We start from the raw sequence: 57,671 nt of genomic DNA, 5'->3' as shown, positions 1-57,671 counted from the left end.
CGACACGCAGATCATCGTCCAGTTGCTCAACGAAGGAATGCGGATCAAGGAGATCCCCGTACCGACGTACTACGGCGACGAGATCTGCTACGTCAACGGCATGAAGTACGCGAAGGACGTCGTGAAGGACGTCCTCGAATACCGCCTCGCCGTCAAGGGATTCGGCACCTGCGCCTGGATCCCCAAGCCCGTCGAGTACGCCTTCAAGGAGGGCGACGGCTCCTCCCACGCCGTCATCCTGGAGAAGATGCGGGCGCTCCCGCCCGGCCGCGTGCTCGATCTCGGCTGTTCCGGCGGGCTGTTCGCCCAGCGCCTCGAAGCCCTCGGCCACGAAGTGACCGGCGTCGACTACATCGAGGTGCCAGGGGTCCGCGACAAGTGCACGCACTTCCATCTCGCCAACCTGGAGGAGGGGCTGCCCGCCGAGATCGGCGTCGACTTCGACTACGCGGTCGCCGGCGATGTCATCGAGCACCTCTCCCGCCCCGAACGCGTCCTCGCCGAGGTGGCGACCGTGCTGCGGCCGGGCGGCCGGGTGCTTCTGTCCGTACCGAACTTCAGTCACTGGTACTCACGGCTGCGGGTCGCGCTCGGGATCTTCGACTACGACCGGCGCGGCATTCTCGACGAAACGCATCTGCGCTTCTTCACCCGGGCCAGCCTTCGCCGCACCGTCCGGAACGCGGGCTACGACGTCCTCGACATCGCCTCCACCGGGGCACCGTTCTGGTCCCTGCTCGGCGGCCGCGGCCCCCTTCCCGCGATCCTCAGCGGGCTCTCGAAGCTGCTGACCCGGATCCGGCCGACGCTGTTCGGCTATCAGCACGTCGCACTGCTCACCCCGCATGCGGCCGAGACGATCATCGCTGGAGAGCACGTCGATGTTCAGGACATCCTCAACCGACAGTACGTCCCTGCCGACCGGGTCGGGGTCTGAGACCGCGGCTCCCGCCGCCTCCGTGCCCGCCCCCTCACGCGCTCCCGGGCCGCCGCCCGCCCCCGCAGTCAGGAGCAAGACCTTGACCCTGCCCAGCCTGACGCTGCTCCTGTTCGCCGTGTTCGCGTCGGCGGGCGGCCAGATCATGCTCAAACACGGTATGAAGGGCGCAGCGGCGGCGGCCGGGCGCGACGGCGGATCGCTCGCGATCCGTGCCGCGACCAGCCCGTGGGTCGTCCTCGGACTGGTCGTCTTCGCGGTCTCCGCGCTCGCCTGGATGGCGACGCTGGCCAAGGTGCCGCTCAGCATCGCGTACCCGTTCAACGCGCTCGGCTACCTGCTGATCGTGATGGCCGGATCGACGGTGCTGCACGAGCGGACCTCGATCTGGACCTGGGGCGGCTCGGTGCTTGTCGTCATCGGCCTCGTCACGGTCATGGCGGGCCAGCAACGCTGAGGCGCATTTCCGGGGCCGGGTGCGCGCCATCGACCTCCCCCATGGCCTCAAGGGCATGGGAGGGACCCCCTCGCCGGGCGGGACGATCAAGCCCGTCCGGTGATCGATGGCAGACGCCCGCCGGGCGCCGCCGGTTCTCCCAGCAGCACCGCCCGCACCACCCGTTCCGCCGCGTGCCCGTCGTCGTACGGACAGAACCGCGCCCGGAACGCCGCCCGCAGCGCACCGTTCTCCGCGCTGTCCCAGCTGCCGTCGAGGAGGATCCGGGCGAGCTCCTCCGTACTGGTGGAGACCGCCCCGGGAGTGTCGCCCGGCGCCCCGGACAGCAGATCGAAGCAGACCCCCCGGACCGTGCGGTACGTCTCCCAGTCCGGGGCGTGCACCACGATCGGACGGTCCAGTGCCGCGTAGTCGAACATCACCGACGAGTAGTCCGTCACCAACGCGTCGGCCGCCAGGCACAGCTCCTCGATCCGCGGATGGTCGCAGACATCGAGGAGCGTCGGACGGTCCGGCAGCCCCGCACCGTCGTAGAAGTAGTGCGCGCGGACCATGATCACGGTGCCCGGGCCGAGCGCATCGGCGAGCCGTTCCAGATGGATCCGGCTGGTGAACGACGCCTCGTAGTCGCGGTGCGTCGGCGCGTACAGCACGGCGCGCTGCCCGGGCCGGATACCGAGCCCGGCCCGGATCCTCGCGATCTGTGCGCCCGTGGCCGTCGTCAGGACGTCGTTGCGCGGGTAGCCGGTTTCCAGCGAGCGCGCGGCGCTCGGGTAGGCGCGGGCCCACACCTCCGTGGAGTGCGGATTGGCGGAGACGCTCCAGTCCCACCGGTCGACCCGCTGGAGCAGCCGGTCGAAGTTCAGGCCCTGCGCCGCCGCCGGATACTCCATCTGATCCAGGCCCATGATCTTCAGCGGGGTGCCGTGGTGGGTCATGACATGGATCTGGCCGGGGCGTTTGACCAGGTGGTCGGGGAAGTTGACGTTGTTGAAGAAGTACGTGGCGCGGGCCAGCAGCGCCCAGTAGCGGCGGGTCCCCGGCACCACGTGGTCGATGCCGGGCGGTACCGCGTCCACCTGGTTCTTCGACACCACCCACACCCCGCGCACTCCGGGAGCCAGCTCCTGGGCCTTGCGGAAGATCGCTTCCGGATTGCAGCTGACGCCGCGGTTCCAGTACGCGGCGTAGACGGCGAGCCCGCGGTCGAGCGGGCGCCTGCGCTGCCACCAGTAGTAGCGCGCGGACAGCCTGCCCTTGGCCTGTGCGCGGAGTGCTGCGGGTGCGGAGCGCGCACCCCGGCGCAGGGCGAGCACGGTGTCGAGGGCGCCGAGCGCCACGTACCGGCCGGCGCCGATCAGCCGCGGGCGCAGTCCCTTGGCGCCGCCGGGGAACCGGTGCTCCTCGGGTCGGTGCGTACGGTGGAACGCGGCCACGGACCGTACGTACCGTCGCCTGCGTCGCCGCCTCACCGACGGATATCCGCCGAGGAGTTCCTGGGCGGCCCGGTCGAAGAGCAGGGTACGCAGCGGGTGAAGCACCGGCCGGTCCCCGAGAAACGTCATCAGCCCGGCGTACGCCTCCACGAGCTGGAGCGGCGTCGTGCCGTCCGTCGGCTCCGACTCGTCGGCGAGGTCCGGCAGATAGCGCTGCCGGCGGTGTTCGACACAGGCGAGCGGCAGAACGGCGACCGATGCGGCGGTGGCCAGCGTCTGGAGCGCGTACATCCGCTCTCCGTGCTGTCCCGGTCCGAAGGCCAGCTTCTCCGACTCGTGGAGGGTGCGGCGCACGGCTCGGTTCCAGGAGACCGGGGCGATGTCGAGGAGCCCGGAGTGCTCGGCGAGGGTGAGCCGGCCGGTGGGCAGTCCGCGCAGCAACTCCAGCGACCGGGTCGGCTGGGGGCGGCCGCGGAACGGCCGCTTGTGGTGGCCGAACAGCAGCAGGTCCGGGTCGCCCGTGGCATCGAGCCGGTCGGCGACGGCCTGCAATGCGCCCGGCAACAGGACGAAGTTCCCCTCCAGGAAGAGGAAATAGTCGCCGACCGCCCGCTCCGCCCCGGCGTTGCGCCGACCGGCGGCGCCCGCACTCTCGTCCGCCGGGAGGTGGACGGTCTGCACCCGGTCGTCCCGGGCGGCGAACTCGTCGAGCAGCAGTCCCGAGCCGTCCGGCGCCCCGTCGTCGACACCGATCACCTCGATGTCCGTGAACGACTGCGAGAGCACCGACTCCAGGCACTCGCGCAGATGTCCGCGGGCGCGACGGACGGGGATGATGACACTCAGCCGGGGCATACACGCTCTTTCTCGGTCACTGGCACAGCGGGGCAAAGCTGGGAGGAGGGACGACGATCAGGTCCCCTTGACGGACTGCGCCCCGGCGAGGCCGCGCTCGGCGGGCGCCGCCTGCCGGCCCGCCGGAACGGTCCCGGAACCCGTCGCAGCGGGGGCGGCCGGCGAACCCGGTTCCGTGGCGGGCGCCGGTACGACGACGGGCACCGGCCGCTGCTCCGCCGACGGGACCGCGGTCACCTGCACGTCCGTGTCGCCCAGGAAGACCCGGCGCACCACCCGCTCGGCCGCGTGCCCGTCGTCGTACGGACAGAACCGCGCCCGGAACGCCGCTCGCAGCTGCGCGGAGCGGGAGCCGCGCCAGTGGCCGGTGGCGAAGATATCGAGCAGCTCGTCCTCGCTGTGCGCGATCGCGCCCGGCGGGCAGGAGCGCAGGTCGAAATAGGTGCCGCGGGCCGCCTCGTACGCCTCCCGGTCACTGCTGTGGATGACGATGGGCCGGTCCAGATTGGCGTAGTCGAACATCAGTGACGAGTAGTCCGTGACCAGTGCGTCGGAGGCGAGTGCGACCGCCTCGACCGACGGATGGCCGCTGACGTCGATGATCCGCGGGTGCGGCTCGCGGACCAGCGGGGCCTCGTACGAGTAGTGCGCGCGGGTCAGGATCACGAAGTCCGGACCGAGCTCCCGGACAACCCGCTCCAGGTCGAGGCCGAGGTGCTGGGTGCGCCGGTAGTCGCGGTGGGTGGGGGCGTACAGCAGGGCGGTGGCGCCCTCGGGGACGCCGATCGACTCGCGCAGCCGCGCCACATCGGCGGCGGTGGCCCGCCGGAAGAGGTCGTTGCGCGGATAGCCGTACTCGAGCGTTGTGCAGTCGGCGGATCCCGACGGATACGCCTTCTCCCATACGAGGGTGGAGTAGCGGTTCGCGGAGAGGGAGAAGTCCCACTTGTCGACGTTGGCGAGCAGCCGCTCGAAGTCCATGGAGCGGGCCGCCGCGGGACGGTCCTGAAGATCCAGGCCCATCGTCTTCAGCGGGGTGCCGTGATGGGTCTGGAGCAGCACCTGGCCGGGCCGCTTCACCAGCCGCCGGTCGAAGTTGACGTTGTTCACCAGGTACTTGGAGCGCGCGAGAGCCTGCCAGTAGCGGTACGTCCCCGGGGCGAGCGGACGGGTCGCGGTGGGGACGGTGTGCGCGTCCTCGGGGCGGCAGATCCAGGACGTGTGCAGCCCGGGCACCAGTTCGCGGACCTTCGCCTCGATCGCCGCCGGGTTGCAGGCGTAGCCGCGATGCCAGTACGCGGCGAACACCGCCCGGTCCGCGCGGACCGGCAGCCGCAGCTGGATGCGGTAATAGGCCTGGAGCGAGACGGCCCGCGCCACCCGGTGCACGGCCCCGGTGAGCCGGCGCAGCCGCCCGCGCAGCAGCTTCGCGGACCACAGGGCGCGGTATGTGCGGTGGGCGCCGACCCGGATCAGTCCGTGGCGCAGCCGGGCGCGCCGCGGGGCGGGGGCACCGGGGGTGCGGTAGCGGGCGCAGTGGGCGCGGGCGCGGCGGAAGAACTCGGTGCGGCTGCCGTGCGGCAGCCTGCAGCGGGTGGTGAACAGCGTAGAGAAATGGTCGAGCATCCTGCGGAAGATCACCGGTCGCCACGCGGCGAGTGCGGGGCGGGCGTCGATGAACGCGAAGACCCGGTCGTACTGGTCGAAGATGTCGAAGTGCTTGCGGCTGGTGGTGGAGAGGATGTTGCCCTGACGCCGCTGCCGGTAGCCGACGCACACCTGGTCGAGGACCGCGATCGAACCGGCGGCCATCAGCACCGGGTAGGTCCAGGGGGTGTCCTCGTAGTAGCCGGGCGGGAAGGTGAACCCCTCGGCCTCGGCGAACGCGCGGCGGTACGCCTTGTTCCAGACGACCATCAGGACCTTCAGCAGTCCGGGCCGGTCGGCGAGCGTGAACGTGGCAGGGCCGGTCTCGGCGAGATGCTCGGCGAACGTGTTGCGTACGCTTTCGCCGGTCCAGTACGTCCGGGCGTAGTCGTAGACCAGGACGTCCGGTTCGCCGGTCTCTCCGATCCGGTCGGCGATGGCCCGCAGGGCGCCGGGGGCGAGGGTGTCGTCGCCGTCCAGGAAGATCAGATAATCGCCGGTGGCCTCCGCGATCCCGGCGTTGCGGGCGAGGCCGAGACCCACGTTCTCCGGCAGGTGCAGGGGCCGTACCCGGCTGTCGCGTGCGGCGAACCCGTCGATGATCGCGCCGCAGGAATCGGGGGAGCAGTCGTCGACCGCAATGATCTCGAAGTCCTCGAAGGACTGGGTCAGCACCGAGTCCAGGCTCTCGTCCAGATACGCCTGAACCTGGTACGCGGGCACGATGACACTGAACCGGGGCACAACACATCCATGGGTCGTTCGCTGGCGCGGGCGGGTGGTCCGCAAACGGCCGATGGGGTGCGAGGGTTACGCCGAACGTGGCATTCGCGCGAAGTGCCAGGTGGGGCGGTCCCGTTATGGGTAACGGGACCCGCCCCACGTTGACGCGCATCCGATGGTTCCGGTCGGTTCGGTGTGCGGCTACTTCACCGCCCCCGCCATCACGCCGGAGACGAACTGGCGCTGGAAGGCGAAGAACACCGCGAGCGGAATCACCATCGAGACGAAGGCGCCGGGCGCCAGCACATCGATGTTGTTGCCGAACTGCCGTACCTGCTGCTGCAGCGCCACGGTGATCGGCGGGGAGTCGGAGTCCGCGAAGATCAGGGCGACCAGCATGTCGTTCCACACCCAGAGGAACTGGAAGATCCCCAGCGAGGCGATCGCCGGACCGCCCAGCGGCATCACGACCCGGGTGAAGAGCCGGATCTCGCCGGCCCCGTCGAGCCGTGCCGCCTCAAGGAGTTCACGCGGGATCTCCGCGAAGAAATTCCGCAGCAGGAAGATTGCGAACGGCAGCCCGAAGGCGGTGTGGAAGAGAATCACGCCGAAGGTCGTCTCGAAGATCCCGATTTCCCCGAAGAGCTTGGAGACCGGGACGAGGGCCACCTGCACGGGGACCACCAGCAACCCGACGACCAGCAGGAACCACCAGTCGCGGCCGGGGAAGTCCATCCAGGCGAAGGCGTAACCGGCCAGTGAACCGATCACCACGACCAGGACGGTCGCGGGCACGGTGATCATGACCGTACTCAGCAGGGAGTGGGTGATGGTCGAATTGTCCAGCAGCCGGCTGTAGTTGTCGAAGGTGAGCTCGGACGGGGCGGTGAAGACCTTCCACCAGCCCGTCGCCGCGATGTCGTCGGCGCCGCGCAACGAGGAGAGAAGCAGCCCGATGGTCGGCATCAGCCAGAACAGGCCCACCAGGATGAGGAAGACCCGCATCGCGCCGCCGCCGGTGCGGGCCGCGATCCGTGAGCCGAGGGACTGCGTCGCCTCCGCCGTAGGCGTGGTCATCGGCGCCCCTCCTTCCGAATCCGCCGAATATTGCTGTGCTTTCCCGGGGGACAACCCCCGGACCCCCGGCCGGAGGCGGCCGTGACCGACCGAGTCGTCATCGGCGCCCCTCCTTCCGGATCCGCCGAATATTGAAGATCATCACCGGGATCACCAGCAGCAGCAGGAGTACGGCGATGGCGCTGCCGATCCCGAGATCCGCGTCCGTGCCGAACGAGGACCGGTACAGCTGCAGCGCCAGGACGTTCGCGTCGTCCTGGGAGGAGCCCGGCGCGATGATGAAGACCAGATCGAAGATCTTCAGCACGTTGATCATCAGGGTGACCAGCACCACCGCCAGGACGGGCGCGAGCATCGGCACGGTGATCCGGCGGAACACCTGCCACTCGTTCGCCCCGTCCACCCGGGCCGCTTCGAGGAGTTCACGTGGCAGACCCGCAAGGCCCGCCGCGATCAGCACCATGGCGAAGCCCGCCCACATCCAGACGTAACTCCCGATGATCCCGGGCGTCACCAGGGACGGGCCGAGCCAGTCGACCCCGTTGTACGGCTCCCTGAAGTTCGATGCGGGAAGCTTGAGCAGGGCGCCGTCGGCGGAGGCGGGCAGGGTGAACGTACCGTCCGCGGCGGCCGTCGCCGAGCCGACCACCTTGCCGTCCTTGACCGCCTCGACCTTGAGCCCCTTGAGGCCGAGTTCCTCGGTGTCGACGACATTGGGCTTCCCGCCGCCGCCCTTGGTGAAGTCCAGCCAGGCGGTGCCGGTGACCTTCCCGGGCTCCGTCGGGGCCGCCTTCGCCGGCTTCGCGTCCGTCGGCATCTTCGCGGGCGCCACACCGACCAGCGGCAACTGCACGGGTACGCCGGCCCGTACCGGCGCCTTCGTGACGAACGACCCGCCGCCACCCGCCTTCAGCGGATGGACCGGCAGCGGATGCGCCTTCGGATAGCCGGCCGACTCCGCGAACGTGTCGTGCACACCCACCCAGACGGCGTTGGCGACCCCCCGCTCCGGCGCCTGGTCGTACACCAGCCGGAAGATGATGCCTGCCGCCAGCATCGAAATCGCCATCGGCATGAAGACGATCAGCTTGAACGCCGTGCCCCAGCGGATCCGCTCGGTCAGCACCGCGAAGATCAGCCCCAGCGCGGTGGAGATCGTCGGCGCGAAGACGACCCAGATCGCGTTGTTCTTGACCGCTGTGCGGATGGTGTCGTCCGTGAACAGCGCCTTGTAGTTGTCGAGGCCGGCGAAGCCCGTACCCGACTGGTCGAAGAACGACCGGTAGACGGAGTACACGATCGGATAGACCACGAGCGCACCGAGCAGCACCAGCGCAGGCAGCAGGAAGAGCGTCGCGATGATCTTCCGGGTGCCGGTCACACTCCGGCGCGGGCTTGTGGGATCAGGGTGCCCTGAGCGCTCAGGGGGACGCTTGTCGACGGGGGGCACCGCGTCGGCGCCCCCCGCTGTCACTGTCGTCATCCCGTCAGCTCTTGTACGCCTTGGCCGCGTCGGACTCCAGTTTCGCCTGGGTCCCCGCGATGTCCTTCGGGTTCTTCAGGAAGTCCTGGAGCGTCTTCCACTCACCCTTCCCGGGCGTCCCGCCGAACGACTGCGGGGCCTGGTCGGACATGTCGAACCGGACTGCGTCACCGGCCGCGATCAGCGCCTTCGCCATGGTGCGCTGCACCTCGTTCGGATACGCGGCGTTGTCCAGGGACTTGTTCGGCGAGATGAACCCGCCCTGCTCGGCCCAGATCTTCGCGGCATCGGCCGAGGCCAGCCAGGTCAGCAGGGCCTGGGCGCCCTTGCTGTCCTTCAGCGCCACTGCAGCGTCGCCACCGGTCACCACGGGCGACTCGGCGCCGACCGCCGGGAACGGAAACACCTTGGCGTCCGTGCCGATCTTCGCCTTGGTCTGCGCGATGTTGACGCCGACGAAGTCGCCCTCGAAGACCATGGCGCCCTTCGGCTGGTCACCGCCGGTGAAGGTCTGGGTGACCGAGGCCGGGAACTCCGTCTGCAGGGCACCGTCGGCGCCGCCCGCGATCAGGGACGGCTTGCCGAAGAGTTCGGCGAGCGTCGTCAGCGCGTCCTTGACGGACGGGTCGGTCCACTTGATCTTGTGCTGTGCCAGCTGGTCGTACTTCTCCGGGCCCGCCTGGGAGAGGTAGACGTTCTCGAACCAGTCGGTGAGCGTCCAGCCGTCCGCGCCACCGACCGAGACCGGGGTGACACCCGAGGCGGAGACCGTCTCGGCCGTCGCCATGAAGTCCTTCCAGGTCTTCGGCTCACTCGCCCCCGCGTTCTCGAACGCCTTGGCGTTGTACCAGATCAGGGACTTGTTGGCGGCCTTGAAGTAGACGCCGTACTGGGTGCCGTCCACCGCGCCGAGGTCCTGCCAGACCTTCGCGTAGTTCTTTGCCAGCTGCGCTTTCGCTTCGGCGCCGACCGGCTTGGCCCACTTCTTTTCCACGGCCTGCTTGATCGCACCCACCTGCGGGATCATCGCGACGTCCGGCGGCTGGCCGCCCGCGATCTTCGTACCGAGGAAGTTGACGATGGGGTCCTGCGCCGGGACGAAGGTGACAGTGGCCCCCGTGCGCTTCTCGAACTCCTTGAGGACCTTGAGGAAGTTGGCCTGCTCGGGCCCGGTCCAGACGGCCGCGACCGAGATCTTCTCGCCGTCCAGCTTGGGCAGTGCGACGGCCGAGGAGCTCGGCTCGTCACTGCCGGACCCTCCGCTCGTCTTTCCCTTTCCGCTGCCGCCGTCGTCGCCGCAGCCGGTGAGGGCCAGTGCGCCGATGGCGGTGAACACCATCGCGGCCCTGCGAATCCGAAGCGTTGTGCGCATCGCTGCCCCGTCTCTCCTGTGCGCGTGAACGGACGGGCGGGACCGCCGGTGGGTCGGCGGTGCCGCTCGTCCATCAGGTCGTCCTGTGCGCACAGTCCTACGCCCGGTGCACGGACGCCGCAATACCGCTTTCAGTCCCAACTGATCGATTGTGATGGGCTCGTGACGTGAAGTCAGCCTTCTTCGGGCCGTCGGACGGGCTTGCGGACGAAGCCCGTCGAGGGGGCCTCCCCCATGCGCTCGAGGCCATGGGGGAGGTCGAGGACGCACCGGCGACCGGGGTGAGGACCCCTCAGGAGTGGTAGGGCTCGAGCGGAGCTATTTGCTCGGCGTTCACCGAACGGGCGGCCCGCTCCAACGCGCTGGCCAGCAACGCCAGGTCCGTCGGTCCGTTGCCCAGTTCCCGGACCGGGCGCCGGGTCGGCGGATCGCCCATCCGCTCCCACTCCAGTGGGACGACGGTGGGCCTCAGGGTCGCGGTGCGGGGAATGCGGCCCGTGACCCGGCCGCCCTGGAACGGTGTCACCCGCCCGTCCGGATGCCCCAGCCGGCCGCGGCCGGGTGCCGGATCCTCCGGCGAGGGCGTGACGACAGGTGCGTCGAGCACCGCGCGCAGCCGCGCCCCACGGGCAAGCTCCGTGTCCTCCGTGCGGTCGGCGCGGGCGGACGTCGCGACCAGATGCACGCCCAGCCGGCCGCCGTCCCTGGCGACGGACTCCAGCGCCCGTACGACCGAACCGGCGGCGGGCCGTCCCGGGCTGCCGAGCGCGGGGGCGACCAGGGCGTCGAAGTCGTCGACGAGGACGACGAGCCGGGGCAGCGGCGACGGACCGGGATCCGCGGACCGCGCGGCGGCGGGCCGCAGCCGGAGCGTGCCGCTCATCGCCGGGTCCAGGTCACCGCGCTGCTCGGCGGTACTGGGGGCGCGTCGGCCGACCGTCTGCTGCGCCACGTCGTGCCGGGCATGCCAGTCATTGAAGTCGAGCCGCCCGAGCAGCTCGGCACGCCGCTTCAGCTCGCCGCCCAGGGCCTGGGCGAACTCGCGCATTCTGACCGGGTCGGAGGCGACCAGATGGGTGAACGCATGCGGGAGTTCCGCACAGGGTTGCAGGCTCTCGCCGCGCTCACCACCGGCTCCGTCGACCAGCAGGATGCCGAGCCGGTCGGGTCGGGCGGCAGCGGCCAGCGAGGCGGCGACGGCTCGCAGCAACTCCGTACGTCCACTGCCGGCCGGGCCCTCGATGAGGAGGTGAGGTCCTTCATCGGCCAGATCGACGCTGACTGCGCCCCTGGGCCCGGCCCCGAGAACGACGACGGGCCGCCCGGCGGAGGCGGGTGGGGGGGAGGTTGCGGTGCCGGGCGCGGCGGTGGCGGCCATGGGCGTGCCGGTGGCCGTTGCATGCTCCGCCCCGGGAACGGCGCGGGAGCCGGCGAAGTCGCCGGACGCGCCGCCGTGATGCTGCGCACCGACGCGGGGTGCGGGCGCGGCGGGGTGGGGGGTGCGGCCCGAGCCGGACGGGTCGGTGTCCGGGTACAGGGTGCGGCCCGAACCGGGGGTGTCCGTGCCCGGGTAGGGGGTGCGGCCCGAACCGGTCGTTGTGCGGCCCTCGTCGCGGCCGAAGGCATGTCGTGACGTGCCTGCGTGCGTGTCGTTCGCCGTCCCCGGGTACGGAGTGCGGCCCGATGTGCCGAACGTCTCACCGTTCGGGTACGACGTGCGGCCGGACCAGGCGGATTCACTCCCCGGGTACGGCGTACGGCCCGAGCCCGACGACTCGCTGCCGGGATATGCGGTGCGCCCCGACCCCCGTCCGTAGTCCTCATCGGACCCCTGGGCGTCGGCACCCGCCGGGCCCGGGACCGGCACCGTGCGCTGTGCCCCCACGCGAGGGTCCGTGCTGCCCGGGTACGGCGTACGGCCCGAACCGCGGGCGTCCACGGCTGCCGCCTCCGGATCGACGGCACCGGCGGCAACGGTCACGCCGCCACTGTCGCCCCAGCTCCCCGCCCCACGCACCGTCGCCCCCGGCTGGATCTCGGAGGTCGAGGCCCAGCGGGCCAGCAGGGAGGCCGGGGTGGCTCTCGCCAGGCCCAGTTCGTCCAGCAGACGGGCGGACCGGGGGAGGGCTGCCGCCGGTGGGCGGCCGGGCGCCGTGGCCCGGCCCTCCGTACGCAGGGGTGCCAGCGCCCGCCCGAACCGCTCCGCCCACGCCACCGACACCGCGTCCACCGCGGCCACGGTGCCGTGGCCCGCAGCCTGTCCGCCCGCTGTGCGCAGCAGCCGCAGTGCCGTCGCCACGTCGCCGCTCAGCATCGCCACCGCTCCGCACTCGCGGAAGGCGATCGACGCCTGGCAGGCCGCCTCGTATGTCGCCGCGACGGGCGAGGTGGGCGACGCGGCCGGCGTCTCGGCCAGACAGATCAGATGGATCCCGGCCGCCGCACCCGCGGCGGCCAGCCGTGCCGTGGTCTCGCGCAGGACCGCGGATCCGGGGTCGCCGTCGACGATCACCACGGTGTACGGCCCCTCGTGCCGCCGGGCGGTCTCGGCGACCGTGCTCCGGTCGACACTGGCCCAGCCGGTGCCGAGCGGCCCGTCGTCCAGCCGGCGCATCAGCTCCGTCGTGCGCGCCGTCGCCTGCTCACGGTCGTACGCGAGCAGGAGCCGGCAGTCCTGCCCGTGCATCGGTCGCAGATGGGGCAGCCAGCCGAGCCATGCCCACTCGCGCCTGCGCTCGTCGGCGCTGCGGGCACGGTCCGTGCTGATGAGCACGATCTCCAGGTCGGCCGGGGAGTGCAGCACGGCGAGCTGCGCCACCGTCGAGCGGGCGAGCCCGGCCAGCCGCTCCCGCGGACCGGCGAGCCCCAGCGAACCGGCCTCCCGAAGTCCCACGGTCACCGGCACTGCGGGCAGCTCCGCCCGCTCCGTGGTGCCGAGCCGGACCACGAGCGCCTCGGGGTGCTCGGCGTCGCGCTCCCACAGCCGGGGCCCGGGCCCGAGCGCGGTCAGCAGCACGGCCGCCGGGTCGGGCCATGTCCCCGCCGAGGACGAGCGCGGCCGCGGTACGGACGCGAGCGGGCCCTGCAGGCCCACCGCCCCCGCCTCGTCGGGCGCCGCCTCGTGCACCGGCTCGCTCCTGTTCCCCGCCAGCCTGCGCGCCCAGGCTCCTATCCCGCCGCGCCGGGGTGTCCCGTCGTTCGGGAATCGGCCGGACGCCCGCCGGGCGGTGCCCCGTGCGCCCCCGTCGTCCGACCCGGCCGACGCGCCGCTCTCGTACGCCACGGGTGCGGCGCCCACGCTGTACGCGTGACTGGTGGCGTATCCGTCCGGTTCCGCCACGGGGTTGCCCGCCGCCCGTGCGACCCGCAGATGCCCCTCGCCGTCCGGCGCGGTCGCCAGCGACGGCGCGGGAGAGCCCGACGTCAGCCGGAGCGCCGATTCGCCGAGCCGCAGCAGCGCGCCCGGCCTCAGCCGGACCGGGCGGTCGCGGACCTCCGTACCGTCCAGCGAGGTGCCGTTCGTGGATCCCAGGTCGGCGACCGAGACCGCGCCGTCCTCGGAGACCGTCACGGCGCAGTGCAGCCGGGACACATCGGGGTCGTCGAGCGGGACGTCCGCGTCGGCGGACCGGCCGATCAGTATCTGTCCGCCGTGCAGCAGATGGACGCCGCCCGCATCGGGCCCCGCGACCACGTGCAACTGCGCCGGAACGGCGTCGGCCGCCGTCTCGTCCTCCCCGGGAACCTGGAGCGAGAGCACCGCGCCGTCGACCAGCGGCGGCTCGCCGAGCGCGCACCGCTGCGCGTCGAGCCGGTCGCGGCCGGCGAACAGCACCACCGCTCCGCTGCCGAGCGAGCCGTCGGGCCCGGAGACGGCGGCGGCCAGGTTGGAGGCCACGGTGGCGAGTGCCGTCCCCGTGGGGGCGGTGACGAGCACGTCACAGGCGCGCGCCGGGGTCTGGCCGCTGCGCGGCGCGAGGACGGTCAGCCGGATCTGCATCGCCGTCAGCGGTCCCTTCTGCGCGGGGTGCCCGGCAGGGGAAACGCCCTGTGATTCCCCCCACCCGGCACGGACGCGTCGTCCGGTACAGGTCGTCACGTACCGCGAGGCTCCGACCCCACAGTTCCGTGCTGGAGGCATCCTCGCACCTGCCGCTGACAACATGCCCGGGGGCCACCTCGAAGTGATCTTGAAAGGTCGGCTGTGGGCCCAAAAGTGCCTGCTTGCGGTGGTACCCGGAGCTGCGCACGGAAGCCGGGCAATCGTCGGAATCCGGCCAGGCGCACGTTTGTGCGGCAACCATCTGTCCGGTGTGGGCGTCTTCTTTCGGACACGATGGCTCACACGTCGTCCACGACCGGAAGGTGACCGACCGGTGACCCGTTCGAAGCCCCCGGAGCGGCATTAGAGTGGGCCGGAAACTCCCGGGCGGACCCCGGGGGGCCGTAAGCACCACGATCAGCAGGGAGCGCATGACGTGCGGCCGGTAGGCAGCAAGTACCTGCTCGAAGAGCCGCTGGGACGCGGCGCGACGGGCACCGTCTGGCGCGCCCGCCAGCGGGAGACCGCAGGCTCCGAGGCGGCCGTCGCCGGCCAGCCCGGCGAGACCGTGGCAATCAAGGTCCTCAAGGAGGAGCTCGCCAACGACGCGGACGTGGTGATGCGGTTCCTGCGCGAGCGGTCCGTGCTGCTGCGGCTCACCCACGAGAACATCGTGCGTACCCGCGACCTGGTCGTCGAGGGCGATCTCCTCGCCCTCGTGATGGATCTGGTCGACGGTCCCGACCTGCACCGCTACCTCCGCGAGAACGGCCCGCTCACCCCGGTGGCCGCCTCGCTCCTCACCGCCCAGATCGCGGACGCGCTCGCCGCCAGCCACGCCGACGGTGTCGTCCACCGCGACCTGAAGCCGGCGAACGTCCTGCTGTCCGAGCGCGACGGCCAGATGCATCCGATGCTGACCGATTTCGGCATCGCCCGACTCGCCGATTCCCCGGGCCTGACCCGGACCCATGAGTTCGTCGGCACGCCCGCCTATGTGGCGCCGGAGTCCGCCGAGGGCCGCCCGCAGACCTCCGCCGTCGACATCTACGGCGCGGGCATCCTGCTGTACGAGCTGGTCACCGGGCGTCCGCCGTTCTCCGGCGGCACGGCCCTCGAGGTCCTGCACCGGCACCTCAGTGAGGAGCCCCGCCGCCCCACCACCGTCCCGGCGCCGCTCTGGACGGTCATAGAGCGCTGCCTGAGCAAGGACCCGGACGGGCGGCCCAGCGCGGAGAACCTGGCCCGCGGCCTGCGTACCGTCGCGGCCGGCATCGGTGTGCACGCCACCTCGGCGCAGATCGCGGCCGCCGACGGCGTGGGCGCCCTGCTCGCGCCCGACCCGGCGCCCGCAGCCGTGCCGGAGACCCCCGGCGCGGCCGACCCGACGCAGGTGCTGCCGAGCAATGCGGGTGCGTACGACCCGAACGCCGCGACCAGCGTCATGCAGCACTCACCCGGCCCGGGGCAGGGCCAGGGCGGGCACGCCGACCCGACCGCGGTCATGCCACCCGTACCGCAGCGCCCCGACGGTCCGCCGCAGCCCGACGGCCCGCACCCGTGGCAGTCCCAGCTGCAGGCGGCCCGCGACCGCAACGAGCAGACGCAGGTCCAGTACCTCGACCCGAGCCAGGATCCGCTGCGCCGTCGGCCGCAGCGCCAGCAGCCGCAGCAGGCTCCGCAGCACCAGCAGCAGTACCCGCAGCGCCAGCAGTACCCGCAGCAGCAGCCTCAGCAGTACCCCCAGCGCCGTCAGCAACCGCAACAGCCCCAGCGGCAGCAGTACGCACCTCCGCAGCAGCCGGCCCCGCGCCAGCCCCGCGAGCCGAGGCAGCGCAGCGCCAACCCGATGAAGATCCCGGGTCTCGGCTGCCTCAAGGGCTGCCTGTTCACGGTGGTGCTGCTCTTCGTCGCGGGCTGGCTGATCTGGGAACTGACGCCGTTGCAGGACTGGATCGGACAGGGGCAGAGCTACTGGAACGCGATCGGCGACGCGGTCTCCTCCGTCACCGACTGGCTCTCGAAACTGGGCAGCAGCAGTGGCCCCTGACAGAGCCCGCATCACCAACTTCATAGCTTTGTCGACTTCTGCGGGGCGATTTCGCCCGCAGAAGTGAAGGTTGGCGCCATCCAGGGCACGTAACACCCCGATCGCCGCGTAACTTTGTCGACCGGGGGTCCAACGCCAGCCGCTGAGGGAGCAGTCTTGGCACGGAATATCGGCAGCCGGTACACCGCCCACCAGATCCTGGGGCGCGGCAGCGCCGGCACGGTGTGGCTCGGCGAGGGTCCTGAGGGCCCCGTCGCCATCAAGCTGCTCCGTGAGGACCTCGCGTCCGATCAGGAGCTGGTCGGACGCTTCGTCCAGGAGCGCACCGCGCTGCTGGGGCTCGACCACCCGCACATCGTCGGCGTCCACGACCTCGTCGTGGACGGCAACGACCTGGCGCTGGTCATGAACCTGGTACGCGGTACGGATCTGCGCACCCGCCTCGACCGCGAGCGCCGCCTCGCCCCCGAGGCAGCGGTCGCGATCATCGCGGACGTCGCCGACGGCCTCGCGGCCGCGCACGCCGCCGGAGTGGTCCACCGCGACGTCAAGCCGGAGAACATCCTGCTCGACATGGAGGGACCGCTCGGCCCCGGCGGCTCGCACCCCGCGCTGCTCACCGACTTCGGCGTGGCCAAGCTGATCGACACCCCGCGCCGCACCAAGGCCACGAAGATCATCGGTACGCCGGACTATCTGGCCCCCGAGATCGTCGAGGGCCTCCCGCCGCGCGCCGCCGTCGACATCTACGCCCTCGCGACGGTGCTGTACGAGCTCCTCGCGGGCTTCACGCCCTTCGGCGGCGGCCACCCCGGCGCGGTGCTGCGCCGCCACGTCACGGAGACCGTGGTCCCGCTTCCCGGTATCCCCGAGGAGCTCTGGCAGCTTCTGGTGCAGTGCCTGGCCAAGGCTCCGGCCTCCCGGCTGCGCGCCTCCGAGCTCGCGGCGCGTCTGCGCGAGCAGCTCCCGCAGCTGGCCGGCATCCCGCCCTTGGATGTCGACGAGCCGGACGCCGAACCGGAACCTCAGCCCTACGACGAGCAGCAGTACACCCCGGCCCCCGACGAGCCCCGCCGTCGCGGCGCGGTCCCGCTGGTCCCCGGCGCCTCCCCGGACTCCAACCGGGACACCCACACCAGCATGCGCGTCCCCGGCCCCGACGAGCTCTCCGGCGGCCCCCGGGGCACCGCCCGGGCCCCCCGCGCCCCGGGCCAGCCCCGTCCGGGCTCGGCGCGGAACAAGTCGGCTGCCATCCGCAAGCGCCGGATCACGCTGGGCGCGGTGGCGCTGGTGCTGTGCGCGGCCCTGGGCGTGGGCGGCTGGCTGGCCCTCGCCGGCAACGACGCGGACGCGACTCCGCAGGACACGAAGAACTCGGCGCCGACGGCTCCGTAACCGCGCCGCGACTGCACGGATCCCCGCGGAAAGGACGGCCCGGGGATGGTCCGGGCCGACAGCCGTTACGCTGGACCCGTGGCAGTCGTCGATATTTCCGAAGAGCTGAAGTCCCTCTCCTCGACCATGGGGTCGATCGAGGCCGTCCTGGACCTCGAAGCGCTGAGGGCGGACATTGCCGCGCTCGAGGAGCAGGCGGCGGCGCCGTCCCTCTGGGACGACCCGGAGGCGGCGCAGAAGATCACCAGCAAGCTTTCGCACCTCCAGGCCGAGGTCCGCAAGACCGAGACCCTCCGCGGCCGTATCGACGATCTTGAGGTTCTCTTCGAGCTCGCCGAGGACGAGGGCGACGCCGACGCCCTCGCCGAGGCCGAGAGGGAGCTGGAGGCCGTCAGGAAGGCGCTCGACGAGATGGAGGTCCGTACCCTCCTCTCCGGCGAGTACGACTCCCGTGAGGCGCTGGTCAACATTCGTGCCGAGGCCGGTGGCGTCGACGCCGCCGACTTCGCCGAGAAGCTCCAGCGCATGTACATCCGCTGGGCCGAGCGGCACGGGTACAAGACCGAGGTCTACGAGACGTCGTACGCGGAAGAGGCCGGCATCAAGTCGACCACCTTCGCCGTCCAGGTCCCGTACGCCTACGGCACGCTCTCCGTCGAGCAGGGCACCCACCGGCTCGTCCGGATCTCGCCCTTCGACAACCAGGGCCGTCGCCAGACGTCCTTCGCGGGTGTCGAGGTGCTGCCGGTCGTCGAGCAGACCGACCACATCGAGATCGACGAGTCCGAGCTCCGCGTCGACGTGTACCGTTCCTCCGGTCCCGGTGGCCAGGGTGTCAACACGACCGACTCCGCGGTGCGCCTGACCCACCTGCCGACCGGCATCGTCGTCTCCTGCCAGAACGAGCGTTCGCAGATCCAGAACAAGGCGTCCGCGATGAACGTCCTCCAGGCGAAGCTCCTTGAGCGCCGCCGTCAGGAGGAGCAGGCCAAGATGGACGCGCTCAAGGGCGACGGCGGCAACTCCTGGGGCAACCAGATGCGTTCGTACGTCCTGCACCCGTACCAGATGGTCAAGGACCTGCGTACGGAGTTCGAGATCGGCAACCCGGAAGCGGTCTTCAACGGTGAGATCGACGGCTTCCTGGAGGCGGGCATCCGCTGGCGGAAGCAGCGCGAGAAGTAACCACCGAAGCGTACGAACGGCGGTGCCGGGCCCCTCGCGGGGTTCCGGCACCGCCGTTCTCGGTAGCCGGCCCGGCACACGGAATTCCTTCCCGGGAAGGGGAGTTGGGGCTGCGAGTTGCGTGGGCGCCATGGTGACTGCGTCACAGTCGTGATTCTGAATGACGGTCAACTGGCGGCATAACGGTGCACATTGCACGGAACGGGCTTGACGTAGTCCTTATCTCTGGACAGGGTGCTACTGCAGCATGCGTATGTCTGGGACGGGTGTGAACGGGGAGGGCGGCTTGGCTACGGCACGACGTGGCCCCGGTCGAGTGCGCAACCCCCGGCAGAGCCGCGAGCCCGCATATGGCTGCTCCACTGACGAGAACAGCTACTGGGGGTAGCAGCAGATGACCAAGAAGACGCGAGTCCGCGTCGCGCGGATAGCCGCAGGTGCGGTAATCGCCGCGGGTGCCTCGCTGACCGCTGCCGGCGCGGCGCAGGCCGTCGGCATCGGTGTCAACATCGGCGGTCTCTCCGCCAACGCGCAGGCCGACGACAGCGGCCTGGGTATCGACGCCGGACTCGGTAGCGAGAACGGCGAGAGCGACGGCGGCAGCGACGCGGCCGGCGGCGGTGACAACGGAGGCCAGGGCGGTACGACCTCCGAGGGCGGTGCCGACAACGGTGGTGCCGCTGACAACGGTGGCGGCAACGGTAACGGCGGCGCGGCCGACAACGGTGGCGCGGCCGACAACGGTGGCGGCAACGGTAACGGTGGTGCCGCTGACAACGGTGGCGCGGCCGACAACGGTGGCGGCAACGGTAACGGTGGTGCCGCTGACAACGGTGGTGCCGCTGACAACGGTGGCGCGGCCGACAACGGTGGCGGCAACGGTAACGGTGGCGCGGCCGACAACGGTGGCGGCAACGGTAACGGTGGTGCCGCTGACAACGGTGGCGCGGCCGACAACGGCGGTGCCGCTGACAACGGTGGTGCCGCTGACAACGGTGGCGCGGCCGACAACGGTGGCGGCAACGGTAACGGTGGCGCGTCCGACAACGGTGGCGGCAACGGCAACGGTGGCGGCAACGGCAACGGTGGCTCCGGCGACGACTCCACCGGTGGTGACGTCGGCACCTGCACCGTCGACCTCGACGGCGCCGAGTGTGCGGACAACACCGACACCGACTCGGTCGGCAACCAGCCGGTCGAGCAGGGCAAGGGCAAGGACGAGCTCGCCGAGACCGGTGCGGCCGAGACCACGTTCCTGCTGGTCGGCGCCGCGACGATGATCGCCGGTGGCATCGGCTTCCGGATCCTGCCGCGTCTGGTGAACGGTCGTACGGTCGCCTAAGGCCTGTGGCCGCCAGGTACGCCTACGTACACAGAAGGGCCCGGGACATGACGTCCCGGGCCCTTCCACGTACTCTCACTCCCGCCGTACGGGCGGCTACGGACAGCTACACGGTCTGGTGCGCCAGCAGCGCCAGCGCGCCCACCAGCACCACCATCAGTGCGATCAGCATCGCCGGGCTCAGCCCCGCGAACGGTCCCTGATCCTGCTGCTGCAGCCGTGCGCGGCTTGCCCGGCATACGGGGCATCGGCCCTCGTTGACAGGCGCCGCGCAGTTTGCGCACACCAGTCGGTCATAGGTCATGCGCTTTCCTCCTCCCGCGCGGCGGAGCCGCATACGCCTTCTCTCCGCACAACGCTCATGGAAACGCATCCGTTCCCCCTCCACTGTGCCAGGTCGCGCGGAATTCGGCGCGGCCCGCCGGAGAACACCCGGTCCGTTCCGGCTCCGGTCGCGCTCCCACCCGGTTCCGTTCCGCCATAAATCACCCATCACGGGACGCGCGCCTGCACGGCTGAGCCCGGTTCGCGTATGGTCACGCACACCTACCCCCGGCCGACCGTGGTGCATCCGTGATCCGATTCGACAACGTCTCCAAGACCTACCCGAAGCAGAGCCGTCCCGCTCTACGGGATGTGTCTCTCGATATCGAGAAGGGTGAGTTCGTCTTCCTGGTGGGCTCTTCCGGCTCCGGCAAGTCCACCTTCATGCGACTCATCCTCCGTGAGGAACGCGCCAGTCAGGGCATGGTTCACGTCCTCGGCAAGGACCTCGCGCGCATGTCCAACTGGAAGGTGCCGCACATGCGCCGCCAGCTGGGCACCGTCTTCCAGGACTTCCGCCTGCTCCCCAACAAGACCGTCGCGGAGAACGTGGCGTTCGCCCAGGAAGTCATCGGCAAGCCGCGCGGCGAGATCCGCAAGGCGGTTCCGCAGGTCCTCGACCTCGTCGGGCTCGGCGGCAAGGAGGACCGGATGCCCGGTGAGCTCTCCGGTGGTGAGCAGCAGCGCGTGGCGATCGCGCGGGCGTTCGTGAACCGTCCCATGCTGCTGATCGCGGACGAGCCGACCGGCAACCTCGACCCGCAGACCTCCGTGGGCATCATGAAGCTCCTGGACCGGATCAACCGGACCGGGACCACCGTCATCATGGCGACCCACGACCAGAACATCGTCGACCAGATGCGCAAGCGCGTGATCGAGCTGGAGCAGGGCCGTCTTGTACGTGACCAGGCCCGCGGCGTCTACGGCTATCAGCACTGAGCGGTATCGGCCGTGCCGGAACCGCTGAGCATCGAGTACTGAAAGGACGCCATGCGCGCCCAGTTCGTCCTGTCGGAGATCGGCGTCGGTCTCCGCCGCAACCTCACGATGACCTTCGCCGTCGTCGTCTCCGTCGCCCTCTCGCTCGCCCTGTTCGGCGGCGCGCTGCTGATGCGCGAACAGGTCAGCACGATGAAGGACTACTGGTACGACAAGGTCAATGTCTCGATCTTCCTCTGCAGCAAGAGCGACGCGGAGTCGGTGCCGAAGTGCGCCAAGGGTGCCGTCACCAAGGAGCAGAAGGAGCAGATCGAGGGCGACCTCAAGAAGATGGAGGCCGTCCAGACGGTCACCTACGAGTCGGCCGACCAGGCGTACAAGCACTACCAGGACCAGTTCGGCGATTCGCCGATGGCCGGCAACATCACGCCGGACCAGATGCAGGAGTCGTTCCGGGTCAAGCTCCACGACCCGAAGAAGTACAAGGTCGTCGCCACCGCCTTCGCCGGACGTGACGGGGTGCAGTCCGTCCAGGACCAGAGAGGGATCCTGGACAACCTCTTCGGCCTGATGAACGGCATGAATGTGGCCGCGCTCTTCGTGATGGCGCTGATGCTGGTCATTGCGCTGATGCTGATCGTGAACACCGTCCGGGTCTCGGCGTTCAGCCGGCGCCGCGAAACGGGCATCATGCGGCTCGTCGGCGCCTCCGGCTTCTACATCCAGATGCCGTTCATCATGGAGGCCGCGTTCGCCGGTCTCATCGGTGGCGTCCTCGCCTGCGTCATGCTGCTGGCCGGGCGGTACTTCCTGATCGACGGCGGACTGGCGCTCCAGTCGAAGCTCAACCTGATCGACTTCATCGGCTGGGACGCGGTCTTCACCAAGCTGCCCCTGGTCCTCGCGATCGGTCTGCTGATGCCGGCCGTTGCCGCGCTCTTCGCGCTCCGCAAGTACCTCAAGGTGTGACATGCGCCCCGTGGGGCGTGCGGTCAACCGGCCGTGCGCCCTCGGGGCGTTGTCCTAGACTCATCGCCATGTCGGGCCCTACGCATCGTCTCCGGCCCCGCGGCTTCGGCCGCGGGGCGGCCCTGACATTGGTCTTCGCGAGCGTCCTCGCCACGGCGGCGGCCACCGGGTCGCTGCCGCAGGGTGACGAGAGTGCTGCTGCGATAAAGGCCCGTTCCGTCGCCTCCACCGTCGACCGCGACGAGATCGCCGCCGCAGCGGCCGAGGCGGTGGCCGACGGCAAGTCGAGCACGGAGGCGGCCGAGGAGGTCGTCAGCCGCAGCGGGGACCGCTGGGGCGCGGTGTACGACGAGCGGGAGTACGAGGAGTTCGAGCAGGCCCTCGACGGCTCCTACACGGGCGTCGGTCTGGCCGCGAAGCGCTCCGCCGACGGACTGGTCGCGGTGGCCCGGGTCCAGCCCGGCGGCCCCGCCCGCCTGGCCGGCATCGAGCCCGGCGATCTGCTCCGTACGGTCGACGGCCGCCGGATCGACCGGCGCCCCGTCTCCGAGGTGGTCGCCCTGCTGCGCGGGGACCGTACGAGCGCTGCCGTGGGCACCACCGTCGTGCTGAAGGTCCAGCGCGGCGTCACCGGCCCGACCAGGACACTGACGCTGACCCGGGCCCGGCTCACCACCGAGGCCGTCACGGTCCGCAGGATCGGGGCGAAGCAGCTCGGATCGGACCGCTCCGATTCCTCCGGAGCCGTGCTGATCAAGGTCGACTCGTTCCCCAAGGGCTCGGGGGCCAGGATCCGCGACGCGGTCCGGGACGCACCGGCGGGCGCCGGGGTGCTGCTCGATCTCCGGGGCAACTCCGGAGGGCTGGTCGCCGAGGCGGCGGTCGCCGCCTCCGGATTCCTCGATGGCGGACTGGTCGCCACGTATGACGTGCACGGCGCGCAGCGCGCCCTCTACGCCACGCGGGGCGGTGACACGGTCCGCCCGGTCGTCGTCCTCGTCGACGGCGGCACCATGAGCGCGGCCGAGCTGCTGACCGGAGCCCTCCAGGACCGGGGCCGTGCCGTCACCGTCGGCTCGCGCACCTTCGGCAAGGGGTCCGTGCAGATGCCCAGCAAGCTCCCCGGCGGCTCGGTGGCCGAGCTGACCGTCGGCCACTACCGCACCCCGGCGGGCCGCAGCGTCGACGGCCGCGGCATCACTCCGGACCTCGTGGTCTCCTCGCGGGCCCTCCAGAGGGCAGAGACAGTATTGAGTGGCCTCGGGGGCGGGTCGTAGTGCGAAAATGGCTGCACTATGGCTAAGGAAAAGGACACAGGGCGCAAGCTCATCGCGCAGAACAAGAAGGCGCGGCACGACTACCACATCCTCGACACCTACGAGTGCGGTCTCGTACTGATGGGCACCGAGGTCAAGTCGCTGCGGCTGGGCCGGGCCTCGCTGGTGGACGGCTTCGTCCAGATCGACCGGAACGAGGCGTGGCTGCACAACGTGCACGTCCCCGAGTATGTGCAGGGGACCTGGACCAACCACTCCGCCAAGCGCAAGCGCAAGCTGCTGATGCACCGGGCCGAGATCGACAAGCTGGAGTCGAAGTCGCAGGAGACGGGGCACACGATCGTGCCGCTCGCGCTGTACTTCAAGGACGGCCGGGTCAAGGTCGAGATCGCGCTCGCCAAGGGCAAGAAGGAGTACGACAAGCGGCAGACGCTGCGCGAGAAGCAGGACCTGCGCGAGACGAACCGTGCGATCTCGGCGGCCCGGCGGCGGCAGCGGAGCGCCTGAGCGGGGCCCGCCGGGAATAGGCTGGCACCGTCGCACGTTGGTCACGTACGATGGCACTGCACTCCACAGCGGGTGCGCGCATTTGAAAAAACAACATGGGGATGATCGGTTTCGACAGCGGATGTCGAAGCAGGGGAAGCGTGTCGAGGAAGCGGCAATGATCTCGTAAACCATATGTCGCAACCAATAATCGCCAACACCAAGCGCGATTCCTTCGCCCTCGCTGCCTAAGTAGCGACTTGCGAAGTGTCAGCCCGGGGGTGATCCCGACCCGGATCCTGGCATCATCAAGGGATCTAAACTTCTAGGCCCGGTCACGGGGCCTGGAAGGAAATCAAACAGTGGCTGAGCCCGTCGGAGACTTGTTCGCGTGATTTCCGGGGCTGAGAAAAGCGCAGCGAACTGCACACGGAGAAGCCCTGGTTCTGCACCGTTGGACGCGGGTTCGATTCCCGCCATCTCCACAATTCCCATGTGAACGAGGACCCCGTTGCCCACCGGCAGCGGGGTCCTCGTTCTGTGTGCGGGTTCGGCGTCCTCGCGCCGGTGCGGGTCAGTCGCCGTTGCCGCGCACACGGATCCCGGCCGCCGCCACCGCGAGCGCCAGCCCCGCCGCGCACCCCGGCACCACGTACGCCGTGACCGTCCCGGCGTGCTCCACCATCCAGCCGCCGGTCGCCGAACCGGCCGCTATTCCGCCCAGCAGCGCGGTGACGGAGAGCGTCATGCCCTCGTTCAACTGGCCCTCGGGGGTCAGCCGTTGCACCAGCGTCATCCCGGTGACCATCGTCGGCGCCGTCGCCGCGCCGGCCAGCAGCAGACTGCCGGCCAGCACGAGCAGCGAATCGGTCGAGGAGGCGGCGAGCAGCGGCAGGGACATCAGCGCCGCCATCCCCGCCAGACACCACAGGAGCCGCAGCCGGATGTCCACGGCCGGGCGCAGCGACCCGTACAGGAGTCCCGCCACGCACGAGCCGCCCGCCTGGAGTGCCAGGATCGCGCCCCCGGCGTGCGCGATCGTGACGACCTCCATGGCGCCGAAGACCGCGCCGGTGGCGAGAAAGACGGCGAGCAGTGCGGGCATTCCCCGGGTGCGCAGCGGGGAGCCCGCCCGTGTGACGGGCGCCACCGGGGGTTCGGTGGCGCGCTGAGCGGCGAAGATCAGCACACCCGTCATCAGCAGCACCGCACCGACGAGCGTTCCGGCCTCCGGGAAGAGCGCTGCGCACAGGAACGCGGCGAGGGCGGGGCCGAGCATGAAGCACAGCTCGTCCGCGGCCTGTTCGAAGGAGTTCGCGGTGTGCAGGGCGGCCGGGTCGCCGCGGTGCAGATGGGCCCACCGGGCACGCGACATGCCGCCGGTGTTGGGGGTGGTGGCGGTCGCGGCATAGGCGGCGAAGAGCGTCCAGTCCGGGGCGTCGTAGTGCACACACAGCAGCAGCGCGAGCGAGCCGAGTACGGCGATCGCGGTGGCGGGCACGGCGATCCGGGCCTGGCCGTACCGGTCGACGAGCCGGGCCGTCCAGGGTGCGACCACGGCGGTCGCGGCGAGCCCGGTCGCGGTGACCGCCCCGGCCAGGGCGTACGAACCGCGCGACCCGGCGATCATGATGACCGCGCTGACGCTGAACATGCCCATCGGCAGCCGGGCGATCAGATTGCCCACCGTGAAGGCACGGGCGCCGGGGGTGGTGAGCAGCCGGCGGTACGGGTTGGTGGAGGTGCGGCGGACCGGAGCGCCGGTCCGCGGGGCGATCACCAGCATGTCTCCGGAGACGGCATGCAGGGGCGTGGTGGGAGTGTCGTACGGCATGGCTCAACCCTCGCGGTGGCCGGCCCGTGCGGTCCAACACCTGCTCCGCGCCCATTCACGCACCTGTGTTGTAAATTCGGCCCGTGACCTCCTCCGATATCGATCCGCGGCTGCTGCGCGCCTTCGTCGCCGTCGCCGAGGAGTTGCACTTCACCCGTGCCGCCGCCCGGCTCTACCTGGCCCAGCAGGCGCTCAGCCGGGACATCCGCCGGCTGGAGCGCGAGCTCGGTGCGGAGCTGTTCGTACGGAGCACCCGCCAGGTCTCCCTCTCACCCGACGGCGAACGGCTGCTGCCGCACGCCCGCCGGGTGATCGCCGCCCACGACGAGCTCCGCGCCGCCTGGGCGGTGCAGACGCGCCCGCTGCTGGTCGACGTCAGCGTCCCGATCGGGACGGGGCACCGGCTGCTCGGGCTGGCCCGCGACGAGGCGCCGGGAGTGGAGTTCGTGGCGCGCTATCTGAGCGGGTTGACGGGGGCGGCGGCGGAGATCCTGGCCGGGCGGCTCGATGTCTCCTTCGGCCGGGTCGCGGGGCTGGATCCGGCAGTACGGGCGGGGCTGTCGCATCAGCCGGTCTGCTTCGAACGGCTGACCGTCCTGTTGCGCGACGACCATCCGCTGGCCTCGCTCGACCGGGTCCCGATGGGTGCGCTGGCGGGGGAGCGGCTGTACGCGGCGGCGGGCAACCCGGCCACGGCGGAGTGGACCGACCTCGCGGAGCGGCTCTTCGCGGGGCGGGGGATCGAACTGGTGGCCCCCTTCCCCGAGATCGTGGGGGAGGAGGAGTTCGTCCGGGTGGTGCGGAAGCAGGGCTGGTCGGTGCTGGCGAGCACCGAGTTCATCGAGGTGCCGGGGATGGTCGTACGGCCGCTGGTCGACCCCGTACCGCTGTCACCGGTGTCGCTGGTGTGGCGCAAGGGGCTGAAACACCCGGGGGTGGACGCGCTGCGGCGGGTCGCGGCGGGGGTGACGGCGGCGGAACGCGGGCTGGAGGTACCCGCCGGGAGCTGGCTTCCCGAGGGCGATCTGGCGCTGATGTCGCAGGCCTGAAGGGGGGCCGGAGACGGCTCAGCGGGCCGGGCGGCGGCCCGGACGGCCGCCGGAGAGCGCGAGGCCGGCCAGTCCGGCGACGAGCACCACGAACGGGACCGCGGACACCACCGATCCCGCGTCCGTGATGCGCTCACGCAGCGAGGGGACCTGGGCCAGGGTGAAGAGGCCGATGCCGACCATGCCGATTCCCCAGGCCCGGGGGCGTGCCACGTGACCGGACAGCCACGGCGGGAGCCATCCGAGGGCAGCCGCGACGCAGCCGGACAAGGTGGCCGCGAGGCCGACCGTGATGAGGGCGACCGACATGCCGTTCTCGATTCTTGTGAAGTGCCCACACGATAGGAACATTCGTCCGGGTGGAGGGGCCGATCGGCTGATTGTCGGCCGACGATCCGTCAACTCCGGAACGCGCGAACGTGGGTCGGACGTGCAGTTACGGACCTGCCACCCGGTCGCAGGCCGTGTGGGACCGGTGTATCCGGCAGCTTGAGTATCACTCGTTCAGGGCTATTTTCGTCAGCTTTGTGCGCTAGGTTCATCCTCCGGGTGCAAGGTGCTGAGGGGTGCGCGGACCGGGTGGGGGCCCGGTCTGCCGGTACGGGACCGGCTCAAACGCGTGCACCCGTCTGTCTGAGTGGGGGATGTGCCTACACCTGTGGAAAATTGGCGTGAAGGTGCCCGGTCCGGGCACACGCACGAGTGGAACGACGTCACTGTCCAACTCGACGGTCTCGGACGTCAGCTCTCCGAGCTCCCGGCCGAACCGGGAGCCCCCGAGGGCTCCGACGGTCCGGTCTTCGTCGATGAGAGCGGCCGGCGCAGCAAGACGTTCAGGCGTCTGGGCTGGGTCCTTGCCGCGGTCTGCGCCTGTTACGCGGTGACGCTGGTCGTCGCCCTGCTCGGCGGTAATTCCACTGCGCCGTGGCTGCCGCTCTCCGGCCAGAAACAGCACAAGAAGGCGAACGAGGTCCGGACGCCACCCACTCCGTCGGGCAGCGCGGGCACGGTCGTGCCGGTGGGTGCGGCACCGGGAGCCACGGCGGCGGATCCGGCGGTCGACATCCGCGCGAAGCCTTCGGGCAGCGCCGGATCCGGTTCCCCGTCCGCGTCCGCCTCCGGCAAGGCCCCGTCGAAGCCCACTGCGGGCGCCACCCACACGGGTGACACCGCCGGCGGCGGCGGCACGAAGCCCACCCCGGCGACGTCGGCCCCCGAGCCGTCCGCAGCCACATCGACGCCGCCCGTCGATCCCGGTCCCACGCAGACGCCCACCTCGCCCGTCGAGTCCCCGGATCCGCCCGCGCAAGAGCAAGAAGGCACTCACTAAATGACCACCCCCGCCTCGCGGGGCAGGCACAACCGACAGAAGCGGAACCGGCGGCGCAGGCTTCCCATGCGCTATCTGCTGCCGTCCGTGTTCCTCGTTGCCCTGCTCGCCATGCTGATGCTGCGCGGTTACGTGCACAGCGAAATCCTCGCCGACCACCGCATTCAGGCCCCGGCGCCGACGGACCGCGTGCCCGACAAGATCCTCGACGGCGGTCCGGTCATCGATGCCCGGAGCACCACCGGGCCCGCCAAGTCGCTGAGCGTCCCCGATCACCGGATCGTGCTGACCTTCGACGACGGCCCCGACCCGGTGTGGACCCCGCAGGTCCTCGACGAGCTGAAGAAGTACGACGCGCACGGCGTCTTCTTCGTCACCGGAACGATGGCATCGCGCTACCCCGGACTCGTCCACCGCATGGTCGAGGAGGGGCACGAGGTCGGGCTGCACACCTTCGACCACCCCGATCTCTCCTACCAGTCCCACTCCCGTATCGACTGGGAGCTGTCCCAGAACCAGCTGGTGCTGGCGGGTGCGGCAGGTATCCGTACGTCCTTGTTCCGGCCGCCGTACTCGTCGTTCGCCGACGCGATGGACAACAAGTCCTGGCCGGTCACCCAGTACGTCGGCACGCGCGGCTATCTCACCGTCGTCAACAACACCGACAGCGAGGACTGGAAGCGCCCCGGCGTCCCCGCGATCATCGAACGGGCCACGCCCAAGGGCGGCAAGGGCGCCGTCATCCTGATGCACGACTCCGGTGGCGACCGGTCCCAGACCGTGGCCGCGCTCGGCGAGTTCCTCCCGCGGATGCAGCAGCAGGGCTACACGTTCACCAACCTCACCACCGCTCTCGGTGCCCCCAGCGCGCACACCCCCGTGACCGGGTTCGCGCTGTGGAAGGGCAGGGCGTTCGTGTACGCCGTCGACCTCTCGGAGCACCTCACCGACGTGCTGGTGACCGGGCTCGCCGTCATCGGGGTGCTCGTCCTCGCCCGCTTCGGCCTGATGCTGCTGCTGTCCTTCCTGCACGCCCGGAAGGTCCGAGGGCGGGACTTCGGCCGGGGACCCGCTTTCACCCGCCCCGTCTCGGTGCTGGTGCCCGCGTACAACGAACGCGAGTGCATCGCCAACACCGTGCGCTCCCTGGTGGCGAGCGACCACCCCGTCGAGATCATCGTCATCGACGACGGCTCCACGGACGGCACGGCGGACATCGTCGATGCGCTGCGACTGCCGAACGTCCGCGTCATCCGCCAGCGCAACGCCGGAAAGCCCGCCGCCCTCAACACCGGCATCGCACACGCCCGTCACGAGATCGTCGTGATGATGGACGGCGACACGGTCTTCGAACCCGCCACCGTCCGCGAACTCGTCCAGCCGTTCGCCGACCCGGAGGTGGGCGCCGTCGCCGGGAACGCCAAGGTCGGCAACCGCGACTCGTTGATCGGCGCCTGGCAGCACATCGAGTACGTGATGGGCTTCAACCTCGACCGCCGGATGTACGACATGCTGCGCTGCATGCCGACCATCCCCGGCGCGGTCGGGGCCTTCCGTCGCGACGCGTTGGACCGGATCGGCGGCATGAGCGACGACACCCTCGCCGAGGACACCGACGTCACGATGGCGCTGCACCGTGACGGCTGGCGGGTGGTCTACGCGGAAGACGCCCGCGCCTGGACCGAGGCGCCGGAGACCGTGCAGCAGCTGTGGTCGCAGCGGTACCGGTGGTCGTACGGCACCATGCAGGCGATCTGGAAGCACCGCCGTGCCGTCATCGAACGCGGACCGTCCGGCCGCTTCGGGCGCGTCGGCCTGCCGTTCGTCGCCCTGTTCATGGTGGTCGCCCCGCTGCTCGCGCCCCTCATCGACGTCTTCCTGCTGTACGGGTTGGCCTTCGGCCCCACCCAGAAGACCGTCGTCGCCTGGCTCGGCGTCCTCGCGGTGCAGGCCGTCTGCGCCGCGTACGCCTTCCGGCTCGACCGGGAACGCATGTCGCATCTGATCTCGCTGCCCCTCCAGCAGATCCTCTACCGGCAGCTCATGTATGTGGTGCTGCTCCAGTCCTGGATCACCGCACTCACCGGCGGCCGGCTGCGCTGGCAGAAGCTGCGCCGTACCGGAGTGGTGGAGGCACCCGGCGTGGTGGTGAGACAGGGCAGGCGTGTCAACGATCGGAGGCCCGTCGCATGACGAGCGGCTATACCCCGGCGGTCCCGCCGCCCCACCCGGTCCCGGCACCTGTGCCGGGACAGTCCGTCGCACCGTCGTCGGAGACCGCCGCCCCGCCCGCCCCGAAGAGGCCGGGCCGCGACCGCTATCTCGACCTGCTGCGCGCCGTCGCCCTCGTCCGTGTCGTCGTCTTCCACATCTTCGGCTGGGCCTGGCTGACGGTCGTGTTCCCCTCCATGGGCGTCATGTTCGCCCTCGCGGGTTCGTTGATGGCACGCTCGCTGGACCGCCCCGCCCCGGCTGTCGTCCGCGCCCGGCTCCGCCGTCTGCTGCCCCCGATGTGGGCGTTCGCCGCGGTCGTCGTCCCGGTCATGTTCGCCCTCGGCTGGAAGCCCCTGAAGGAGGAGGGCATCTGGTGGTTCATCAAGCTGGGCTGCTACCTCCTTCCGGTCGGCGCCCCGCCGTATCCCTGGGAGAGCGGATCGGCGGGCGGCTTCCTGGAGGTGTCCTGGGCGGACCAGGCCGTCGGCCCGCTCTGGTACATCCGGGCCTACCTCTGGTTCGTGCTCGCCTCGCCGCTGCTGCTGAAGGCCTTCCGCAGGATGCCCTGGCCGACACTGCTCGCCCCGCTCGGCCTCACCGCCGTGGTCGGCACCGGACTGGTCACCGTCCCCGGGGAGACCGGCGAGGGGCTCGTCGACTTCGCGGTGTTCGGCTCCTGCTGGATTCTCGGCTTCGCCCATCACGACGGGCTGCTGAAGAAGATCCCGCGCTATCTGGCGGTCTCGCTCGCCGCCTTCGTGATGGCGTTCGGACTGTGGTGGGCGTCGGCGCATCTGACGGAGGAGGGCTGGAATCTCGACGAGATCCCGCTGGCCCAGGCGACCTGGTCGCTCGGCTTCTGCGCGATCCTGCTCCAGTACGCACCGTCCTGGCAGCAGCTCCCCGGCAGGCTGGCCCGCCTGGACAGCGTGATCACCCTCGCCAACAACCGCGCGGTGACGATCTACCTCTGGCACAACGTGCTGATCATGGCGACCTCGCCGCTCATCGACCAGTTGTGGACCGTCCCCTGGGTCGGTGACCACCTCGGTACGTACATCAGCTCCTCGTACGCGGAACTGATGCTGGTCCTGGTCTGGCCGCTGCTGGCGCTGATGATCCTCGCGGTCGGCTGGGTCGAGGACGCCGCGGCGAGGCGCAGCCCCCGGCTGTGGCCGACGGGTGCGTCCAGGAGGCCGAGGAACGCACCGGCCCCGCAGTGACCGGCCCCATCCTCACCGGGCCGCCGCCGGTCCGGTGAGAGCAAGGTTGCCCACCGGTCACCTCGCGGCACCGCACCGAAACGCACGCTCCCTAGCGTCGAGTCGGACGACCCGACACCCGTGGAACGTGAACCGTGGAGGCATGATGGCCGGCAGGTGGATCGAGCAGTGGGAGCCGGAGGACGAGACCTTCTGGCAGGAGAAGGGCGAGCGGATCGCCCGCCGGAATCTGTGGTTCTCCGTGCTCTCCGAGCACATCGGGTTCTCGATCTGGAGCCTGTGGTCGGTGATGGTCCTGTTCATGGGGCCGGAGTACGGGGTCGACCCGGCCGGGAAGTTCTTCCTGATCTCGACGGCGACCCTGGTCGGGGCCGTGGTCCGGGTTCCGTACACGTTCGCCGTCGCCAGGTTCGGGGGGCGGAACTGGACGGTGTTCAGCGCCCTGACCCTTCTGGTGCCGACCGTCGCCGCGTTCCTCGCGATGAAGCCCGGGACCTCGTACACCACCTTCCTCGTGGTGGCAGCGCTCGCCGGCATCGGCGGCGGGAACTTCGCCTCCTCCATGACGAACATCAACGCGTTCTTCCCGCTCCGCAAGAAGGGCTGGGCGCTCGGGCTCAACGCGGGCGGCGGCAACATCGGCGTCCCCGTCGTGCAGCTCGTCGGGCTGCTGGTGATCGGCGCCGCCGGCGCCACCCACCCGCGGATCGTGCTCGCCGTGTACGTCCCGCTGATCGTCGTCGCCGCCCTGTGCGCCGCGTCCTTCATGGACAACCTGACCCCCGTGCAGAACGACACCGGCGCGGCCAAGGACGCCGTCCGCGACCCGCACACCTGGATCATGTCGATGCTCTACATCGGCACCTTCGGCTCCTTCATCGGCTACAGCTTCGCCTTCGGACTCGTCCTGCAGACCCAGTTCGGCCGGACCCCGCTGCAGGCCGCCTCGCTCACCTTCATCGGGCCGCTCCTCGGCTCGCTGATCCGGCCCGCGGGAGGGTGGCTCGCCGACCGGTACGGCGGCGCCCGGATCACTCTGTGGAACTTCGCCGCGATGGCCGCCGCGACCGGCGTCGTCGTGTACGCGTCCGGCATCGCGTCGCTCACCGTGTTCCTCGTCGGGTTCATCGCGCTGTTCGTCCTCACCGGGCTGGGCAACGGATCGACATACAAGATGATCCCCGGCATCTTCCACGCCAAGGCGATCGCCCAGGGGCTGCGCGGCGAGGAGGCCGCCGCATACGGGCGACGGCTCTCCGGAGCCGCCATGGGGCTCATCGGGGCAGTCGGCGCGCTCGGCGGGCTCGCCATCAACCTCGCGTTCCGGCAGTCCTTCCAGACCGCGGGCACAGGTACGGCGGCCTTCTGGTCCTTCCTCGTCTTCTACGGGCTGTGCTTCACGGTCACGTGGGCGGTATACCTTCGCCGCGCCGCCGCGGTCCCCGCGACGCCGCAGCTCAGCTACGCGGAGGTGTGATCGTGACCGTTCGGCGTCGTGTGACGTAACGGGCGGGAAATATGGGGGAACCGAGCCTGTCACGCATCGTTGGCAGGCTCGGTTCTCCGCATCATGGAGCAGCAGCGGGACGAGAGCCGGGTAGACCACATGCGCGACGACGAACAGCAAGGACCCCTCGCGGGGTTCACGGTCGGAGTGACCGCCGCACGACGGGCGGAGGAACTGGGCACCCTGTTGGAGCGACGGGGAGCCACCGTCCTGCACGCGCCCGCCCTGCGGATCGTGCCGCTCGCCGACGACAGCGAACTCCTCGCCGCCACCAAGAAACTCATCGACCAGGTCCCCGACGTCGTCGTCGCCACCACCGCGATCGGCTTCCGGGGCTGGATCGAGGCCGCCGACGGCTGGGGCATCGGCGACCAGCTGCTGGACCGGCTGCGCGGCGTCGAACTGCTGGCCCGCGGACCGAAGGTCAAGGGCGCCGTCCGGGCCGCCGGGCTCACCGAGGCCTGGTCGCCCGGGTCCGAGTCCATGGCCGAAGTCCTGGACAGGCTCCTCGGCGAGGGCGTCGAGGGCCGCCGCATCGCCCTGCAACTGCACGGCGAACCGCTGCCCGGCTTTGTCGAGTCGCTTCGGGCGGGCGGCGCCGAAGTCGTCGGCGTACCCGTCTACCGCTGGATGGAACCCGAGGACCTCACCCCGCTCGACCGGCTGCTCGACATCACCGCCGCCCGCGGCCTGGACGCTCTCACGTTCACCAGCGCCCCCGCCGCCGCCTCGTTCCTGAGCCGGGCCGAGAAGCGCGGGCTGCTCCCGGAGATCCTGAGCGCCCTGCAGGGCGACGTCGTCTCGGCCTGCGTCGGCCCGGTCACCGCACTGCCGCTGCAGGCCCGCGGCATCGAAACCATCCAGCCCGAACGCTTCCGGCTGGGCCCGCTCGTCCAGCTGCTCTGCCGTGAACTGCCGGGTGGGGCACGCACGTTGCCGATCGCCGGCCACCGGGTCGAGATCCGCGGTCATGCCGTCCTCGTCGACGACGAACTGCGCCCGGTGCCGCCCGCCGGAATGGCCCTGTTGCACACCCTGGCCCGCAGGCCCGGCTGGGTGGTGGCCCGCGCGGACCTGCTGCGCGCCCTGCCCGGCAGTGGTACGGACGAGCACGCCGTGGAGACGGCGATGGCCCGGCTGCGTACGGCACTCGGCGCGCCGCGGCTGATCCAGACGGTCGTCAAACGCGGCTACCGGCTGGCGCTGGACCCGGCGGCGGACGCCAAGTACGCGGACTCCTGAGGACGCCGGCGGGCCGTCAGGAACAGGGTGCGCAGGAGCAGGACGGCAACGGCGTACACCGCGTGCGCGGCGAGGATCCACCGGCGCGGGCCGGGCGAGCGCGTCGGAATCGCGCCGGGCTACCGTGCGGGGATGATCCATGACACCCACCGGCTCGACGCGGAGGTACGACTCCGTCCTGCCACCCTGGGCGACGCCGCCTCGCTCGCCGATTCGCTGACCCGCAGCCGTACGTACATGCAGCCCTGGGAACCCGTACGGCCCGACACCTTCTACACCGAGCAGGGGCAGCGGGAGCGCCTGGCCGTGAGACTGGCGGACCGCGAGGCGGGCCGGGTGATGTCCTGGGTGATCGCCGGTGCCGAGGACCGTGCGATCGGCGGTTTCACGCTCTCCAACATCGCGCTCGGGCCGTTCTGCAGCGCCGTGCTCGGCTACTGGGTCGATGTCACGTACGCCGGACGCGGTCTGGCCACCGCCGCCGTGCAGCGGATCTGCACCGTGGCCAGGGACGAGCTGCGGCTGCACCGGGTGGAGGCCGGGACCGTGCTCGACAATGTGGCATCCCAGCGGGTGCTCGCCAAGTGCGGCTTCGAGGTGTTCGGTACGGCTCCGCGCTATCTGCACATCAACGGCGAGTGGCGGGACCACCTGCTGTTCCAGCGAATCCTGCACGACGGCCCGCCGGCAGGCTGAGTTTGTCGGCCCGGCGTGCCCCGGCCCGGCGTGCCCCGGCCTACGCCGCGTGCCGGACGTGCAGATGCCCGTCGAGCGGCCACGGCGCGCGGGCCGGGAGGATCTCGGCGAAGGCGTATCCGCACTTGACCGCGACCCGGCACGAGGCCTTGTTGTCCTCCTGGTGGATCAGTTCGAGCCGTCGAAGGCCGTCCTCGGCGAAGGCGGTGAACGACCAGCCGGTGAGTGCTTCGACCGCCTGCGGGGCGATCCCGCGCCCGCGCGCCCATACAGCCGTCCAGTAGCCGACCTCGGCCGAACCGGATCCGGGGTGCGGGTACTTCAACACCACATTGCCGACCAGCTCGTCGCCCCGCTCCGTGTCGACGACGGCGAAGCTGAACCGGGTGCCGGTCTCCCGGCCCTCGGCCTGCACCCGCAGCCAGCGTTCCGCGTCCGCCTCGTCCGTCACGAAATGCCCCAGCCGGTTGCGCATCGTCGGATCGCGGTACGCCTCGACCAGCGCCGGCATGTCGTCCGGGCGCCAGGGCCGCAGCAGCAGGGTGCCGGCCGAGAAGGCGGCCGCGCGGAGATCGTTGCTCATGACCTCACCGTACGCGGGGAGTTCGGCGGCGGCCCGAGTGGCGGGAGGGGTTACGGGCCGGGCCGCCGAGGGGCACTCTGGTGGTGGCTCCCACCGGCGACCCCGAGGCGGTGACATGCGCATGGCGGCGGGCAGAGGCTCGTGCGACTGGCGGTTCGACTCCGGGAGGCTCTGCCTGGACCTGGTGGCGACGGGGATCGGAACCTCCGGCGCCTGTGAACTGCTCGACGGGACCGACCGGCTCGCCGACTGGCTGGTGGCCGCCGGACTCGTACCGAAGGGCACATGTCTCGACGCCGTCGACGAGACCTGGTTGCTGAATTTCCGCCTGCTGCGGACGGGCGTCGACCGGCTGCTGACCGCCGAGCTCGGCGGCCGCGGCGCCGACGGCGTGCTGGAGCGGGTCAACGAACTCGCCGCCGCGCCGCCGCCGGGACTGCGGGCCGTGCGCGCCGGGAACGGTGCACTGGTGCGGACACTCAGTGCCGAGCCCGAGTGCGGGGCGCTGCTGGCCGCCGTCGCCCGCGACGTCGTGGAACTCCTGACGGACCCGGAGGCCCGGGCCGGGCTCCGCCGCTGCGAGGGCGACAACTGCCGACGGCTCTACCTCGACACGTCACGGGGGAGGCGCCGTCGCTGGTGCTCCAGCGAGGTGTGCGGGAACCGGGAGCGGGTGGCCCGGCACCGACGGCGGGTGGCGGCGCTCGCGGCCCCGGCGGATGTGTCCGTGTGAACCGTCGTGCACGGGTACGTCGTGTCGGCGCAATAAATGTCGAACGGCTTTGAATGGATCGCGCGCCGCCTCCGTATTCGATGGCCAAGGAGCTCTACAGGGTCTCGACCGGGAGGTTCGGGTGCGCAAGGATGCGGCCGTGGCCGATGACCGTCCGCACAGGGCTCGACATCGCAGTGGACCGCCCGCGTCACCCTCCGCCGTTCCGGACGAGGAGCTGATGCGGGCGCTCTACCGCGAACACGCCGGACCGTTGCTCGCGTACGTGCTCCGTCTCGTCGCCGGGGACCGTCAGCGTGCCGAGGACGTGGTGCAGGAAACGCTCATCCGTGCCTGGAAGAACGCCGGTCAGCTCAACCGGGCGACCGGCTCTGTCCGCCCCTGGCTGGTGACGGTCGCCCGGCGCATCGTCATCGACGGCCACCGCAGCCGGCAGGCCCGGCCGCACGAGGTCGATCCGTCGCCGCTGGAGGTCATTCCCGCGGAGGACGAGATTGACAAGGCGTTGTGGCTGATGACTCTCTCGGATGCGCTCGACGATTTGACCCCCGCCCATCGGGAAGCATTGGTCGAGACCTACTTCAAGGGACGTACGGTCAATGAGGCCGCCGAGGTGCTCGGCATACCCAGCGGCACGGTGCGGTCCCGGGTCTTCTACGCACTGCGCTCGATGAAGCTCGCACTCGAAGAGAGGGGGATCACGGCATGAGCGACCACGAGTGGGAGCCTTTCGGGCCCCGGCCGACCGGTCCCTCCAGCCCCACGGGTCCGCGTGGCCGCCCTGTGTTCCCCGGCGGTCCGGGCGGCTTCGGCGGTCCCGATGACTTCGGCGGTCTCGGCGGACGCGGTGGTTCCGGTTCTGGGCCGGCGATGGAAGGGCCGGAGCACGACGCCGCCGGTGCGTACGTCCTGGGCATCCTGGACGACGCCGAAGCGTCCGCCTTCGAAGCGCATCTGGCCGGCTGCGCGCTCTGCGCCGCCCATCTCGACGAGTTCGCCGGGATGGAACCCATGCTCGCGATGCTCGCCGAGGCCCCCGCCACCGTGCCGGGCGCCCGCCCCGTCCCGTACGTCCCGGAGCCGCCCGCACCTCGGTTGCTCGACCGGCTGGTCGACGAGGTCGCGGCCAAACGGGCCCGGCGCAAGCGACGTGGCCTGTATCTGGCGGCGGCGGCAGCGGCGCTGATCATCGGCGGTCCGGTCGTCGCGGTCATGGCCACCGGCGGCGACAGCGGCACGACCCAGGCGGCGGACCCGCACCCCACCAGCCCCGCCGAGGACGCGTTCTTCCACCACATGCAGGAGAAGGTGCAGGCGACCGACCCCACCACCAAGGTCGCCGCCACCGTCGGCATGGAGAAGAAGGCGTGGGGCACGCACGCGGTGCTGGAGCTCAAGAACGTCAGGGGCCCGGAGAAGTGCAGCCTGATCGCCGTGTCCAAGAGCGGCGAGGAGGAGGTCGTCACCTCCTGGTCCGTCCCGAAATGGGGCTACGGCATCAACGACTCCACGCACCCGTCCGCGAAGTACCCGCTCTACGTCCACGGCGGCGCGGCGATGGACCGCGCGGACATCGACCATTTCGAGGTGCGGACCTTCGACGGCAAGCGGCTGGTGGACATCGACGCATAGGGGTGGCAGCAGGAAATCGGGCCATGGACGCACCCGCCATGGGGGTCCGACGCGCAATCGATACCTGCGACGCGCACGATCCGGGCCCGCTGCAGATGCGCGGCGGGCCCCCTTCGCATAAGGTTGACGGCTGCCCAATGCACGTAAGAAGGGGGCCTCGGTGGCCGCGCAGGATGCCGTCGATTCGTTGCGGGACCGGGAAATCGGTGTCGAGCAGGAACATCTCGACCGTGTTTATCACCGCCTCGAGGAGAAGATCCACGAGGCGGAATTCCTCATGAACGATGCCGTCAAGCGCGGCCAGGTCGGGACCCCGGGCGCGCTCGCCGAGCGCGACGCCCAGGTGTTCCGGGCCGGGATCCACCTCAACCGGCTGAACAGCGAGTTCGAGGACTTCCTCTTCGGGAGGATCGATCTGCTGCTCGGCAAGGACGGTGAGCGTGGTCCGGACGGCGCGTACACCTCCGTCGAACCGGCCGACGACGCCGTACGCGACGACAGCTCCGCCGACATCGCGGAGACGCTCCACATCGGCCGGATCGGGGTCCTCGACTCGGACTACGCGCCGCTGGTCATCGACTGGCGGGCACCGGCCGCCGCGCCGTTCTACCGGTCGACGCCGAAGGACCCGGGCCGGGTGGTACGCCGCCGGGTCATCCGGTCCAAGGGGCGCAGGGTCCTCGGGGTCGAGGACGACCTGATGCGCCCGGAGCTGACCGCGTACAAGGACGGCGACAAGCTGCCCGTGATCGGCGACGGCGCGCTGATGGCGGCGCTCGGCCAGGCCCGCAGCCACACCATGCGGGACATCGTCTCCTCCATCCAGGCCGAGCAGGACCTGGTGATCCGGGCGCCCGCCGCCTCCGTCACCGAGGTCTCCGGCGGCCCCGGCACCGGCAAGACCGCCGTGGCCCTGCACCGCGCCGCGTACCTCCTCTACCAGGACCGGCGGCGGTACGCGGGCGGCATCCTCGTCGTCTCGCCGACCCCTCTCCTCGTCGCGTACACCGAAGGGGTGCTGCCCTCGCTGGGAGAGGAGGGGCAGGTCGCGATCCGTGCGGTCGGCTCGCTCTCCGACGAGGCGGCGGGTGTCGAGGGCGCCACCACGTACGACGAACCGGCCGTCGCGCGGATCAAGGGCTCCTCCCGGATGCTCCAGGTGCTGCGCAAGGCGGCCCGCGGGGCGCTGGAACAGCCGCGGACCCCGGGCGCGCCGCGGAACGGGCAGGACGGCCAGCTGTCGTTCGGCGAACCCGACGAGTCCGGGGACGAGGCTGCACCGCCCCTCACGACCCCCACCCGGCTGCGCGTCGTCGCCTTCGGCGCCCGCGTGGAGCTGAACGCCGACGAGCTGCACCGCATCCGGCAGTCCGTCCTCGGCGGCACCGCCCCGGTCAACCTGCTGCGCCCGCGTGCCCGCAAGCTGCTCCTGGACGCACTGTGGAACAAGTCCTCCGGGCGGGGTCGCTACACCGACCCGGAACTCGCCGCGGAACTGCGCACCTCCTTCGACGAGGACGTCTCCACCGAGACACCGTTCCTGGAGTTCCTCAACGCCTGGTGGCCCGAGCTCACCCCGCGCGGGGTGCTCGCCGCGATGGCCGACGAGAAGCGGCTCGGCCGGTGGGCACGCCGGGTCCTCAACCAGGGCGAGGTGCGCCGCCTCGCCCGCTCGCTGAAGCGGCTGGACAGCACCGGCCAGGGCCCCCTGTCCGTGCACGACGTGGCGATCCTCGACGAGCTGCACACGCTGCTCGGCACCCCGCACCGGCCGAAGAAGAAGCGCGAGTTCGATCCGCTGGACCAGCTCTCCGGGCTGGAGGAGCTGATGCCGCAGCGCGAGGAGACCCAGCGCGAGCGGGCCGAGCGCCTCGCGGCGGAGCGCACGGAGTACACACACGTCATCGTCGACGAGGCGCAGGACCTGACGCCCATGCAGTGGCGTATGGTCGGCCGCCGCGGACGGACGGCCACCTGGACGATCGTCGGCGACCCGGCGCAGTCCTCCTGGTCGGATCCGGACGAGGCGGCGGAGGCGCGCGACGAGGCGCTGGGCAAGCGCCCGCGCCGCCACTTCACGCTCACCGTCAACTACCGCAACCCGGCGGAGATCGCGGAGCTCGCGTCGAAGGTGCTGGCGCTCGCGATGCCCGGCATGGAGTCCCCGGCCGCGGTCCGCTCGACGGGCGTGCAGCCCCGTTTCGTGGCCCTGCGCGACGGAGATCCGGCCGGGACCGTGCGGGAGGAGGCGCGGCGGCTCCTCGGCAAGGTGGACGGCACGGTCGGTGTCGTCGTCGCGATGAACCGGCGCGCGCAGGCCCGGAAGTGGCTGGCGGAGCTCGGCGATCGGGTGGTGGCGCTGGGCAGCCTGGAGGCGAAGGGCCTGGAGTACGACGCCACGGTCGTCGTCTCGCCCGCCGAGATCGCGGACGAGTCGCCGGCCGGTCTGCGGGTGCTGTACGTGGCGCTGACCCGGGCGACGCAGCAGCTGACCGTGGTGTCGGGGGAGCGGGACCTGCCCGACGAGGACGGCGTGCCGGACCTGCTGAGGGACTGAGCCGGAGGCCGGCGGGGGCGGGCGGAGACCGGCGGGGAGAAGTCGACCCGCGATGGGGGAATCACTTCTCCGGGGTCTTTGTTAGCCTGGTGTCGGCACCGGCTCGATCCAAGCCCCCGGGCCCAACCTTCGTCGCTACGAGCGACCACTTGCCGCGAGGCGAGCATGGCGGGTCGGTGCCGCTCAACCGAAAAGACAGACCCGCGTCACCTTCCGGTGGCGCGGGTCTGTTCTTGTTGGTGGCCCTGACGCGTCCGTCGCTCCGGTTGGGGGTTCCGCTCAACCCGCCTATCTCGTATGGTGGAAACTACTTTCCGAAACGCGGCAGTCATTACCGGCTACCCGGCAGTAGGTGCGAATATCGGGAAGCGTGTCCGAGGTGAACACCCCGGCCGCGTGGCAATGAAGCTAGGGAAAGCGAAGGACTCGGCCATGGCAACGGCGCCCAGCGTCTCGTACTCGATGACGGTCAGGCTGGAGGTGCCCGCGAGCGGCACAGCAGTCTCCCAGCTCACCACAGCCGTGGAGTCCTCCGGTGGTTCGGTCACCGGCCTCGACGTGACCGCATCCGGTCACGAAAAGCTCCGGATCGACGTCACCATCGCGGCCTCCTCCACCTCGCACGCGGACGAGATCGTCGAAGGTCTGCGCGACATCGAGGGCGTCGTGCTGGGCAAGGTCTCCGACCGTACGTTCCTGATGCACCTCGGCGGCAAGATCGAGATGGCGTCCAAGCACCCCATCCGCAACCGTGACGACCTCTCGATGATCTACACCCCGGGTGTGGCGCGGGTCTGCATGGCGATCGCCGAGAACCCCGAGGACGCCCGCCGCCTGACGATCAAGCGGAACACGGTTGCGGTCGTGACGGACGGCTCCGCCGTGCTCGGCCTCGGCAACATCGGCCCGATGGCCGCCATGCCGGTCATGGAGGGCAAGGCGGCCCTCTTCAAGCGCTTCGCCGACATCGACGCCTGGCCGATCTGCCTGGACACCCAGGACACCGACGCCATCGTCGAGATCGTCAAGGCCATCGCCCCCGGCTTCGCGGGCATCAACCTGGAGGACATCTCCGCGCCCCGCTGCTTCGAGATCGAGGCCAGGCTGCGCGAGGCCCTCGACATCCCCGTCTTCCACGACGACCAGCACGGCACCGCGATCGTCGTCCTGGCCTCGCTGACCAACGCACTGCGCGTGGTGGGCAAGGGAATTGGGGACGTACGGGTCGTCATGTCCGGCGCCGGAGCGGCCGGTACGGCCATCCTGAAGCTGCTCATCGCCGCGGGCGTCAAGCACGCCGTCGTCGCCGACATCCACGGTGTGGTGCACGCGGGCCGCGAGGACCTGGTCTCCGCCGACGCCGATTCTCCGCTGCGCTGGATCGCCGACAACACCAACCCCGAGTCGATGACCGGCACCCTCAAGCAGGCGGTCGTGGGCGCCGACGTCTTCATCGGCGTCTCCGCCCCGAACGTGTTGGACGGCGACGACGTCGCGGCGATGGCGGACGGCGCGATCGTGTTCGCGCTCGCGAACCCGGACCCCGAGGTGGACCCGGCAATCGCCCGCCAGACCGCAGCAGTTGTCGCCACCGGCCGCTCCGACTTCCCGAACCAGATCAACAACGTGCTGGTCTTCCCGGGCGTCTTCCGCGGTCTGCTGGACGCTCAGTCCCGCACGGTCAACACGGAGATGATGCTCGCCGCGGCCCGTGCCCTCGCCGACGTCGTCGCCGAGGACGAGCTGAACGCCAACTACATCATCCCGTCGGTCTTCAACGAGAGGGTCGCGGGAGCGGTTGCCGGAGCCGTCCGGAACGCCGCGAAGGGTGCCGGGGGCGCTGTGACGGGCCCCACGTCGGCCTGACCCACGGCGCGTCGCGGGTCGCGGCACCCCGAACACCCCTTTAGGGTGGGCGGGCAGCGAGCCCCGCAGAAGTCCGCACCCGCTGCGGACCGCTTCAGGGAGTCGACGGAACGTCACCACGACGAGGCAGTGGCGCTTTTCGTGTGACTCCGAAGGGTGCCGGATTGGCTTTCCCGCCGCAGGTGGGGGCAGGATGCTTCCCCAAGGACTACGTCCAGGGGAGACCCCACAAGGCGCGAGGTCTAATGACAGACCCGGATTCGGGGACTGTCCGAGGGCCCTGGCAGCATCGGCTTCGATCTCACGCCTCACAGGCAAGAAGAACACGGGAGTAACAACATGAACCGCAGTGAGCTGGTGGCCGCCCTGGCCGACCGTGCCGAGGTGACCCGCAAGGACGCCGACGCCGTGCTGGCCGCGCTCGCCGAGACCGTCGGTGAGATCGTCGCCAAGGGCGACGAGAAGGTCACCATCCCCGGCTTCCTGACCTTCGAGCGCACCCACCGTGCCGCTCGCACCGCTCGTAACCCGCAGACCGGCGACCCGATCAACATCCCGGCCGGCTACAGCGTGAAGGTCTCCGCGGGCTCGAAGCTCAAGGAAGCCGCCAAGGGCAAGTAGGACCCATAGGCGCGGCGGAGGGCGGTCACCCCGACCAGGGTGACCGCCCTCCGTCGTACCGCCCGCAGAAGCGGCCCTGAGCCCTTGAGGTCCGTCCCGTAATCCCTGACGGGCGCACGACGCCGGCCACGGCACCTCGATGCGTTGTCGCAACGCCCGAATACGCCCGGTATGAGGACGCTCCTCCGCCGTGCGATGCACCGCATCCGACGCCGCGCGCTGTTCCGCCAGGGATTACGGGACAGCCCTCAGGCGGCCGCCGGACCCTTCCGGTGATCGAAAACGGGGGCCCGGGGGCAGTGCCCCCGAACCCCCGTTCCGGGCCTCGGTCGTCAGACCAGCGAGCCGCCCGGCAGCTCGACCTTCGCCCCGAGCTTCTCCAGCTTCTCCATGAAGTTCTCGTAGCCACGGTTGATCAGATCGATCCCGTGCACCCGCGACGTGCCCTGTGCCGCCAGCGCGGCGATCAGGTACGAGAAACCGCCACGCAGGTCAGGAATGACCAGATCCGCGCCCTGCAGCTTCGTCGGGCCGGAGACGACCGCCGAGTGCAGGAAGTTCCGCTGGCCGAAGCGGCAGTCGGAGCCGCCCAGGCACTCGCGGTAGAGCTGGATGTGCGCGCCCATCTGGTTGAGCGCGGAGGTGAACCCGAGCCGGGACTCGTACACCGTCTCGTGGACGATGGACAGCCCCGTGGCCTGCGTCAGCGCCACGACGAGCGGCTGCTGCCAGTCGGTCTGGAAGCCGGGGTGCACGTCCGTCTCCAGGGCAATGGCGTTCAGCGCGCCGCCCGGGTGCCAGAAGCGGATGCCCTCGTCGTCGATCTCGAAGGCGCCGCCGACCCGGCGGAAGGTGTTGAGGAACGTCATCATCGAGCGCTGCTGTGCGCCCCGTACGTAGATGTTGCCCTCGGTCGCCAGCGCCGCGGACGCCCAGGAGGCCGCCTCCAGGCGGTCCGGGATCGCCCGGTGCGTGTAGCCGTCGAGCCGGTCGACGCCCGTGATCCGGATGGTCCGGTCGGTGTCCATGGAGATGATCGCGCCCATCTTCTGCAGTACGCAGATGAGGTCCTCGATCTCCGGCTCCACGGCCGCGTTGGACAGCTCGGTGACACCCTCGGCGAGCACCGCCGTCAGCAGTACCTGCTCGGTGGAGCCCACCGACGGGTACGGCAGCCGGATCTTCGTGCCGCGCAGCCGCTGCGGGGCCTCCAGGTACTGGCCGTCGGCCCGCTTCTCGATCGTCGCGCCGAACTGCCGCAGCACGTCGAAGTGGAAGTCGATCGGCCGTCCGCCGATGTCGCAGCCGCCGAGACCCGGAATGAAGGCGTGGCCCAGCCGGTGCAGCAGCGGGCCGCAGAACAGGATCGGGATGCGCGACGAGCCCGCGTGGGCATCGATGTCGGCGACGTTGGCGCTCTCGACATGGGTGGGGTCCAGGATCAGCTCGCCCGGCTCGTCACCGGGCCGGACCGTCACACCGTGCAGCTGCAGCAGCCCCCGCACGACCCGCACATCGCGGATGTCGGGCACATTGCGCAGCCGACTGGGCCCGCTGCCGAGCAGCGCGGCGACCATTGCCTTCGGCACCAGGTTCTTGGCGCCTCGGACGCGGATCTCGCCCTCCAGCGGGGTTCCGCCGTGGACAAGCAGGACATCGTCTGTGCCGGTCATGAATCTCGCGTTCCGGAGTGGTCGGGCAGGGGGCCAACCGAAAGGGTAATGGCCCTCCACCCCCGTTCCATAAGGCGGCGGGGGGTGTACGAACGTCATGAATCAGCCACAACACGCTCTGCTCGCCACGCCTCGCGGAGGGTCACCGTGCCTACGCGCCTCCCGGGCCGTGTGCTCCCCACGCATCCGTGCGCCCTGAGCTGCGCTCGGGCTCGCTCGTCGGCCCGGCGCGTCACTTGGTCCCCATGGAGGGCGAAGATGCGGGATCATTTCTGCCATGACCGAGGTGTCCTCGCTCACAGGGCGACTGCTCGTGGCCACACCCGCCCTCGCGGACCCGAATTTCGACCGCGCGGTGGTGCTGCTCCTCGACCACGACGAGGAGGGCTCACTCGGCGTCGTCCTGAACCGCCCCACCCCGGTCGGCGTCGGTGACATCCTCGAGTCCTGGGCCGGCCTGACCGGCGAACCGGACGTCGTCTTCCAGGGCGGTCCGGTCTCCCTCGACTCGGCGCTCGGAGTCGCGGTGATCCCCGGCGACGAGGGGCCGCTCGGCTGGCGCAGGGTGTACGGGGCGATCGGTCTGGTGGACCTGGAGGCGCCACCGGAACTGCTGGCCGCGGCGCTCGGCTCGCTGCGGATCTTCGCGGGGTACGCGGGCTGGGGCCCCGGGCAGCTGGAGACGGAGCTGACCGAGGGCGCCTGGTACGTGGTGGAGTCGGAGCCCGGAGACGTCTCCTCGCCGCGTCCGGAACATCTGTGGCGCGCGGTCCTGCGTCGTCAGCGCAGCGAACTCGCCATGATCGCCACCTACCCGGACGACCCTTCGCTCAACTGAACCTCGGTGCTTTCAGTACCCTGGCTGTTATGAGCACTCTTGAGCCCGAGCGCGGGGCAGGTACGGGGACCCTCGTAGAGCCGACGCCGCAGGTGTCGAGCGGCGACGGCGACCACGAGCGCTACGCCCATTACGTCCAGAAGGACAAGATCATGGCGAGTGCCCTGGAGGGCACCCCCGTGGTCGCACTGTGCGGAAAGGTCTGGGTGCCGGGGCGCGACCCCAAGAAGTATCCGGTCTGTCCCATGTGCAAGGAGATCTACGAGTCCATGGGCGCCGGTGGCGACAAGGGCAAGGGCGGCAAGGACAAGAAGTAGCCCGTCCGCAGACCGTTCGACCGAACCCCCGGAGTGCGCTGACGCGCGCCCCGGGGGTTCGGCGTGCAGCCGTCGTCCCGGGTGTGTGGCGCGGGCTCGGGCTGCACCGGCGCCCACGCGCGGCACGGGTGAGCCGGCGGGCCCGGTCGAGGTGTCGTCAAGGCGGTGACGGGAGTTGGCGAGGCGGTTTTCCCCCCGCACGCACGCACGCACGTCGCCCGCCCGGCCGCGTTCGGTGGCTTCGGCCCGGAGCGCGCCCCGTCGGCGACCCCTCGTGCTGATCCATCGGGGGTGACGAGCGCTCCGCATGCCGTGGCTGGAGAGCGTGGACCTTGCGGCGGGCCTGCGTTGGGGTCACCCACCCGCAGCACGACATCCCGCCACCGCCCGACGAACTCCGCAACACCCGGGATGCCCGGACCGGTCGATCCACTGCGGCATACCCTCGACGGCGATGACCATCCCCTTGCTGGTCTTCCTCGCACTCGTACAGCGACGCCCGGTCGCGGAACCGGGCGGAGCGGTTAAGGACTGACGTCATGGACATCGAGGGTCTGATCCCGGCGCCGCTGCGCGCCATGAACTCCACGGCCGGCTTCGTTCTTGATCAGGACACTGTTGTCGTTGCGCAACCGGGCACGGAGCGCATCGCACGCCACCTGTGCGGCACCCTCGCCGCCGCGACCGGGCTGCCGCTGGCGCAGGCCGAGGCCGACAACGGGAACGCGATCCGCCTGCGGACCGACCCCGAGGTGGCCGCGGAGCTCGGCCCCGAGGGGTACCGGCTGTCCGTGGACGGCGACGGCGTCACCGTGCTGGGCGGCGGCGCGGCCGGAGTCCACTGGGGTACGCAGACCCTGCGCCAACTCCTGGGCCCCGACGCCTACCGGAGGGCCCCCATGGACCCGGAGCGTCAGTGGCGCGTCCAGGGCTGCACCGTCGAGGACCGCCCCCGGTTCTCCTGGCGCGGCCTGATGCTCGACGTCTCACGGCACTTCCTGCCCAAGGACGACATCCTGCGCTACCTCGACCTCCTCGCCGCCCACAAGCTGAACGTCTTCCACTTCCACCTCACCGACGACCAGGGCTGGCGGGTGGAGATCAAGCGCTTCCCGAAGCTCACCGAGATCGGTTCCTGGCGCACCCGTACCAAGCACGGACACCGGGCGTCGGAGCTGTGGGACGAGACCCCGTACGGCGGTCACTACACGCAGGACGACATCCGCGAGATCGTCGCGTACGCCGCCGAGCGGCATATCCGTGTCGTCCCCGAGATCGACATCCCGGGCCACTCGCAGGCTGCCATCAGCGCCTACCCGGAACTCGGCAACACCGACGTCATCGACACCGCCGCCCTCTCCGTCTGGGACACCTGGGGCGTCACTCCGAACGTGCTCGCCCCCACCGACCACACCCTCCGCTTCTACGAGGGCGTCTTCGAGGAGATCCTCGATCTCTTCCCGGCCGCCACCTCGCCGTTCATCCACGTCGGCGGAGACGAATGTCCCAAGGACCAGTGGAAGGCGTCCCCCGCCGCCCAGGCCCGGATCAAGGAACTCGGCCTGGCCGACGAGGAGGAGCTGCAGTCCTGGTTCATCAGGCACTTCGACAGCTGGCTCACCGCGCGTGGCCGCCGCCTCATCGGCTGGGACGAGATCCTCGAGGGCGGCCTCGCGGACGGCGCGGCGGTGTCGTCGTGGCGCGGGTACGCGGGTGGCATCGCCGCCGCCGAGGCCGGGCACGACGTCGTGATGTGCCCGGAGCAGCAGGTCTATCTGGACCACCGTCAGCACGGCGGCCCCGACGAGCCGATGCCCATCGGATACGTACGCACCCTGGAGGACGTCTACCGCTTCGAACCCGTACCGCCGGGCCTGACCGACGAGGCGACCCGTCACATCCTGGGCACCCAGGCCAACGTGTGGACCGAGGTCATGCAGAACCGGTCCCGCGTCGACTACCAGGTCTTTCCGCGGCTCGCGGCGTTCGCGGAGGTCGCCTGGTCGGCACTGCCCGCCTCCGCCGACCGGGACTTCGCCGACTTCGAGCGCCGGATGACCGCGCACTACGCCCGACTTGACGCGCTCGGCGTCGATTACCGACCGCCGGGCGGCCCGTTGCCGTGGCAGAAGCGCCCCGGCGTCCTCGGACGTCCGATCGAGGGGGCGCCCCCGAACGTGTGATCCCGCTCGCGGACCGGGCCGGGCCACCGCGGTTCCTGGGACCGTGGTGGCCGGAAGTGCTCGTGCCGGCCCTGCCGGAACCGCGCTTCCCCGGAAGGGAATAAGTCGTACAAGGCTTACCGAAGAGTGGCAATTCATGCTCTGTGCACAAGGGGCGCGAAAGGGGAGCATCCCCCAGGTCAGGGGCGAATGCGCCCTTCGCGGACCCTCGCGTCGGTCCGATCGGAAGATGTGCCAGAGTTGCCACGTCCGGGCTTTGAGCACGTACCGTACGGCGAAACAAGCGGGACGCCGGGACACCGGGAAGGGGCAGCTGGGTTGACCACGCACGCACCGCAGGCGACGCAGACGGTGACTCTGCCCGCCTCGCTCGACGAGGCCGTGGCGGCACTCGGCGCCATGCCCGCCGCCGTTCCCGTGGCCGGCGGCACGGACTTGATGTCGGCCGTCAACAAGGGGCTGCTGCGCCCCTCCGGACTCGTCGGCCTCGGCCGCATCAGCGAGCTCCGCGGCTGGCACTACCAGGACGGTCACGCCCTGCTCGGCGCCGGACTCACCCACGCACGCATGGGCCGGCCCGACTTCGCCGCACTGATCCCCGCCCTGGCCGCGGCCGCGCGCGCCGCGGGCCCGCCCCAGATCCGCAACGCCGGGACGCTCGGCGGCAACATCGCCAGCGCGGCCCCGACCGGCGACACCCTTCCCGTGCTCGCCGCCCTGGAGGCGGAGCTCGTCATCGCGGGCCCCGACGGCGCCCGCCGCGAGATCCCCGTCTCGCACCTGCTGGCCGGCCGGGAGATGCTCGAACCCGCGGAGCTGATCGGCTTCATCCGCGTACCGCTGCTGCACGCCCCCCAGGTCTTCTTCAAGGCGACCGGCCGCACCGGCCCCGGCCGTGCCACCGCTTCCGTCGCGATCGTCCTCGACCCGGCCCGGCGCGGGGTGCGCTGCGCGGTCGGCGCCATCGCGCCGATGCCGTTGCGTCCCCTGGAGGCCGAGCGCTGGATCGCCTCGCTGATCGACTGGGACGGCGAACGGGGCCTGGCGCCCGACGCGCTGGCCGCCTTCGGTGAGTACGTCGCCGCCGCCTGCGTCCCGGACCAGCCGCCGCTCGCCGACGGGGGAGAGGCGCCACCGCTGCCCCCCGCCGTACTGCATCTGCGGCGCACGGTCGCCGCACTCGCCCGACGCGCGCTGGGGAGGGCACTGTCGTGAGCAACAGCAACGCCGACAACAGGAACAACGAGGGCCCCGCAGACGAGCACGGCGGCTGGCAGCCGACCGCGCAGGGCGGCGAGTACGACGCCGAGGCGACCGCCTTCGTCCAGCTGCCCCCGGAGGACCTGGCGAACATCCCGCTGGCTGCTCCCGGCCAGGGTTACGTACCGCCGATGATCGTGCCGCTGACCCCCGTGGCCGGGCTCGACCCGGCGGCGACGGGCAGCTGGGTGGTGCGGACGCAGAGCACGCAGGACCAGGAGACGGAGCAGCAGGCGACGGGCGCGGTGCACTGGCCGGACCCGAACGAACAGCAGCACCAGCAGCACCAACGGCTTCCGGAGTACCCGCGGCACGAGGAGTACCCGCAGCAGGGCGAGACGTCGGCCTCGACCGGCCAGTGGAACTTCGCCGAGGTGACGGCCGCCGAAACCTCAGGCCACACCGGCCAGTGGACGATCCCGGTCGCCGATGGCGACCTGCCGGAGGAGTCCGGCGAGTTCGCGGCCTCGGCGCTGGCGTCCCAGTGGTACGCGGAAGGGACGCCACCGGCCACGCTGCCGGGTGGCGCGCCCGCGCCGTGGGCGACGCAGCCGGAGGCTCCCGAGGTTTCCGGGACGACCGCGGAGGGCACGGCGGACACCCCGGCGTCGGGCACGGACCTCACGCAGGTCCCGGCCCTGGACGCCACCGCGTCGGAAACGGCCGAGCCGCTGACGGAGCCCGTGGCCGACACCACGGCCACTCCCGAGCAGGCCCTCCCCGCCGACCCCCCTCACGACGCCACCTTCGACGCCCCCCTCGACACACTCCCCGACACCCCCAGCGAGCACCCGTCCGCCTCCTACGTCCTGCATGTGAACGGCGCCGACCGCCCCGTCACGGACGCCTGGATCGGCGAGTCCCTGCTCTATGTGCTCCGTGAGCGACTCGGCCTCGCCGGAGCCAAGGACGGCTGCTCGCAGGGCGAGTGCGGTGCCTGCAACGTCCAGGTCGACGGCCGCCTCGTCGCCTCCTGCCTGGTCCCCGCGGCCACCGCGGAGGGCAGCGAGGTCCGTACGGTCGAGGGCCTGGCCGTCGACGGCGAGCCGTCCGACGTGCAGCGCGCCCTGGCCGACTGCGGCGCCGTCCAGTGCGGCTTCTGCATCCCCGGCATGGCCATGACCATCCACGACCTGCTGGAGGGCAACCACGCCCCCAGCGAACTGGAGACCCGCCAGGCGCTCTGCGGCAACCTCTGCCGCTGCTCCGGCTACCGCGGCGTCCTGGACGCCGTGAACAACGTCATCGCGGGCCGCGAGGCGAGCGCCGAGGCGGTCACGGAGCCCGGCGCCGCCACCGCGGATGCGCATTCCACCGAGGCCCGCATCCCGCACCAGGCGGCGCCCGGTGCCGGTAGTGTCCAGCCCCATCTGCAGGACGGAGGCATGGCGTGAGCAACGACGCAGCCACCGCCACCCACACGGCGCTCACCATTCCGCCGGTGAACGGCCCCGGCGCCGAGCCGCCCGTACTCGGCATCGGCGCCTCACTGCCGCCCGCGGACGCCCGTGCCAAGACCGAGGGCACGTTCCCGTACGCGGCCGACCTCTGGGCCGAGGGACTGCTCTGGGCGGCCGTGCTGCGTTCCCCGCACCCGCACGCGCGCATCCTGTCCATCGACACCACGGGCGCCGCGGAGATGCCCGGCGTACGTGCGGTCGTCACCCACGAGGACGTTCCCGGCGACGGGGCGTACGGACGCCGGGTCGTCGACCGCCCCGTCTTCGCCTCCGAACTGGTCCGCCACCACGGTGAACCGATCGCCGCGGTCGCCGCCGACCACCCCGACACGGCCCGCCTCGCCGCAGCGGCGATCGTCGTCGAGTACGACGTCCTCGAACCGGTCACCGACCCGGAGAAGGCGTTCGCCGCGGAGCCCCTGCACCCCGACGGCAACCTCATCCGCCACATCCCGCTGCGCTACGGCGACCCGGACATCACGGGCGACGTCATCGTCGAGGGCCTGTACCGCATCGGCCGCCAGGACCCCGCCCCGATCGGCGCCGAGGCCGGCCTCGCCGTGCCGCGCCCCGACGGCGGTGTGGAGATCTACACCGCCTCCACCGACCCGCACACCGACCGCGACCTCGCCGCCGCCTGCTTCGGCCTCGAACCGGACCGGGTGAAGATCGTCGTCACCGGCGTTCCCGGCGCGACCGGCGACCGCGAGGACCCGGGCTTCCAGCTCCCGCTCGGCCTGCTCGCCCTGCGCACCGGCTGCCCGGTCAAACTGGCCGCCACCCGCGAGGAGTCCTTCCTCGGCCACGCCCACCGCCACCCGACGCTGCTCCGCTACCGCCACCACGCGGACGCAGAAGGCAGGCTGGTCAAGGTCGAGGCGCAGATCCTCCTCGACGCGGGCGCGTACGCCGACGCCTCGTCCGAGTCCCTGGCCGCCGCGGTCGCGTTCGCCTGCGGTCCGTACGTCGTCCCGCACGCCTTCATCGAGGGCTGGGCGGTCCGTACCAACAACCCGCCGTCCGGCCATGTGCGTGGCGAGGGCGCCATGCAGGTCTGCGCGGCGTACGAGGGCCAGATGGACAAGCTGGCCGCCAAGCTCGGCATCGACCCGGCCGAACTCCGCCTCCGCAACTCGCTCTCCACCGGCGACATCCTCCCGACCGGTCAGACGGTGACGTGCCCCGCCCCCGTGGCCGAACTCCTTCGTGCGGTACGGGACGTCCCGCTCCCCGCGCTCCCCAAGGACTCCCCGGAGGACGACTGGCTGCTCCCCGGCGGCCCGGAGGGCGGAGGCGAACCCGGTGCCGTACGCCGCGGCGTCGGCTACGCACTCGGCATGGTCCACATGCTCGGAGCCGAAGGTGCGGACGAGGTCTCCACCGCCACGGTCAGGGTCCACAACGGTGTCGCCACGGTCATCTGCGCCGCGGTCGAAACCGGACAGGGCTTCAGCACCCTGGCCCGCCAGGTCGTCCAGGAGACCCTGGGCATCGAAGAGGTCCACGTGGCCGCGGTCGACACCGACCAGCCCCCGGCGGGCCCGTCCACACACGGCCGCCACACCTGGGTCTCCGCCGGGGCGGTGGAACGCGCCGCCAAGATGGTCCGCACCCAGCTCCTCCAGCCCCTGGCCCACAAATTCGGCATGTCCACCGAGTTGCTCCAGATCACGGACGGCAAGATCACCTCGTACGACGGGGTGCTGTCCACGACGGTCACGGAGGCGATGGACGGCAAGGAACTCTGGGCCACCGCCCAGTGCCGCCCCCACCCGACCGAGCCGCTCGACGAGTCAGGCCAGGGCGATGCGTTCGTCGGTCTCGCCTTCTGCGCGATCCGGGCGGTTGTGGACGTCGACATCGAACTCGGGTGGATCCGTGTGGTCGAGATGGCTGTGGCCCAGGACGTGGGCCGGATCCTCAACCCGTCCCAACTGGCGACCCGTATCGAAGCAGGCGTCACCCAGGGCATCGGCGCGGCCCTGTCGGAGAACCTCCGCACGACCCGCGGTGTGATCCGCCACCCCGACCTCACGGGTTACGCCCTGCCTACCGCGCTTGACGCTCCCGACATTCGCATCGTCAAACTTGTCGAAGAACGAGACGTGGTGGCCCCCTTCGGCGCCAAGCCGGCCTCGGCGGTCCCGGTGGTCACGTCCCCGGCAGCGGTGGCCGCGGCAGTCCGTGCGGCAACGGGCCGCCCGATAAACCGCCTCCCGATCAGGCCTCAGGCGGCGGTGGCGGCCACCAACTCCTAGGCGTGGAACCGACGGCGTGAACTCGGTTGCATGTGCAACGACGGGATACATGGTGTCGGTGGTGCTGCCTACAGTGGTGCCCACGCTGTAATCAGCCGCATACGGGGGAGAGTTCAGTGCTGCCGAGTGCCCCTGGGGGATCGACGGACGCGCCAGGAGTGCCGTTCGGGTCGGTTTTCGACTTCGCGCAGAACGCGGTCGGTGAACTGGTCACCGAGCTCTCGTCGTTCACCAAGTTCCGTGACCGGATCGATGAGCTCCTGAAGGACCTCAAGGGCTCGCCGGCCGATGCCAGGAAGCTCGGTGAGGACCGGATGCCGCGCGCCCGGTTCGGCGGCGAGAAGGGCCAGTGGGCCGAGGCGGACGCCCTGCACCACACGTACGAGACGGTGATCACGGAGCTGGAGCAGCTGTCCGGACTGCTGTCGGACTCCATGGAGGGAATGGGCATCGCAGTCCTCGCGTCGCACAAGGGTTACGAGCACGTCGACCTGGACGTCCGCGAACGCATGCTCGCGATCAGAGACGGTGCCCGGGAACACCAGGAGGCCCACCAGGACACCACGGCGTCGGCGAAGCAGCCAGCCGTGGCCGATGGCCGGGCGAAGCAGCCGCACAGCGGTGGACACGCGGGGACCGGCGGCCTGTGACGCCGAATACGCGCACCTGGGGCGTACAGGAACGACGGGGACAGGGAGAACGACGGTATGGGTCAGACGGGGAGCGGCTCCGGAACATCGTTCGAGAACATGTCCCACGAGCGGATGCTGGAGTGGCTTGACCAGGCGAACAGCGGAGCCGTGCAGGGGGCGGCGGACAGGTTGCGCCACGCATCGGAGGAGATCCGCAAGATCGCGGAGGACCTGAGGATCCGTCCGCAGTGGGTCGAGTGGAAGGGCGCAGGCGCCGACGCCTTCCGCACCTGGAGTGCAGACCTGGCCAACGCGACGCTGCGCCTGGGCGCCTACAGCGAGGGCGCGTCGAAATGGCTCACCGAGGTCTCCGGCGCAATCGCCTCCGCCCAGGCGTCGATCCCGCGCACGGGATCGGGTGACAAGGCCCGCGTGGAAGAAGCTCAGGCAGTGAGCAGGGACTCGGGCGCGTCTGCGGCGGACAAGGAGTCTGCGGCGGCGTTGCTGTCGGCGAAGGAGAGGGACCGCCAGGAGGCGGCTGCGCAGATGCGCAGGCTGGCGCAGACGTACTCGTTCTCGTCTTCGCAGATGGCGGCCTTGGAGAAGCCGGTATTTCCGCCGCCGCCGGATTCGATCGTGCCGGAGCGGGAAGCCGGCATCAGCGACTCGGAGGGCTGGGCATCTCCCGGCGCCGGTTCCTGGCCGGGAGGGGCTGGTGACGGTGCCGGATACGCAGCGACCACACACGCCTCGGCCGCGGAGGCGTCCGATTCTGAAACACCAGGTGCCGTGGACCGTGCGACGGTTCGTATGCCCGCGCACTCGGGAACCCCAGTGGATATGGAGATCGACGGCCTGGCGATCCTGCCGCAGTCGTCCACGCCCGTTGGCGTGCCGACGGGACTGCCGCTGGCGGGCAAGCCGGACGGAAGCTCCCCGCCAGGCCCCAGCGTGATGCCGCCCGTGTTCGGGGGCAATTCACCGTTGACCCCGAATCAGCAGGGCGCCGGACGCTACACGGGCACAGGCGTCCGTCCTCCGGCATTGCCTGGTCCGAATGGCCTCAGCACCGGTCAGACAAGTCGTCTGCCCCGTGAAAGGGGCATCAGCGGTGGTCGGCCGGTCGCCCGGACCGGCGGGCGTCCGACGGGCGGACTCCCCCGTGGCACGGTGGTCGGTGGCGAAGGTGCGCATGGCCGAGGCCCGATGGGGCACGGTTCGGGCATCGGCGGTCCGAGCGGTGGCCAGAGCGGGTTTCCCGGCGGCCGTCGGCCGGCCGGAGAATCAGGCGGAATCGTCGGCGGCCGTCCTCAGCAGCCGGGGCGTTCGAGCGGCCGTCCCTTCACGCCCGGTGGCTCCGGTCTGGTTCGGGGCAATGGTGCGAGTGACGGCACGCGTGCGGCCGGACAGGCGGGACGCGGAACGAACGCTGCGGCGGGTGCCCGTCCGGGCTCCTCCCGTCGTGAAGGCCGCGAGCGACCGGACCATCTGACGGAGGACGAAGAGACCTGGCAGCAGGGTGGTCGACGCGTTGTCCCCCCCCTGTGATCGACTGATCGAAAGTATTCGGTGAAGGACGCAGATGCCTGCCGGCAACATGCACAGCGGCCGCACCAGGGCCGCCGCGTCGGCGACCGTGGGGATGTTGCTGGTGGCTGCGACGGCCGGGTCGGCTCACGCTGAATCGGTCCGGTCGTACCAATGGCACCTGACTGCCATGAAGGCCGAGGAGATCTGGCAGATCAGCACTGGCAAGGGCGTTGTCGTCGAGGTCATCGATACGGCGGCCGCTGACGCCGGCCGTCATCTATGTTGCGCAGTCGTACTGTTCGGTGAGGTTGCCGATGCCCTCCAGGAGGATGGTGCGGCTCTTGGAGATCAGAGCTGCCGTGTCCCAGTCCTCCTTGGCCAGGACGCCTGGGGCGATCTTCAGAGTCACGGTGACATGGGGGGCGCCGGTTCCCATGGGCTTGGCGCAGGAGGCGGGGAGCTGGACTTCGCTCTGGCGCGGCCCGATCCAGCCGGAGTGTCCGCCGCCGACCGGGGCAGCGTCCTTGGCGGGCTCGTTGAGGGTGTCGGCCGGCCGCACGTCGAGGGTGTACTGGGTCCGGGGAGTCGTGTCCTTGCTCGTCTCGCGGCCGACGAAGCAGATGGTGGAGAACACCGGGTCCGCTCCGGCGTCCTCGTCCTTGTCCTCGTCCACGACCAGCTTGCCGCCCTTCCGGTCGTCGAGCAGGCCCACTGTTTCCTTCGTGAGCATCCCCAGGCAGAGGTTCTTCGCCCGGAGGTCCTTCAGCGGGCTGGGCCAGAGCTGGATCGCGGTGACGACGGCCGCCGCGACCACGAGCACTGCGGGCAGTACCAGGTTCTTCTTGTCCATCAGTACCTCTCGCCCATCTTCATGTCAGCGTCCTTGATGCCGCTCTGGTACCACTGCTGGGCAGTCGGCCGAAGGCCGTCCTCGTACTCGCCGGGGCTCGCGTCCAGTTCCGGCTCCTTGCGCCCCTTCTCCATCGCCGTCTTCCGCAACATGGCGTACATCCGGCGCTCGCCGTCGGCGTAGTGGTTGATCATATTGTTGCGGGTCTCGGCATCGACCTCGGCATTCAGGTCGAGTCGGTGGGCCCGTCCATGTTCTTGCCGAGGATCTGGTGCACGTGTGTACGTGGAAGCGCAGGGCGTCGGTAGGTTGATCTCCAGGCCGGAGCAGGGGGGTGACACGTTCGACCTCTTCGGCATCCTGCGGGCCCAGGCGCTCAACCCCTGGAAGGGCGAAGATCATCGAAACGAAGGCGAGGCAACGGTGACCACCGGGCCCCAGCTCTCCTGGTTCACGTCCGGCTGCAGCAACAACGAAGGCGGCGCCTGCGTCGAAGTCGCCTACGACTGGCGCAAGTCCGGCTGCAGCGGCAATGAGGGCGAAGCCTGCGTCGAGGCGGCCACCTGCCCCCGCACCGTCCACGTCCGCGACTCCAAGGTCGTCGACGGTCCCGTCTTCGCCGTCGGCCCGGCCGCCCGGACCGCTTTCCTGACGGGTGCCGTCGCCGGATGACCGCGAGCGTGTTGCGAGTGGCTGATCCCGGTCCCGCCGTCGTCCTCCTCACCGGCGTGATGGCCTCCGGGAAGTCCACTGTTGCTCAGGCCCTTGCCGAGCGGATGCCGCGGGCGGTGCATGTGCGCGGGGACGTCTTCCGGCGGATGGTGGTGTCCGGGCGTGCCGAGATGGTGCCGGGGGCGTACGAGGAGGCTGCCGCGCAACTCCGGCTCCGGTACCGGTTGTCGGCGATGACGGCCGACGTGTACGCGGGCGAAGGCTGGACCGCCGTGGTGCAGGACGTGGTGCTGGGGGAGGAGTTGGCCGCTTACGTCGAACTCGTGCGGACCCGGCCGCTGTACGTCGTCGTGCTCGCCCCCGAGCCGCAGGCTGTTGCCGAGCGGGAGGCGGGGCGGAGCAAGAGCGGTTACGGGGCCGGGTGGACGGTCGAGTCGCTGGACCGGGTGCTGCGTGAGGAGACGCCGCGGATCGGGCTCTGGCTGGACACGACCGGGCAGACTGTGGAGCAGACGGTCGACGCGGTACTCGCGAGTCTTGAGCGGGCACGGGTGGTGGGAACGGTGGAGGGCTGAGGCGACAGGAGGTTCGACCACCGGCTTCGCCTCCGCCGACGCGCGCATCCACCCCACCGGTCACGGTCACCTGGCGGCCAGTCCGACGATTCTGCATCCTGCGTCCCTTGCCCTGGCGAAGAAGCCGCAGTGCGAGAACAACGGCGGGCTGCCCGAGAAGCCCGTACTGAATCCCCGCACCTGACACGGGCTGGACCGTCGGCCGAGCTTCTGTCGGCGGCAGTGCCGGGTCAGCGGCGAGGGCGCGTCGGGCAGGGCCGGGTTCACGGCGGAGAACGCTGTCAGGACACCGTGGCCCGCGCCCCCGGACCCAAGGAAGCCGCCCGCCCCGGAACTTCCC

Annotated in this window: 47 protein-coding genes and 1 other RNA gene (1 of these 48 running past the window's edge); 33 read left to right on the top strand and 15 right to left on the bottom strand. The window is 70.7% G+C overall.

Annotated elements, in window-relative coordinates; genetic code table 11:
• Positions 1-937: the 3' portion of a methyltransferase domain-containing protein gene (locus ACFU6I_RS19925; protein ID WP_384368249.1), read on the top strand. It extends 581 nt beyond the left edge of the window; the window shows 937 of its 1,518 coding nt (coding positions 582-1,518); its start codon lies beyond the left edge, outside the window; it ends in the stop codon at positions 935-937.
• An 82-nt stretch (positions 938-1,019) separates the two neighbouring features.
• Positions 1,020-1,394, top strand: coding sequence for a hypothetical protein (locus ACFU6I_RS19920; protein ID WP_384368246.1), 375 nt, complete (start codon positions 1,020-1,022; stop codon positions 1,392-1,394).
• Between the two features lie 86 nt (positions 1,395-1,480).
• Here the strand turns inward: ACFU6I_RS19920 and ACFU6I_RS19915 are convergent, their stop codons facing one another.
• From ACFU6I_RS19915 to ACFU6I_RS19890, 6 genes are all read right to left on the bottom strand, one after another.
• Positions 1,481-3,685, bottom strand: coding sequence for a CDP-glycerol glycerophosphotransferase family protein (locus ACFU6I_RS19915; RefSeq protein ID WP_384368243.1), 2,205 nt, complete (start codon positions 3,683-3,685; stop codon positions 1,481-1,483).
• Between the two features lie 57 nt (positions 3,686-3,742).
• Positions 3,743-6,076 (bottom strand): CDP-glycerol glycerophosphotransferase family protein, encoded by a 2,334-nt coding sequence (locus tag ACFU6I_RS19910; protein ID WP_384368240.1) that lies wholly within the window; start codon positions 6,074-6,076, stop codon positions 3,743-3,745.
• Positions 6,077-6,256: 180 nt separating this feature from the next.
• Positions 6,257-7,132, bottom strand: a complete 876-nt coding sequence (locus ACFU6I_RS19905; RefSeq protein WP_384368237.1) for a carbohydrate ABC transporter permease — start codon at positions 7,130-7,132, stop codon at positions 6,257-6,259.
• A gap of 97 nt (positions 7,133-7,229) precedes the next feature.
• Positions 7,230-8,615: a carbohydrate ABC transporter permease gene (locus ACFU6I_RS19900; protein WP_384368234.1), complete on the bottom strand. Its 1,386-nt coding sequence runs from the start codon at positions 8,613-8,615 to the stop codon at positions 7,230-7,232.
• A gap of 4 nt (positions 8,616-8,619) precedes the next feature.
• Entirely contained in the window at positions 8,620-9,987 is a 1,368-nt protein-coding gene (locus tag ACFU6I_RS19895; RefSeq protein WP_384368231.1) for an ABC transporter substrate-binding protein, read from the bottom strand.
• A 292-nt stretch (positions 9,988-10,279) separates the two neighbouring features.
• A complete protein-coding gene (locus ACFU6I_RS19890) occupies positions 10,280-13,987 on the bottom strand; it encodes an FHA domain-containing protein (protein ID WP_384368228.1) in 3,708 nt (1,235 codons plus the stop codon).
• Between the two features lie 478 nt (positions 13,988-14,465).
• Between ACFU6I_RS19890 and ACFU6I_RS19885 the strand changes: the two genes are divergently transcribed.
• The 4 genes from ACFU6I_RS19885 (at position 14,466) to ACFU6I_RS19870 (ending at position 20,001) form a co-directional block, all read left to right on the top strand.
• Positions 14,466-16,079: a serine/threonine-protein kinase gene (locus ACFU6I_RS19885; protein WP_384368225.1), complete on the top strand. Its 1,614-nt coding sequence runs from the start codon at positions 14,466-14,468 to the stop codon at positions 16,077-16,079.
• 156 nt (positions 16,080-16,235) lie between these two features.
• Positions 16,236-17,474 carry a serine/threonine-protein kinase gene (locus ACFU6I_RS19880; RefSeq protein ID WP_384368222.1) on the top strand — a complete coding sequence of 413 codons (1,239 nt, stop codon included), beginning with the start codon at positions 16,236-16,238 and terminating at the stop codon, positions 17,472-17,474.
• Between the two features lie 78 nt (positions 17,475-17,552).
• On the top strand, positions 17,553-18,659 hold the full coding sequence (gene prfB / locus ACFU6I_RS19875) for a peptide chain release factor 2 (RefSeq protein ID WP_384041665.1): 1,107 nt from the start codon (positions 17,553-17,555) through the stop codon (positions 18,657-18,659).
• 394 nt (positions 18,660-19,053) lie between these two features.
• On the top strand, positions 19,054-20,001 hold the full coding sequence (locus ACFU6I_RS19870) for a hypothetical protein (RefSeq protein WP_384368219.1): 948 nt from the start codon (positions 19,054-19,056) through the stop codon (positions 19,999-20,001).
• A gap of 106 nt (positions 20,002-20,107) precedes the next feature.
• Here ACFU6I_RS19870 and ACFU6I_RS19865 read toward each other — a convergent pair whose 3' ends face one another.
• Entirely contained in the window at positions 20,108-20,305 is a 198-nt protein-coding gene (locus ACFU6I_RS19865; protein ID WP_384368216.1) for a hypothetical protein, read from the bottom strand.
• 269 nt (positions 20,306-20,574) lie between these two features.
• Here ACFU6I_RS19865 and ftsE point away from each other — a divergent pair, with 269 nt between their 5' ends.
• The 5 genes from ftsE (at position 20,575) to ssrA (ending at position 24,484) form a co-directional block, all read left to right on the top strand.
• Entirely contained in the window at positions 20,575-21,264 is a 690-nt protein-coding gene (ftsE, locus tag ACFU6I_RS19860; protein ID WP_024489199.1) for a cell division ATP-binding protein FtsE, read from the top strand.
• A 51-nt stretch (positions 21,265-21,315) separates the two neighbouring features.
• A complete protein-coding gene (ftsX, locus tag ACFU6I_RS19855) occupies positions 21,316-22,233 on the top strand; it encodes a permease-like cell division protein FtsX (protein WP_384041673.1) in 918 nt (305 codons plus the stop codon).
• A 68-nt stretch (positions 22,234-22,301) separates the two neighbouring features.
• Complete coding sequence (locus tag ACFU6I_RS19850; protein WP_384368213.1) at positions 22,302-23,510, top strand: S41 family peptidase; 1,209 nt, start codon at positions 22,302-22,304, stop codon at positions 23,508-23,510.
• 18 nt (positions 23,511-23,528) lie between these two features.
• Entirely contained in the window at positions 23,529-24,017 is a 489-nt protein-coding gene (gene smpB, locus ACFU6I_RS19845) for an SsrA-binding protein SmpB (RefSeq protein WP_384368211.1), read from the top strand.
• A 97-nt stretch (positions 24,018-24,114) separates the two neighbouring features.
• Positions 24,115-24,484, top strand: a transfer-messenger RNA (tmRNA) gene (ssrA, locus tag ACFU6I_RS19840).
• Positions 24,485-24,570: 86 nt separating this feature from the next.
• Here the strand turns inward: ssrA and ACFU6I_RS19835 are convergent.
• Positions 24,571-25,830: an MFS transporter gene (locus ACFU6I_RS19835; protein ID WP_384368209.1), complete on the bottom strand. Its 1,260-nt coding sequence runs from the start codon at positions 25,828-25,830 to the stop codon at positions 24,571-24,573.
• An 83-nt stretch (positions 25,831-25,913) separates the two neighbouring features.
• Here ACFU6I_RS19835 and ACFU6I_RS19830 point away from each other — a divergent pair, with 83 nt between their 5' ends.
• Positions 25,914-26,879 (top strand): LysR family transcriptional regulator, encoded by a 966-nt coding sequence (locus tag ACFU6I_RS19830; RefSeq protein ID WP_384368206.1) that lies wholly within the window; start codon positions 25,914-25,916, stop codon positions 26,877-26,879.
• A gap of 18 nt (positions 26,880-26,897) precedes the next feature.
• Here the strand turns inward: ACFU6I_RS19830 and ACFU6I_RS19825 are convergent, their stop codons facing one another.
• The gene (locus ACFU6I_RS19825) at positions 26,898-27,188 is read right to left on the bottom strand and encodes a hypothetical protein (protein WP_384368203.1); all 291 of its coding nucleotides are present in this window, start codon (positions 27,186-27,188) and stop codon (positions 26,898-26,900) included.
• Between the two features lie 349 nt (positions 27,189-27,537).
• On the opposite strand from ACFU6I_RS19825, the gene ACFU6I_RS19820 reads away from it, so the two are divergent.
• The 6 genes from ACFU6I_RS19820 to ACFU6I_RS19795 all read left to right on the top strand — a co-directional run bounded on the left by ACFU6I_RS19820 (position 27,538) and on the right by ACFU6I_RS19795 (position 35,091).
• The gene (locus ACFU6I_RS19820; protein ID WP_384368200.1) at positions 27,538-28,209 is read left to right on the top strand and encodes a hypothetical protein; all 672 of its coding nucleotides are present in this window, start codon (positions 27,538-27,540) and stop codon (positions 28,207-28,209) included.
• Between the two features lie 66 nt (positions 28,210-28,275).
• Positions 28,276-30,402 carry a bifunctional polysaccharide deacetylase/glycosyltransferase family 2 protein gene (locus ACFU6I_RS19815; RefSeq protein WP_384368264.1) on the top strand — a complete coding sequence of 709 codons (2,127 nt, stop codon included), beginning with the start codon at positions 28,276-28,278 and terminating at the stop codon, positions 30,400-30,402.
• Complete coding sequence (locus ACFU6I_RS19810) at positions 30,399-31,646, top strand: acyltransferase (RefSeq protein WP_384368197.1); 1,248 nt, start codon at positions 30,399-30,401, stop codon at positions 31,644-31,646. The genes ACFU6I_RS19815 and ACFU6I_RS19810 overlap by 4 nt, the downstream gene beginning before the upstream one ends.
• Positions 31,647-31,791: 145 nt before the next feature.
• On the top strand, positions 31,792-33,123 hold the full coding sequence (locus tag ACFU6I_RS19805) for a nitrate/nitrite transporter (protein ID WP_384368261.1): 1,332 nt from the start codon (positions 31,792-31,794) through the stop codon (positions 33,121-33,123).
• Between the two features lie 93 nt (positions 33,124-33,216).
• The gene (locus ACFU6I_RS19800; protein WP_384368194.1) at positions 33,217-34,395 is read left to right on the top strand and encodes a uroporphyrinogen-III synthase; all 1,179 of its coding nucleotides are present in this window, start codon (positions 33,217-33,219) and stop codon (positions 34,393-34,395) included.
• A gap of 132 nt (positions 34,396-34,527) precedes the next feature.
• Complete coding sequence (locus tag ACFU6I_RS19795; RefSeq protein ID WP_384368191.1) at positions 34,528-35,091, top strand: GNAT family N-acetyltransferase; 564 nt, start codon at positions 34,528-34,530, stop codon at positions 35,089-35,091.
• 40 nt (positions 35,092-35,131) lie between these two features.
• Here the strand turns inward: ACFU6I_RS19795 and ACFU6I_RS19790 are convergent, their stop codons facing one another.
• Entirely contained in the window at positions 35,132-35,674 is a 543-nt protein-coding gene (locus ACFU6I_RS19790) for a GNAT family N-acetyltransferase (RefSeq protein WP_384368188.1), read from the bottom strand.
• A 121-nt stretch (positions 35,675-35,795) separates the two neighbouring features.
• Here ACFU6I_RS19790 and ACFU6I_RS19785 point away from each other — a divergent pair, with 121 nt between their 5' ends.
• The 6 genes from ACFU6I_RS19785 (at position 35,796) to ACFU6I_RS19760 (ending at position 43,083) form a co-directional block, all read left to right on the top strand.
• Positions 35,796-36,407 carry a CGNR zinc finger domain-containing protein gene (locus ACFU6I_RS19785; RefSeq protein ID WP_384368185.1) on the top strand — a complete coding sequence of 204 codons (612 nt, stop codon included), beginning with the start codon at positions 35,796-35,798 and terminating at the stop codon, positions 36,405-36,407.
• Between the two features lie 121 nt (positions 36,408-36,528).
• Positions 36,529-37,116: a sigma-70 family RNA polymerase sigma factor gene (locus tag ACFU6I_RS19780; protein WP_327246081.1), complete on the top strand. Its 588-nt coding sequence runs from the start codon at positions 36,529-36,531 to the stop codon at positions 37,114-37,116.
• Positions 37,113-38,039: a zf-HC2 domain-containing protein gene (locus tag ACFU6I_RS19775; RefSeq protein ID WP_384368182.1), complete on the top strand. Its 927-nt coding sequence runs from the start codon at positions 37,113-37,115 to the stop codon at positions 38,037-38,039. Before ACFU6I_RS19780 ends, ACFU6I_RS19775 begins: the two co-directional genes overlap by 4 nt.
• Before the next feature lie 160 nt (positions 38,040-38,199).
• Positions 38,200-40,596 (top strand): HelD family protein, encoded by a 2,397-nt coding sequence (locus ACFU6I_RS19770; RefSeq protein WP_384368179.1) that lies wholly within the window; start codon positions 38,200-38,202, stop codon positions 40,594-40,596.
• Between the two features lie 432 nt (positions 40,597-41,028).
• A complete protein-coding gene (locus tag ACFU6I_RS19765) occupies positions 41,029-42,462 on the top strand; it encodes an NAD-dependent malic enzyme (protein ID WP_384368176.1) in 1,434 nt (477 codons plus the stop codon).
• 339 nt (positions 42,463-42,801) lie between these two features.
• Positions 42,802-43,083, top strand: coding sequence for an HU family DNA-binding protein (locus ACFU6I_RS19760; RefSeq protein WP_003968811.1), 282 nt, complete (start codon positions 42,802-42,804; stop codon positions 43,081-43,083).
• Positions 43,084-43,415: 332 nt separating this feature from the next.
• Here ACFU6I_RS19760 and murA read toward each other — a convergent pair whose 3' ends face one another.
• Positions 43,416-44,756, bottom strand: a complete 1,341-nt coding sequence (gene murA / locus ACFU6I_RS19755) for a UDP-N-acetylglucosamine 1-carboxyvinyltransferase (RefSeq protein ID WP_037692423.1) — start codon at positions 44,754-44,756, stop codon at positions 43,416-43,418.
• Positions 44,757-45,033: 277 nt separating this feature from the next.
• On the opposite strand from murA, the gene ACFU6I_RS19750 reads away from it, so the two are divergent.
• The 7 genes from ACFU6I_RS19750 to ACFU6I_RS19720 all read left to right on the top strand — a co-directional run bounded on the left by ACFU6I_RS19750 (position 45,034) and on the right by ACFU6I_RS19720 (position 53,722).
• Positions 45,034-45,594: a YqgE/AlgH family protein gene (locus ACFU6I_RS19750; RefSeq protein WP_266985091.1), complete on the top strand. Its 561-nt coding sequence runs from the start codon at positions 45,034-45,036 to the stop codon at positions 45,592-45,594.
• A gap of 29 nt (positions 45,595-45,623) precedes the next feature.
• Positions 45,624-45,911: a DUF3039 domain-containing protein gene (locus tag ACFU6I_RS19745; RefSeq protein WP_266985093.1), complete on the top strand. Its 288-nt coding sequence runs from the start codon at positions 45,624-45,626 to the stop codon at positions 45,909-45,911.
• Between the two features lie 539 nt (positions 45,912-46,450).
• Positions 46,451-48,094, top strand: coding sequence for a beta-N-acetylhexosaminidase (locus ACFU6I_RS19740; protein WP_384368173.1), 1,644 nt, complete (start codon positions 46,451-46,453; stop codon positions 48,092-48,094).
• Between the two features lie 318 nt (positions 48,095-48,412).
• Positions 48,413-49,309: an FAD binding domain-containing protein gene (locus tag ACFU6I_RS19735; RefSeq protein ID WP_384368170.1), complete on the top strand. Its 897-nt coding sequence runs from the start codon at positions 48,413-48,415 to the stop codon at positions 49,307-49,309.
• Positions 49,306-50,748, top strand: a complete 1,443-nt coding sequence (locus ACFU6I_RS19730) for a 2Fe-2S iron-sulfur cluster-binding protein (RefSeq protein WP_384368167.1) — start codon at positions 49,306-49,308, stop codon at positions 50,746-50,748. Before ACFU6I_RS19735 ends, ACFU6I_RS19730 begins: the two co-directional genes overlap by 4 nt.
• Positions 50,745-53,072, top strand: a complete 2,328-nt coding sequence (locus ACFU6I_RS19725; protein WP_384368164.1) for a xanthine dehydrogenase family protein molybdopterin-binding subunit — start codon at positions 50,745-50,747, stop codon at positions 53,070-53,072. The genes ACFU6I_RS19730 and ACFU6I_RS19725 overlap by 4 nt, the downstream gene beginning before the upstream one ends.
• Before the next feature lie 116 nt (positions 53,073-53,188).
• On the top strand, positions 53,189-53,722 hold the full coding sequence (locus ACFU6I_RS19720) for a hypothetical protein (RefSeq protein WP_384368161.1): 534 nt from the start codon (positions 53,189-53,191) through the stop codon (positions 53,720-53,722).
• Between the two features lie 425 nt (positions 53,723-54,147).
• Here ACFU6I_RS19720 and ACFU6I_RS19715 read toward each other — a convergent pair whose 3' ends face one another.
• The 3 genes from ACFU6I_RS19715 to ACFU6I_RS19705 form a co-directional block, all read right to left on the bottom strand.
• Positions 54,148-54,363: a hypothetical protein gene (locus ACFU6I_RS19715; RefSeq protein ID WP_384368158.1), complete on the bottom strand. Its 216-nt coding sequence runs from the start codon at positions 54,361-54,363 to the stop codon at positions 54,148-54,150.
• A gap of 1,148 nt (positions 54,364-55,511) precedes the next feature.
• A complete protein-coding gene (locus tag ACFU6I_RS19710) occupies positions 55,512-56,084 on the bottom strand; it encodes a hypothetical protein (RefSeq protein ID WP_384368154.1) in 573 nt (190 codons plus the stop codon).
• Positions 56,084-56,278: a hypothetical protein gene (locus tag ACFU6I_RS19705; RefSeq protein ID WP_384368151.1), complete on the bottom strand. Its 195-nt coding sequence runs from the start codon at positions 56,276-56,278 to the stop codon at positions 56,084-56,086. Before ACFU6I_RS19705 ends, ACFU6I_RS19710 begins: the two co-directional genes overlap by 1 nt.
• Before the next feature lie 115 nt (positions 56,279-56,393).
• Here ACFU6I_RS19705 and ACFU6I_RS19700 point away from each other — a divergent pair, with 115 nt between their 5' ends.
• Both ACFU6I_RS19700 and ACFU6I_RS19695 read left to right on the top strand, forming a co-directional pair.
• The gene (locus ACFU6I_RS19700; RefSeq protein WP_384368148.1) at positions 56,394-56,756 is read left to right on the top strand and encodes a DUF397 domain-containing protein; all 363 of its coding nucleotides are present in this window, start codon (positions 56,394-56,396) and stop codon (positions 56,754-56,756) included.
• Positions 56,757-56,773: 17 nt separating this feature from the next.
• Positions 56,774-57,331, top strand: coding sequence for an AAA family ATPase (locus ACFU6I_RS19695; RefSeq protein ID WP_384368145.1), 558 nt, complete (start codon positions 56,774-56,776; stop codon positions 57,329-57,331).
• A 66-nt stretch (positions 57,332-57,397) separates the two neighbouring features.
• Here the strand turns inward: ACFU6I_RS19695 and ACFU6I_RS19690 are convergent.
• On the bottom strand, positions 57,398-57,671 hold a 274-nt coding region (locus ACFU6I_RS19690; protein ID WP_384368142.1), incomplete at its 5' end, for a hypothetical protein.

Source organism: Streptomyces sp. NPDC057486 (genome assembly GCF_042802415.1).
In the GTDB taxonomy this organism is placed as follows: Bacteria; Actinomycetota; Actinomycetes; order Streptomycetales; family Streptomycetaceae; genus Streptomyces; species Streptomyces yanii.
The sequence above is the reverse complement of the archived record's forward strand: the minus strand, read 5'-3'. Positions and strand labels throughout refer to the sequence as shown.

Coding starts and splice junctions, on each gene's coding strand:
- ACFU6I_RS19915 (WP_384368243.1), bottom strand. CDS start 3,685: ATGCCCCGGCTGAGTGTCATCATCCCCGTCCGTCGCGCCCGCGGACAT.
- ACFU6I_RS19905 (WP_384368237.1), bottom strand. CDS start 7,132: ATGACCACGCCTACGGCGGAGGCGACGCAGTCCCTCGGCTCACGGATC.
- ACFU6I_RS19900 (WP_384368234.1), bottom strand. CDS start 8,615: ATGACGACAGTGACAGCGGGGGGCGCCGACGCGGTGCCCCCCGTCGAC.
- ACFU6I_RS19895 (WP_384368231.1), bottom strand. CDS start 9,987: ATGCGCACAACGCTTCGGATTCGCAGGGCCGCGATGGTGTTCACCGCC.
- ACFU6I_RS19890 (WP_384368228.1), bottom strand. CDS start 13,987: ATGCAGATCCGGCTGACCGTCCTCGCGCCGCGCAGCGGCCAGACCCCG.
- ACFU6I_RS19870 (WP_384368219.1), top strand. CDS start 19,054: ATGACCAAGAAGACGCGAGTCCGCGTCGCGCGGATAGCCGCAGGTGCG.
- ACFU6I_RS19865 (WP_384368216.1), bottom strand. CDS start 20,305: ATGACCTATGACCGACTGGTGTGCGCAAACTGCGCGGCGCCTGTCAAC.
- ftsX (WP_384041673.1), top strand. CDS start 21,316: ATGCGCGCCCAGTTCGTCCTGTCGGAGATCGGCGTCGGTCTCCGCCGC.
- ACFU6I_RS19850 (WP_384368213.1), top strand. CDS start 22,302: ATGTCGGGCCCTACGCATCGTCTCCGGCCCCGCGGCTTCGGCCGCGGG.
- smpB (WP_384368211.1), top strand. CDS start 23,529: ATGGCTAAGGAAAAGGACACAGGGCGCAAGCTCATCGCGCAGAACAAG.
- ACFU6I_RS19835 (WP_384368209.1), bottom strand. CDS start 25,830: ATGCCGTACGACACTCCCACCACGCCCCTGCATGCCGTCTCCGGAGAC.
- ACFU6I_RS19825 (WP_384368203.1), bottom strand. CDS start 27,188: ATGTCGGTCGCCCTCATCACGGTCGGCCTCGCGGCCACCTTGTCCGGC.
- ACFU6I_RS19815 (WP_384368264.1), top strand. CDS start 28,276: ATGCGCTATCTGCTGCCGTCCGTGTTCCTCGTTGCCCTGCTCGCCATG.
- ACFU6I_RS19810 (WP_384368197.1), top strand. CDS start 30,399: ATGACGAGCGGCTATACCCCGGCGGTCCCGCCGCCCCACCCGGTCCCG.
- ACFU6I_RS19805 (WP_384368261.1), top strand. CDS start 31,792: ATGGCCGGCAGGTGGATCGAGCAGTGGGAGCCGGAGGACGAGACCTTC.
- ACFU6I_RS19800 (WP_384368194.1), top strand. CDS start 33,217: ATGGAGCAGCAGCGGGACGAGAGCCGGGTAGACCACATGCGCGACGAC.
- ACFU6I_RS19795 (WP_384368191.1), top strand. CDS start 34,528: ATGATCCATGACACCCACCGGCTCGACGCGGAGGTACGACTCCGTCCT.
- ACFU6I_RS19790 (WP_384368188.1), bottom strand. CDS start 35,674: ATGAGCAACGATCTCCGCGCGGCCGCCTTCTCGGCCGGCACCCTGCTG.
- ACFU6I_RS19785 (WP_384368185.1), top strand. CDS start 35,796: ATGGCGGCGGGCAGAGGCTCGTGCGACTGGCGGTTCGACTCCGGGAGG.
- ACFU6I_RS19775 (WP_384368182.1), top strand. CDS start 37,113: ATGAGCGACCACGAGTGGGAGCCTTTCGGGCCCCGGCCGACCGGTCCC.
- ACFU6I_RS19765 (WP_384368176.1), top strand. CDS start 41,029: ATGGCAACGGCGCCCAGCGTCTCGTACTCGATGACGGTCAGGCTGGAG.
- ACFU6I_RS19760 (WP_003968811.1), top strand. CDS start 42,802: ATGAACCGCAGTGAGCTGGTGGCCGCCCTGGCCGACCGTGCCGAGGTG.
- murA (WP_037692423.1), bottom strand. CDS start 44,756: ATGACCGGCACAGACGATGTCCTGCTTGTCCACGGCGGAACCCCGCTG.
- ACFU6I_RS19750 (WP_266985091.1), top strand. CDS start 45,034: ATGACCGAGGTGTCCTCGCTCACAGGGCGACTGCTCGTGGCCACACCC.
- ACFU6I_RS19745 (WP_266985093.1), top strand. CDS start 45,624: ATGAGCACTCTTGAGCCCGAGCGCGGGGCAGGTACGGGGACCCTCGTA.
- ACFU6I_RS19740 (WP_384368173.1), top strand. CDS start 46,451: ATGGACATCGAGGGTCTGATCCCGGCGCCGCTGCGCGCCATGAACTCC.
- ACFU6I_RS19715 (WP_384368158.1), bottom strand. CDS start 54,363: ATGCCGGCTTCCCGCTCCGGCACGATCGAATCCGGCGGCGGCGGAAAT.
- ACFU6I_RS19710 (WP_384368154.1), bottom strand. CDS start 56,084: ATGGACAAGAAGAACCTGGTACTGCCCGCAGTGCTCGTGGTCGCGGCG.
- ACFU6I_RS19705 (WP_384368151.1), bottom strand. CDS start 56,278: ATGATCAACCACTACGCCGACGGCGAGCGCCGGATGTACGCCATGTTG.